The organism is Gammaproteobacteria bacterium (genome assembly GCA_036381015.1).
GTDB lineage: Bacteria > Pseudomonadota > Gammaproteobacteria > Steroidobacterales > Rariloculaceae > ZC4RG20.
In genome coordinates this window covers 57,672-100,337 of record DASVDR010000020.1, presented here as the reverse complement: position 1 = coordinate 100,337, position 42,666 = coordinate 57,672, and the positions used below count along the sequence as shown (strand labels likewise).

The following is a 42,666-nucleotide window of genomic DNA, read 5'->3' as shown; positions in this document are numbered from 1 at the left end:
CTTGGGGGCTCGTCTGCCGCCGTCCTGGCGGCAGACGGCCTCGGAAAGCGGTGCACCGCCCCACGTCCCCCAAACGTCGCGGTGCGCAAAGGCCCCTACCCACGGCGAAGCGCGATCAACGAAGCTCCCGGATCGCCGAGGGGAGCGCATGACGCCGCGATCGCGACGCGAACTGATGTGGCTGCCGAGCTCTGAGCACCACGCCTCGAAGACGCGCGCACGTCAAGGGGGCCGGGGCTCGACGTGGGCCTTTGCGAGGCCGTCTGCGGCCAGGGATGGCCGCAGACGAGCCGCAGGGACGCACTTCCGGCGTGCCTCGCAAAGGCACACGTCGAGACCCGACCGTGCGGCAGCCTCGAACGACCGCTCTTCGAGCGCCCCCGCCGTGCGAGAAGCCTCAGGGAACGCTCTTCGCTCGAGACCCGACCGTGCGGCGGCCCTCGTCGTATTCGACACTAGCTCGACGTGGCCAGAACCGCCTCCTTCGTGCGCGCGGATCGCCACGCATCCAAGCTGAACAGCGTCACCGCCACCCAGATCATCGCGAAGCAGACCGAGTGCGCGGTCGTGAGCCGCTCGCCGTACGCGAGGCCGACGACGAATTGCAGCGTCGGCGCGATGAACTGCATGACGCCGATCGTGGACAGCTGCAGCCGACGCGCCGCGAGCGCGAAGGCCAGGAGCGGCAGCACCGTGATCGGTCCCGCGAGCACCAGCAGCCCGGAGACCGCCGCGCCGCCGGAGCCGAACGCCGCGTCGCCGTGGTACATCAGCCATGCGAGGTAGGCCGCCGCGGCCGGAAACAGAATTACCGTCTCGATGAAGAGGCCCGGCATGCCGCCGACGGCGACGCGGCTGCGGATGACGCCGTAGATCGTGAAACACGTCGCGAGCGTGAGCGCGACCGCGGGAAATTCTCCGCCGCTGATCGTGAGCACGGCGACGCCGGCGGCCGCGAGCAACACCGCGGCCGTCTGCAGCCTTCGCAACCGCTCGTGGAAGAGCGCCACGCCGACCAGCACGTACATCAGCGGATTGATGTAGTAGCCCAAGCTCGCCTGAAAGATCCGGTCGTTCTGCACCGCCCAGATGTAAACGAGCCAATTCACGGCGATCACCACGGCGGCGATCGCGAGAAGGCCGAGCGTGCGCCGCGTCGCCACGGCCCGCATCACGTCCGGCCATTGCCGCCGAGCGAGGATGATCGGTGCGCCGAACGGCACCGCCCAGACGATGCGGTGGGCGAGCACCTCGAGGGACGGAACGGCCGCTACGACCTTGAAGTAGATCGGTAGGAAGCCCCACAGCGTGTACGCGACGAAGGCCGCGAGCACGCCGTCGCGCGCGCGATCGGCCGCGTCTTCAGTCGATAACGTCACCGCCGCCGCCCGAGGCCGCGAACACGGCGCCCGCAACTCATGCTTCCGGCTTCAGATGAGGAAACAGCAGCACGTCGCGAATCGAGGCCGTGTCGGTCAGCAGCATCACGAGCCGGTCCACGCCGATGCCGAGCCCGCCTGCCGGGGGCATGCCGTACTCGAGCGCGCGCACGTAGTCCTCGTCGTACACCATCGCCTCCTCGTCGCCGCGAGCCTTCGCCTCGGCCTGCGCGCGAAAGCGCTCGGCCTGGTCCTCGGGATCGTTGAGCTCGGAGAAGCCGTTGGCGATTTCCCGTCCCGCGACGAACAGCTCGAAGCGGTCCGTGAGAAACGGGTCGCCGTCGGTCCGCCGCGCGAGCGGCGACACCTCGGCGGGGTAATGCGTGACGAACACGGGACCGCGAAGACGCGGCTCCACGGTCTTTTCGAAGAGCTCGAGCTGCAGCTTGCCCGCACCGAAATCCGGAAGCACCTCGATTCCCCGCGAGCGGCAGAGCGCGGCGAGCGTCTCGCGGTCTCGGAGCGACTCGCGGGACAGCACAGCCGACCGGGCCAAAGCCGCATCGCTTTCCGCATTCGCCGCATGCGCGCCGCCGTGCTCGAGCAGCGCGTCCTCGAAGCGGATGCGCGGGAAAGCGGCGCCGAGCTCGAAGCGCTCGCCCTGGTACTCGATCTCGGTGCGCCCGAGCACCGCGCGTGCGGTCTCGCGCAGCAGCGTCTCCGTGAGCGCCATCATCTCGCGATAATCCGCATAAGCCTGATAGAGCTCCAGCATCGTGAACTCGGGGTTGTGGCGCGTGGACACGCCTTCGTTGCGGAACACGCGGCCGAGCTCGTACACGCGCTCGAACCCCCCGACGAGTAGACGCTTCAGATAGAGCTCCGGCGCGATCCTCAGATAGAGCGTGAGATCGAGCGCGCGGTGATGCGTCTCGAACGGCCGGGCGGCGGCGCCGCCGGGGATCGGGTGCATCATCGGCGTCTCGACCTCGAGAAAATCGAGCGCGTCGAGGAACCGACGGATGGTCGACATCGTCCGAGAGCGCAGGCGAAACACTTCCCGCGCGCGCTCGTTGACGATGAGATCGAGATAACGGCGCCGTACCTTGAGCTCCGCATCCGCGATGCCGTGCCACTTCTCCGGCAGCGGCCGCAGCGACTTCACGAGCAGCTCGAGCTCGGACACCGCAACGGAGACCTCGCCGGTGTTCGTCTTGAACACCTTGCCGACGGCGCCGACGATGTCGCCGAGATCCCATTTCTTGAAGTCGGCGTAGCGTTCCTCGGAGATCGCGTCGCGCTGCACGAAGAGCTGAATCTGCCCGGAGCGGTCCTGAATCTTCGCGAAGCTGTTTCGGCCCATCACGCGCTTCGCGAGCATTCGGCCCGCCACCTTCACGACGGCGTTCTCCCGCTCGAGCGTCTCTGCGTCGTGCGCGCCGTACGCGGCGACGATCTGCTGCGCGAGCGCCGTGCGGCGGAAGTCGTTCGGATACGCGTTACCTCGCTCCCGCAGGCGGGCGAGCTTCGCGCGTCTTTCGGCAATCAGCCGATTCTCGTCCAAGTGCTTGTCGTCGCTCATTCTGCTCAGCCGATGCGCCGGTCGGGTCAAAGTCCCTGCTTCAGGCTCTCCTGAAGGAACGGATCGAGGTCGCCGTCGAGCACTGCGCCCGGTTGGCCGGTCTCGTAACCGGTCCGCAAGTCCTTCACGCGTGACTGATCGAGCACGTACGAACGGATCTGGCTGCCCCAGCCGATGTCGGCCTTTCCTTCCTCGAGCGCCTGAGCCTGCTCGCGGCGCTTCTGCTGCTCGAGCTCGTAAAGCTTCGCGCGAAGCTGCCCCATCGCCGTGGCCTTGTTCTTGTGCTGCGAGCGGTCGTTCTGGCACTGCACCACGATCCCGGTCGGCAGGTGAGTGATCCGCACGGCGGACTCGGTCTTGTTCACATGCTGCCCGCCGGCGCCGCTCGACCGGTACACGTCGATCCTCAGGTCGCCCGGATCGATCTCGATATCGATATCGTCCTCGACCTCCGGCGAGACGAACACCGCGGCGAACGACGTGTGCCTGCGGTGCCCGGAGTCGAACGGCGATTTCCGGACGAGCCGATGCACGCCGGTCTCCGTCCGCAGCCATCCGTACGCGTATTCCCCGCGCACGTGAACGGTCGCGCTCTTGATGCCGGCGACCTCTCCCGGGGAGAGCTCCAGGATCTCGGTCTCGAAGCCGTGCTGCTCGGCCCAGCGCAAGTACATCCGCAGCAGCATCTCGGCCCAATCCTGGGCTTCGGTCCCGCCCGACCCCGCCTGAATGTCGAGGAACGCGTTGTGCGCGTCCATCTCGTGCGAGAACATTCGGCGGAACTCGAGCCGCTCGACGTCGTCCGCGGCGCTCAGCACCTCGCGTGCGATGTCGTCGAGCGCGCCTTCGTCGCCCTCGGCACGCGCGAGCTCGTAGAGCTCCGCCGCGTCGCGCAGCGTCTTGTCTAGGCGATCGAGCGTGCTGACGACGCTTTCGAGCGCGGCGCGCTCGCGGCCGAGCGCTTGAGCCCGCTCGGGGCTCGACCAGATGTCGGGATCCTCGAGCTCGCGATCGACTTCCTCGAGCCGCTCGCGCTTCTCGCGATAGTCAAAGATACCCCCTGAGAGCGTCGGCGCGCTCCTTCAGCTCGGCGATCCGAGCGCCGATTTGATTACGTTCCATCGATTGACGTCGCCAAGGGATTTTGGGGGCGCAATACTAGCACGCGGTCCGCTCGACGTGGTCGACGATGAGCTTCAGCTTCGGCGGCTCGAAATAGTCGTCGACCGAGAGGCGGTACACCACCGTCAGCTCGCCGTCGAGCGGCGGCAGGGCGGCGGCGCGGTTGAACGCGATCGCTTCCACCGGGCGGCGCCCGGACCGCGGCTTCAGCATCATTCTGACGTGCGCGTCCTTCAGCACCTTGTACCCGAGGAGCTCGAAGCGCCCGTCGAAGCACGGCTCCGGGAAGCCCTGCCCCCACGGCCCGGCGTCGCGAAGCAGCGCCGCGACCTCGACGGTCAGATCGTCGGCGTCGAGCTCGCCGTCGGTCAGGATCCGCTCCGCGAAGCAGTCGCCGTCGAGCAAGCGGCGTCCCGCTTGCTCGATCGCCGCCTCGAAGTGCTCGAACGCGCCGGATTCGATCGTCAATCCGGCGGCCATCGCGTGCCCGCCGAACCGCTCGAGCAGCCCCGGATGCCGGGCCGCGACCTCGGCGAGCGCGTCGCGCAGGTGAAAGCCCGGAATCGACCGGCCGGAGCCCTTCAGCCTGCCGCCGCTCGCCGGAGCGAACGCGAAGGTCGGGCGGTAGTAGCGATCCTTGACCCGCGACGCGACCAGCCCGACCAAGCCCTCGTGCCACTGCGGGTGCGTCAGGCACACGACGTGCGGCAAGGCCGCGCCGTCGAGACGCTGCATCGCATCGACGAGCTCGATCGCTTCCTCGCGCATCCGCGCCTCGAGCTCGCGCCGCTCGCGATTCAGCGCGTCGAGCCGCTCGGCGAGCGCGGCCGCCTCCGCGTCGTCGTCGGTCACGAGACAGCGCACGCCGACGGACATGTCGTCGAGACGTCCGGCGGCGTTCAGACGAGGTCCGATTTGATAGCCGAGCGCAGCCGCCGTCACGTCCGCAAGCTTCAAGCCGGCCGCGCGGATCAGGGCCGCGATGCCCGGCCGACACCTGCCCGCACGGATGCGCTTCAGGCCCTGGCTCACGAGGATGCGGTTCGATCGGTCGAGGCGCACGAGGTCGGCCACGGTGCCGAGCGCGACGAGATCGATGCCGTCCATGACCGCGTTCGGCTGCCCGACGGCGCGGCCGAGGGCAGCGAGCAGGTAGAAGACGACGCCGACGCCGGCGAGATGCTTCCCGGCGAACGAGTCGTTCGGCAGGTTCGGGTTCACGATCGCGTTCGCGCGCGGCAGCACGGCCGGCGGCAAGTGATGGTCGGTGACCAGCACGTCGATGCCGCTCGCCCGCGCCGCGTCGACACCGGCCGTGCTCGTGATGCCGTTGTCGACCGTCATGATCAGCGTCGGACCGAGGTCCCGGGTACGCTCGACCACCTCCGGCGTCAGCCCGTAGCCGAGCTCGAAGCGGTCCGGAATGAAATAGCGGACGTTCGCGAATCCGAGCCGCCGCAGCGTGAGCCACGCGAGCGCGGCGCTGGTCGCGCCGTCGGCATCGAAGTCGCCGACGATCACGATCGTGCCGCCGCGATGCTCGAGCAGCAGCTCCACCGCGCCCGTGAGCGCGTCGAAGCGACCGACCGGGATCAAGTGCTTCAGGTCGAGCGCGAGCTCTTCGGCGCCGCGAATCGGGCGGCGCGACAGCACTTGCCGCAGCACGCGATGCAAGCCGGCCGGCCACCGCCAGTGCTCGGAGCCGGGCATCGGCGGCCGCCGCTCAATTTTCGGCATCGCCGGAAACCTGATAACTTGACGATGAGGCCCGCCGGCGCACGCGGCGGCGAAGTGCGAGCACCTGCGAGACCGCAGAGATGGAAATAGCAAGAGAGACCACCGAGGCGAACGTGATTCGCGCGTGGGAGCCCGGCCGCGTGCGTATCGGGCAGGCCTGGTTCGAGGGCCACCTCGTCGTCGCCGCCGACCGCATCATCACGGGATGGACCGTGGCCTCGCCCGCCGACGTCGGCCTCGCGGCGCTCCAACCCGCGCTCGACCTCGATCCGGAGATCGTGCTGCTCGGAACGGGCGCCGAGATCCTGCTGCCGGACACGGGTCTGATGGCCGCGCTCGCCGCGCGCTCCGTCGGCCTCGAGATCATGAGCACGCCGGCCGCGTGCCGGACGTTCAACGTGCTGCTGCACGAGGAGCGCCGGGTCGTCGCCGCGCTGTTCAACCCGCCCGAGGGCTGATCCGTCACCGGCGCTCGCGACGCCCAAGTTCCCGCGCTCGCCCTCCGCACGAAGTCCCGCCTGCGCGGTCGAGCCGCGATGCATACCGTCGCGGCGATCATCTCTTCGGCGGAAGGTATTTGAGCGGATCGACCGGCGCGCCGTGCAGGCGGATCTCGAAGTGCAGGCGCGGCTGCCGCTCCGGGCCGAGGCCCATCTCGGCGATCTTTTGCCCGCGCACGACGGTCTGGCCCTGCTCGACGAGCAAGCGGCTGTTGTGGCCGTACGCAGTCAGATAGGTGTCGTTGTGCCGGATGATCACGAGCTGGCCGTAGCCGATCAATCCGCTGCCCGCGTAGACGACACGTCCTCCGGCCGCGGCCTCGATCGCCTGGCCGACGCGGCCGGCGATCGAGATCCCGCTCGGCAGCCCGCCGCTCGACGACTGAAACGCGCTCACGACCGGTCCGGCCGTCGGCCACTGCCATTCGGGCGGCGGCGAAGTCGGCACCGGCGGGGCGGAGCGCGCGGGCCGCGCCGGGGGCGCGGCGGCCCGCCTTCCTCCGCCGGCCGGCGAACCTGCCGCGGTGCGCGCGGCGGCGCCGGGGAGCGGCGTCAGGCGAAGCCGTTGCCCGACCTGGATGAAATCCGGATCGGGAAGGCGGTTCCAGCGGGCGAGATCGCGATAGTCGAGCCCGTACGTCCACGCGATACCGAACAGCGTCTCGCCGGGCTGCACGATGTGCACGCGAGCAGAGTCGTCGACGGCGGCGCCGGTGCATCCGGCAAGCAGCAGCGCCAGCGCAACCGGTGCCGCCCTCATCGACCCCGAAAGACGACGAGCACGGCCCGCTGCCGTGCCACGGCGTCCCCGCCTGGAGCATGGATGCACCGCCCGACACGGCGCGCAGCGCGCTCACCGCCGCTCATCGGACTCCCGGCGACGACGAGGAAGCGGCCGTCGAGAACGGACAGTGTGCGAAACGGCCTCAACCCTCGGTTCCTTCCACGAGCGGGACGAAGCTGACCGGCGTCAACGTGCGCTTGCGATACTCGTTGCCTTCGCGCGTGACGCTCACGAGGTTCTGCCGTCCGCGCCCGCCGATCGGAATCACGAGCCGCCCGCCGTTTTCGTCGAGCTGCTCGAGCAGCTCCGGCGGAATCTCGGGCGGAGCAGCCGCGCAAAGGATGCCTTGAAACGGCGCCTGACTGCGCCAGCCGTGCCACCCGTCGGAGTGCCGCAGGCTCACGTTGTTGATGCCGAGCCGGCGCAGATTCTCCTGCGCGCGCCTGAACAGCGCATGAACCCGCTCGACGCTGTAGATGTGCTGCACGAACGGCGCGAGCACCGCGGTCTGATAGCCGCAGCCGGTTCCCACCTCGAGGACCTTCGCGAGCTTCACGCCGGCGGGAAGATCGGTGATCAGCGCGACCGTCATCAACGCGACGATGTACGGCTGCGAGATCGTCTGCCCGTAGCCGATCGGCAACGCCGTATCCTCGTATGCGCGGCTTGCGAGCGCCTCGTCGACGAAGAGATGCCGCGGCACCGAGCGGATTCGCTCGAGCACCGGCTCGTGCGTGATCCCCTCGTTGCGCAGCCGCTCGACGAGCCGATCGCGGGTGCGCGCGGAGGTCATCCCGATGCCGTTCAGATCCGCGCCGGTCATTGGAGCTTCTCCACCCAGCGCGAGAGATCGGGAAGCGCCCTGTGATCCGTGAGGTCGATCTTCAGCGGCGAGATCGAAACGCGCCGGTTGGCGATCGCGTGGAAATCCGTGCCCGGTCCCGCGTCCTGCCCTGCTCCGGAAGGACCGATCCAGTAGATCGGCCGATTCTTCGGATCCAGCGCCTTGATCACGGGCTCGGACTTGTGGCGGAAGCCGAGCCGTGTGACCTCGAAGCCGCGAAGCTCGCCGAGCGGCAGATCCGGCACGTTCACGTTGAGGATCGTGTCCGCGGGCAGCGGATGCTCGAGCATGTGCTCGATCAGACGGCGCGTGACGGCGGCCGCCGTCGCGAAATGCCCGCCGCTTTCGAGCACGAGCGACACCGCAACGGCCGGAAAGCCGAGAAAGCGGCCTTCCATCGCGGCGGCGACCGTGCCCGAATAGAGCACGTCGTCGCCGAGATTCGCGCCGTGATTGATGCCCGACACGATCATGTCCGGGTCCTCGTCGAGGAGCCCGGTGATCGCGATGTGCACGCAATCGGACGGCGTGCCGTTCACGTAAAACCAGCGCGAACGCGCCTCCTCGACGCGAAGAGGCGTCTCGAGAGTCAGGGAATTGCTTACGCCGCTTTGGTTGCGCTCGGGCGCGACGACGGTGATGGACGCGAGATCAGCCAGCCGATCGGCGAGCGTTCTGAGCCCCTGGGCCTGATAACCGTCGTCGTTCGAAAGCAATATGCGCACACACCATTCCCTGGAAGAGCCGAGAACGGTGCAACTATACTTGAAGCGTCTGGGCTCTGGGGCACGTGATGGACAGCGGCAACGACGAGCGGAGCGCCTTCCGGCAAGCCATGCTCGGGGTCACGCCGCTCAAGCGGCAGAACCGCGTGGCGCCCGCCCGAAAGCGGCCTGCGGCCACCGCGCGGCTGAGCCGCGCGGCGCGCGCCGCGGTGCTTCGCGACAGCTTGAACGGCGCATTGGTCGAGCAGGCCGACGGCGAAATCGAGTTCCGCCGGCACGGCGTGCGGGCCGAGACGTTGCGGCTGCTGAGGCGCGGCCGCTTCGCCGTCGCCGACGAGATCGACCTGCACGGCCTCACCCGATCGGAAGCGGAGGAGGCGCTGAAAAGCTTCATCGCCGCCTCGGTGTCGCTCGGCCACGGCTGCGTGCGGGTGGTGCACGGTAAAGGCAGTCGCTCGGGCCCGGGCGGCCCGGTGCTGAAGCACGCCGTGCACGAGTGGCTCGCGCGCTGCGACGACGTGCTGGCGTTCGCGTCAGCGGCGCACCGGCACGGCGGCACCGGCGCCGTCTGCGTGCTCCTCCGGAGAAGGTAGCGCTTTCGCTTGCGCGGCGTAACGCCGCGCAGCGTCATAAGGGACGATCTGGTAGAAGCTCTCGCCCGGCTGCACCATGCCGAGCTCGGTGCGGGCGCGCTCCTCCGCCGCGGCGAGACCGCTCTTCAAGTCCCTGACCTCGGCGGCGAGCGCCGCGTTGCGCTCCTCGAGGCTGCGATTCTCTTGCGTGCGGAGCGCCACCTGCTCCTCGAGGCGCCACACCTCGCGCATGCCGCCGTCCGAGAGCCAGAGCCGGAACTGGAGCACGGCGAACGCGAGCGCGAGCGCGACGATCAGCGGACGCATGACGGAAAAAAGGTGTCGGACGCGCGTCTCTGACACCTTTTACAGCTCGATAGGGAAGGCGTCGGCGCCGGCATATCTCGCGTGTCCCCCGAGTTCGTGCTCGATGCGCAGCAGCTGATTATACTTCGCGAGGCGATCCGATCGACACAACGAGCCGGTCTTGATCTGCGTCGCGCGTGTCGCAACGGCGAGATCCGCGATCGTCGCGTCTTCCGTCTCGCCTGAGCGATGCGACACCACGGCGGAGTAACCCGCGTCCGCGGCCATGTCGATCGCGGCCAGGGTCTCGGTCAGCGTGCCGATCTGATTCGGCTTGATCAGAATGCTGTTCGCGACCTTCTGCGCGATGCCTTCCGCGAGAATCTTCGTATTGGTGACGAACAGATCGTCGCCGACCAGCTGGATCCGGTCGCGGAGCCGGCTGCTCAAGAGCCGCCAGCCGTTCCAATCGTTCTCGGCCATGCCGTCCTCGATCGAGACGATCGGGTAGCGCGCGATCAGATCCTCGAGGAACGCTTCGAACTCTTCGGCGTCGAAACGCCGCCCTTCCGAAGCGAGCGTGTACGCGCCGTTCGAGTAGAGCTCCGTGCTCGCGACGTCGAGGCCGAGAAAGATCTCGCGGCCGAGCGTGTACCCCGCGCCGTCGACCGCCTCGGCGATCGTCTCGAGGGCTTCCTCGTTCGAGCGCAAGTTCGGCGCGAAGCCGCCCTCGTCGCCGACGGCCGTTGCGAGACCGCGGGACCGCAAGACCTTTTTCAACGCATGAAAGATCTCGACGCCGTAGCGCAGCGCTTCCGCGAAGCTCGGCGCGCCGACGGGCAGAATCATGAACTCCTGGATGTCGACGCTGTTGTCGGCGTGCGCGCCGCCGTTGACGATGTTCATCATCGGCACCGGCATCACGTAGCTTTCCGCCGCATGCAGATGCCGGAAAAGCGGCAGGCCGCGCTCGGCGGCCGCGGCCTTCGCGCACGCGAGCGATACCGCGAGGACCGCGTTCGCGCCCAGACGGCTCTTGTTCTCGGTGCCGTCGAGCTCGATCAGGCGCCGGTCGATCGCCGCCTGATCGGCGCCGTCCGCGCCGCGAAGCGCCGCGCGAATCTCGCCGTTCACGTGCCCGACGGCCTGCAGCACGCCCTTGCCTAGATAGCGCTGCGGGTCTCCGTCGCGGAGCTCCACGGCCTCGCGCGAGCCGGTGGACGCCCCGGACGGCACGGCCGCGCGGCCGACGCTCCCGCTCTCGAGCTCCACCTCCGCCTCGACCGTCGGGTTCCCCCGCGAGTCGAGCACCTCGAGCCCCCTGATCTCCTTGATCTTGCTCATGCCTCCTCCGTGCTCTTCACGACCTCGTCGATGCGCTTCAGCCGCGCGAGTAGCGTCTCCATCCGATCGAGCGGCCATTGAGTGGCGGCGTCGCAAAGAGCGTGCTCCGGATCGGGGTGCGTCTCGAGGAACACACCGGCGATGCCGGCGGCGACGGCCGCACGCGCAAGAATCGGAATGTGACGCCGCTCGCCGCCCGACGCGTGACCGAGGACGCCGGGCGCCTGCACCGCGTGCGTCGCGTCGAACACGACCGGCGCGCCGGTCTCACGCAGCACGGCGATAGCGCGCATGTCGACGACGAGATCGTGATAGCCGAAGTTGACGCCCCGCTCGCATACGAGCAGCCGCTCGTTGCCGGTGGAGCGCGCCTTGGCGACGACGTTCACCATCTCCTCCGGCGACAGAAACTGCCCCTTCTTCAGATTGACCGGTCTGCCCTGCTTCGCGACCGACAGGATGAAGTTCGTCTGGCGGCAGAGGAGCGCCGGGGTCTGGAGCACGTCGACCACCTCGGCCACCTCGCCGAGAGGCGTGTCCTCGTGCACGTCCGTCAGCACCGGCACGCCCACGTCGCGCTTCACGCGCTCGAGTATGCGCAGTCCTTCGGCGATCCCGAGACCGCGGAAGCTGCCGATCGACGAGCGATTCGCCTTGTCGAACGACGCCTTGAACAGCAGCGGCATCGACAGCCGCGCGCAGATGTCGCGCAGCCTCTCGGCGGTCGAAAGCACCATCGGCTCGTTTTCGATGACGCAAGGCCCGGCGATGACGAAGAGCGGATGCGACGGACCCGTCTCGAAGCCCGCGAGCATCATGCTCGCGCGGCCCGCGGCAGCCGCAGCCCCTGGCATGCGCGCGCCGCGCTCACGAAGCTCGCGAAGAGCGGATGGCCGTCCCGCGGCGTGGACGTGAACTCGGGATGGAACTGCGACGCCAGAAACCAGGGATGATCCGGCAGCTCGATCACCTCGACGAGACCGTCCTGCGAGAAGCCCGAAAAGACGAGCCCCGCCTCCTGGAACCGCTCGAGGTAGCGGTTGTTGAACTCGTAGCGGTGCCGATGCCGCTCCGAGATCACGTCCTTGCCGTAGATCGATCGCACGAGGGTCGAGCTCTTCAGCCGGCAGCGTTGGGCGCCGAGGCGCATCGTTCCGCCGAGGTCGGAATCCGCGCTGCGCTCCACGGTGGCCCCGCTCTCGTCCTGCCATTCCGTGATCAGCGCGATCACCGGATCCGCCGCCGCGCTGTTGAACTCGGTGGACTGCGCACCGCTCAGACCCATCACGTTGCGTGCGTACTCGATGATCGCGACCTGCATACCGAGGCAGATGCCGAGATAAGGCACCCGCTTCTCGCGCGCGAACCGCACGGCCTCGATCTTGCCCTCGATCCCCCGCTCGCCGAAGCCGCCGGGGACGAGGATCGCGTCGACGTCCGCCAGGCAGTCCGTGCCGGAGGACTCGATCTCCTCGGACTCGACGTACTCGATCTTGACGCGCGTGCGCGTGTGAATGCCGGCGTGCACGAGCGCCTCGGTCAGCGACAGGTACGAGTCCTTGAGATCCACGTACTTGCCGACCATCGCGACCGTGACCTCCGCCTCCGGATGTGCCTTCGCGTCGACGACGGCCTCCCACTCCGAGAGATCGGCCGGCGGCGCCTGGAGCTTCAGCTTCTCGACGACGATCTCGTCGAGCCCCTGCCCGTGCAGCATCATCGGGATCTTGTAGAGGTCGTCGACGTCGACCGCGGAAATCACGGCGCGTGCCTCGACGTTCGTGAAAAGGGCGATCTTCGCGCGCTGCTCCGCCGGCAGCGGCAGCTCGGAGCGGCAGACGAGCACGTCCGGTTGAATGCCGATCGAGCGCAGCTCCTTCACCGAGTGCTGCGTCGGCTTCGTCTTGATCTCGGACGAGGCCGCGATGAACGGCACGAGCGTCAGGTGAATGTACAGCGTGCGATCGCGGCCGAGCTCGACACCCATCTGGCGTATCGCCTCGAGGAACGGCAGCGATTCGATGTCGCCCACCGTGCCGCCGATCTCGACCATGCAGACGTCCGCGTCCTCGGCCCCCTTGAAGACGCAGCGCTTGATCTCGTCCGTGATGTGCGGGATGACCTGGACGGTGGCGCCGAGATACTCGCCCCGGCGCTCCTTCGCGATCACGTTCGAGTAGATGCGGCCGGTGGTGAAATTGCTGTTGCGCCCCGTTTTAGTGCGCACGAAGCGCTCGTAATGGCCGAGATCGAGATCCGTCTCGGTGCCGTCCTCGGTCACGAATACCTCGCCGTGCTGGAACGGGCTCATCGTGCCGGGGTCGACGTTGATGTAAGGGTCGAGCTTGATCAGACGGACCGTGAGACCGCGCGCCTCGAGAATGGCGCCGAGACACGCCGACGTGATGCCCTTCCCCAAGGACGACACCACGCCGCCTGTGATGAATATGAATCGGGTCATGCTCCGCCTGTCCGAAACGTAAGAAGGCCGCGCCGGCGCGGCCCTTGCAAAACGTGCCGCCGCGTCGCAGCGGACGTCATTCCCACGAAAATGAAAACGGTTGGTTCTTCGGAGACGGTGCTACAACGTACCAGAACGGCTCCGATGCGGCCAGCCCGCGTCGGCACCGACGCGCCGCGACGCGGAGCAGAGCGGCGCTCGCGCACGGGCAACGACGCAAGACGCCGAGCATTTGCGCACTTGCATCGCGCGCGCGCCGCTCGCCGGCGGGCGTCTGTCGTTTGCGTCAGTCGATGCGCGGATGGTCGTGCCAGCGCACGCGCCATCGCGGCTCGGCGGGCGCCGCGCGCAATGCTTCGTCGTCGAGCGCGAGATCGGCGACGGCCACGAGGCGGTCGCCACGGTAGAGCAGCGGAACGCGGTCGCGCATCCAAGGGACGATGCCGCGCTGCTGGAACCAGTGCTTCAGCGAGCGATGATGCGCGTCGCCGGCGGGCTTGAAGCGCTCGCCACCGGCCCGGAAGCGCACGTCGAGTCCCTGCCGCGCCCACGACTCGGGCATCCCGGCGGCTTCCGGCGCGCGAGCACCGGTACGCGGATCGCCGGCCGCCGCGCCGCGCGGAGCCGCGGACGCGGCCTCCGCCGCGCCTTCGCCCGCATCGGGCGCGTCGACCGGTTCGAGGACGAGACGGCCTTCCGGGCCCTCCCACGGGCTCTCCGCGCTGACCCGCCCGGCCGGCGCCGCGAGCGGCGCGCCGACTCGCGCGCGCTCGGCACCGGCCCGGGCGGACCGCTCCGAACGACGCTCGGCCGAGCGCTCCGGCGTGCGCGGTGCCGCGAGCAGGTAAAGCCGATCGCGGTAGACGCGCGCTTCGCCGCCCGGCCACTGCACACGTGCGCGCGCGCCCGGTCCGCTTTCGGCGATCGCGGCGCAGAGCCGCTCGAGCCGGTCGGCGTTCGGCATCGGCAGGTTCGCCCGCCGGATCGCATGGCGCAGCGCGTTGCGTCGGCGTGCCGCCTGAAGCGCGCGCAGCGGGGCGAGCGGAACCCTATCCGCCACGGCGCCCGCCGCGGCGAGATCCGCCTCGGCCACGCTCACCAGAATCTCCTCCGCGTCGCCCATGGCCGCGGCGAGCCGCGCGGCGCTGCGAAGCGCCGCATCGCCCCACCGCTCGCGGATCACGGGCAGCAGCTTCGCGCGCACGAGATTGCGATCGTGCTCGAGGCTTCGGTTCGACGGATCCTCGAGCCAGTCGAGCATCCAGTCCTCCGCGATCGCCCGGATCTCCGCGCGCGACGCAGCGAGCAGCGGGCGCACGATCTCGCCGCGGCCGAGCGGCGCGCGCGGCAGGATGCCCCGCAGACCGCGCACGCCCGTTCCGCGCAGCAACCGAAGCAGCAGCGTCTCGAGCTGATCGTCGGCGTGGTGCGCGGTGAGCAACGTCTCGCCTTCGGCGAGAAGCTCCGCGAGCGCGGCGTACCGCGCGTCTCTCGCGGCCGCCTCGAGCCCGGTCCGCGCGGCGCGGTCGACGACGATCCTGACGCTGCGAAACGGCACGCTCCACTCGGCGCAGACGCGCCGGCACCGGCGTTCCCATTCGGCCGAGTCGGGATGCAGACCGTGATCCACGTGCAGCGCGCGCAGCGATTCGACGGCCGGCAGGCGCGTCATCGCCGCGAGCAGCACGGTGGAGTCGAGCCCGCCGCTGAAAGCGACGGCGAAGCGACGGGCATGCGGAACCGTGCGGTGCAGCGCTGCGCGCAGACCGTCGAGAAAAAGCCGCTCGCGGGTCTCGCTCAAGCTTCTCCGGCCCGCCCGGCCGGGCCGCTACGCCTGCCCTCGGAGGGGCGCGGCGTGCTCAGCCTTCCTTGAAGTTGCCGTAGGCCGCAAGCTTCGCGCGGCGCGCCTGCACGAGCTCGTCGGCGTTGAGCGCCTGGAGCTCCGCGAGCGCCTGCACGAGCGTGTTCTTCAACGTCTCGGCCATCCCGTTCGGATCGCGATGAGCGCCGCCCAGCGGCTCGGGGATCACGTCGTCGACGAGGCCGAGCTTCTGCAGACGGTCGGCCGTGACGCCCATCGCCTCGGCCGCGGCCTCCGCTTTCTCCGCGGTCTTCCACAGAATCGACGCGCAGCCCTCGGGCGAGATCACCGAGTAGATGCTGTACTGGAGCATGTACATCCGGTCCGCGACGCCGATCGCGAGCGCGCCGCCCGAGCCGCCCTCGCCGATCACGACGCTGACGATCGGCGTCCGGAGCCCGGACATCACGAAGAGATTGCGCGCGATCGCCTCGCTCTGGCCGCGTTCTTCCGCGCCGACGCCGGGATAGGCGCCCTTCGTGTCGATCAACGTGATCACCGGCAGCGAAAACTTCTCGGCGAGCCGCATGATTCGCAGCGCCTTGCGGTAGCCCTCGGGGCGGGCCATGCCGTAGTTCCTCTCGATGCGCTCCTTCGTATCGCGGCCCTTCTCGTGGCCGATCAGCGCGACCGGCCGGCCCTCGAGCCGCCCGAGGCCGCAGATCAGCGAGCGATCGTCGGCATACATCCGATCGCCGTGCAGCTCCTGAAAGTCGGTGAAGCACTTCTCGATGTAATGCAGCGTATCCGGCCGCTGCGGATGACGTGCAAGCTGTACGACCTGCCAAGGAGTCAAGCTCGAGAATATCCCCCGGGTGAGCGACTCGCTTTTCTTCCTGAGCCGCTCGATCTCTTCCGTGATATTGACCTCGGAGTCGTCGCCGACGAACTTCAGCGCGTCGATCTTCGCCTCGAGCTCCGCGATCGGCTGCTCAAAATCGAGGAATTTCAAATCCATATGGACGCCTGCTGACTGCCGCGCCACGATAACCCCATCCCGGACACGGTGACAAGTGCCGACCCCGCACAATCGCGCCTAGGTCGGCCATGCCTGCCACGGCGGTCGTTTCCGCTCTCTTGGCCCGACCGCGCGGCATTTGGGAACGTGTCTTCGGTCATGCCTTTCGGCCATGCCTGCCGCGGCCGTCGTTTCCGCTCTCTTGGCCCGACCGCCCGCAACGTATCGGGAACGCGTCTTCGGTCGTCCCCGCCGCGGCCGTCGATTCCGCTCTCTTGGGCCGACCCCCTGCAACGTATCGGGAACGTGTCTTCGGTCGTGTCTTTCGGGGCCGTCCGCCGCCAGGGACGGCGGCGGACGATCCGCAGGGACGCTCTTCCGGCGTGCCCCGAAAGGCACGACCGAAGACGCGTTCCTCGGCGCAGCGCCGACCGTCGGGCCAAGAGAGCGGAAACGACACGCTACGGGCTGGCGGCGCCATGCTAGCGACCGCAGGTACGCGCGGCACGCGAAGGTCGAGACCGGAGCCGCTCACACGAAGTGCTTCGGGTAATGAATCGAGAACCGCTCCTCCCCGAGCAGCCGCGCGAGCGTCTCGCGCAGCTCCCGCGTCGGCCGTACCGCCCACTCGTCCCCGAGCGTCAACAGCGCCTCCGCCGTCCGCCCCTCGTACTTCAAGCACACCTCGCACTTCCCCCGCGTGAACGGGCGGAGCGCGCTCTTCAGCGCCGGCACGAAGTCCGGCCGCGCGTCGGCGCTGCACCAGCGGATCGTGAGTCGCCGTGCATGCTCCTCGATCTCGTCGTCCACCGAGCGCACCCGCTGCGCGGTCAGCCGCCACGCGCTCAGAAAGTCGTCGTAGCGCAGCTGGCCGCGGACGACGAGAACGGCGTCCTTCACGACGAGGTGGCGCGCCTCGGCGTACACCTCGTCGAAGAGCGTGACCTCGATCGCTCCGGTGTTGTCGTCGAGCTCGATCGACACACGCCCGCCCCGGCGGCGCACGTCCATCACGACGCCGCCGAGCGTGACCTCCCGGCGCACCGCGTAGGGGTATTGCCCGGCACCGCCGCCGTCGCTCGGCAGCGCGCCGAGCACACCCGCGATCGGACCGTTCGTGAAGTGCGCGCAGTGGGTCGCCACGTCGTCGAACGGGTGTCCGGTCAGATAGAGGCCGAGGCTCTCGCGCTCGGCCTGCAGCCGCTCGCGCTTCGTCCATTCGCGCAGGACCGGAAACTCGTGCTCGAGCTCCGGCCCGTCGTCGTCGCCGAAGAGCGCCGCCTGCCCGCCCGCGAGCGCGTGCGCCGAATGCTCCGCGAGGCGCAGCGCGTCGGGGATCGACTGCATCAGCGTCGCGCGGTTCGCGCCGAGACCGTCGAGCGCGCCGCAGCGCGCGAGCGCCTCGAGCACACGGCGATTCAGCTTCTGCGTGTCGACGCGGCGGCAAAGATCGAGAAGGCTCGTATACGGCCCACGGGCTTCGCGCTCGGCGACGATCGCCTGCGCGGCGCCCTGCCCTACGCCCTTCACGGCCCCGAGCCCGTAGCTGATGCGCCGCGGGCCGAGCGTCGTGAACGCATGCGCAGAGCGATTGACGTTCGGCGGGTCGAGCTCGATGCCGAGCTCCGCGCAGTCCTTCTTCAACACGACCAGCTTGTCGGTGTTGTCCATGTCCGCGGTCATCACGGCGGCCATGAACGCCGCGGGGTAATGCGCCTTGAGCCACGCCGTCTGATATGCGACGAGCGCGTACGCGGCCGAGTGCGACTTGTTGAACCCGTATCCGGCGAACTTCTCCATCAGATCGAAGATGTGCGTCGCGAGCGCTTCGTCGACGCCGCGCTCCACCGCGCCGGCGACGAAAACCTGCCGCTGCTTCGCCATCTCCTCGGGCTTCTTCTTGCCCATCGCGCGGCGCAGCAGATCGGCGCCGCCGAGCGAATAGCCGGCGAGCACCTGCGCGATCTGCATCACCTGCTCCTGGTAGAGGATCACGCCGTACGTGGGCTTCAGCACCGGCTCGAGCGACGGGTGCAGATAGTCGATGGGCGCTCCGCCGCGCGCGTGCTTGCGGTTGATGAAGTCCTCGACCATGCCGGACTGAAGCGGCCCGGGGCGAAACAGCGCGTTGATCGCGACCAGGTCCTCGAAACGATCGGGCTTCAGCCGCTTGAGCAGGTCGCGCATGCCGCGCGACTCGAGCTGGAACACCGCGGTCGTCTGCGAGCGGTTCAGCAGCTCGTAGGTCTTGTGGTCGTCGACCGGCACGGCGGCGAGATCGACCGGCGGCTCACCGCGCGCCGCGCGCTCCGCGTTGATCGTCGCGAGCGCCTTATCGATGATCGTGAGCGTCTTGAGGCCGAGGAAGTCGAACTTCACGAGCCCGATCGCCTCGGTGTCGTACCAGTCGAGCTGCGTCAGCGAGCCCTCGGGCTCCGTGTAGAGCGGCATGAACTCCGTCAAAGGCGCCGGCGCGATCACGACGCCGCCGGCATGCGTGCCGGCGTTCCTCGCGAGCCCTTCGAGCCGGCGCGCCATGTCGAGCAGATTGCGGACCTCTTCCTCCGCCCGGTAGGCGGCGGCGAGCTCTTCGCTCTCCGCGAGCGCCCGGTCGAGCGTCATGCCGAGCTCGAACGGGATCAGCTTCGCGATGCGGTCGACGTAGCCGTAAGGCATGCCGAGGACGCGGCCGACGTCGCGCACGACCGCGCGCGCGGCCATCGTGCCGAACGTGATGATCTGCGAGACCCGGTCGCGGCCGTAGCGCTCCGCGACGTAGCCGATCACGCGGTCGCGCCCCTCGATGCAGAAGTCGACGTCGAAATCGGGCATCGAGACGCGCTCGGGGTTCAGGAAGCGCTCGAACAGGAGATCGTGCGCGATCGGGTCGAGGTCCGTGATGCCGAGCGAGTACGCGACGAGGGAGCCGGCGCCCGAGCCCCGCCCCGGCCCCACCGGGATGTCGTTGCGGCGCGCCCAGCCGATGAAGTCGGCGACGATCAGGAAGTAGCCTTCGAAGCCCATCCGGCAGATCACGTCGAGCTCGCGCTCGAGCCGCTGCGCATACGTGCCGTCCGCGTCGTCGTGGCCGGCCGCTTCGAGGCGTCGGGCCAGTCCGCGCGCGGCCTCCTCGCGAAGATACCCCGCTGCGCTCGTTCCCTCGGGCGTCTCGAACTCGGGCAAGAACACTTGGCCGAGCTCGAGCTCGAGGTTGCAGCGCTTCGCGATCTCCACGGTGTTGTCGATCGCTTCCGGCAGCTCGTCGAAGAGCTGCTGCATCTCGACCGCCGGCTTCAGGTACTGCTCCTCCGTGTAGCGCCGGGGACGGGCCGGGTCGCCGAGCGTGCGGCCCTGCGCGATGCACACCCGCGTCTCGTGAGCTTCGAAATCGGAGCGCTCGACGAAGCACACCTCGTTCGTCGCGACCAGCGGCACGCCTTCCGCGGCCGCGAGCGCGACGGCGCGCTCGAGGTACTCGGCTTCGCCGGGCCGACCGAGACGCTGGCACTCGATGTAGAAGCGCCCCGGCATCCGCCGCCGCCAGACCTCGAGCACGGCCTGCGCGCGCTCCGGGTCGTTCGCCGCGAGCGCCTTGCCGAGCTCTCCGGACGGCCCGCCGGAGAGCGCGATCAGGCCCCGCAGCGAGTCCTCGTCGAGCCATTCGGCGAGCAGCAGTGCGCGCCCGTGCGGCTGCGCCGCGGCGTAGCCGGCCGTCAGCAGCCGGCTCAGGTTGCGGAACCCTTCGCGGCTCGCGCAGAGCAGGGTCATCGGATGCGGATCGCGCTCGCCGGGCTTCTCGGCCGTCCAGACGTCCGCGCCGATGATCGGCTTGATCCCTCGGGCGACGGCCGCCTTGTAGAACTTGACCATTGCCGAGACGTTGCCGAGGTCGGTCACGGCGACGGCCGGCATCCCGAGCCGCTCGACCGCCTCGACGAGCGCCTCGACACGCACGACGCTGTCGACCAGCGAGTACTCGGTGTGCACCCGCAAGTGCACGAACGGCCGGGGACGCGCGCTCGTCGGCCGGACGGCGCTGCTCGGATCAGTCATCGTCGACTAGCACGACGCGGCGGTCGTACGGCCGCGCGCACGGCGCGAAGCTGCTGCGATGGATCGGGCACGGCCCGTGGCGCTCGAGCGCCTCGAGGTGCTCCTCGGTGGCGTAGCCTTTGTGTCGATCGAATCCGTAGACCGGATACCGCCGATGCCAGCGGCGCATCAGGCGATCGCGGCACACCTTCGCGAGAATCGAGGCCGCGCTGATCGCGGCTACCTTCGCATCACCGTCGACGATCGGCTCGAGCAGGAACGGGCGGTGATGGTTCTCGAATCGCGGCAGCTGATTGCCGTCGATGCGCACGAGATCGGGCACGACGCGAAGGCGAAGCACGGCGCGTTCCATCGCCCGCAGCGTTGCCTGCAGAATGTTCACCTCGTCGATCTCCGCAGGCCCGGCGTAACCGAGCGCGAAGGCCGCTGCCTTCCGGCGGATCTCGCGTGCGAGGCGCGTCCGCTCTTCCGGCGACAGCAGCTTCGAGTCCTTGAGCCCGCGGATCCGGCGGCGCCGATCGAGCACGACCGCGGCGGCGACGACGGGACCGGCAAGCGGCCCCCGCCCCGCCTCGTCGACGCCGGCGACCGTCGCGTCGCGCCCGACGAACGGAAGCCGCCGCGTCAGACCCACGGCGCCTCGCTCCTCGAAGCCGCCGTGGCGCGCGGGGACGGCGCCGCGCCGCGCGGTTCAGCTCTGCTCTCGCCGCGCTGATCGTGCATCGTGCGTCCCGGCTTCTTCTTTTCCCTGCCCCCGGTCCAGTAACTCGAGCACGGCCTCGGCCGCCGCGTCGCTCGCGCCGCGGCGCAGCCTTCGATGAATCGAGTCGAAGGCATGATACCAATCCTCGGTCTCCGTCTCGCCGTCGAGGCAGCGCAGCAACGCCGGCCCCATCGCATCGGGGCGCACGCGGTCCTGCGCGAACTCGGCCACGATCCCTCGGCCCGCGAGCAGGTTCGGCAGCGAAAAGTGCGGAATGCGCGCGACGCCGAGACGCCGCGCGATCGCGTACGTCAGCGGCGAGACGCGGTAGGCGACCACCATCGGCCGCTTCAGCAGCAGCGCTTCGAGGCTCGCAGTGCCCGACGCCGTCAGCACGGCGTCGGCCGCGGCCATGACCTCGCGCGCCTTTCCGACCGTGCGGACGGGCGCCGGATCGAGCGCCGCCTCGCCCGCCGACCGCGCGAACACCTCCTCCATCTCGGCGTTCGCGAGCGCGATCGCGAAGCGGATGCCGGGGCGCGCGCGCTGCACCCACTCGGCCGTCGCGAGGAACGGGGCCGCGAGCCGCGTGACCTCCGGGCGGCGGCTTCCGGGCAGGACGGCGACCAGCGGCGCATCGGTCGCGAGACCGAGCCGCTCGCGGGCCTCATTCCGGTCCACGTGCGGCGGAATCGCGTCGGCAAGCGGATGGCCGACGAAGCGCGCGTTGACGCCGTGCGCCGCGTAGAAGTCGGTTTCGAACGGCAGCACGCACAGCACGAGATCCGCGGCCGCGCGCACCGTGCGCACGCGCGATTGCCGCCACGCCCAAATCTGCGGGCTCACGTATTGCACGGTGCGGAAGCCCGCGGCGCGCAGCCGCAACTCGACCGGAACGTTGAAGTCGGGGGAATCGATGCCGATCAGCACGTCGGGCCGGCTCGCTTCGAGGCGGCGGATCAGGTCGCGGCGCAGCCGCAGCAGGCGCGGCAGGTGGTGCAGCACCTCCGCGAGGCCCATGACCGAAAGCTCCTCGGCCCGATACCAGGGCGAGCAGCCCGCCGCGGCCATCTGCTCGCCGGCGATGCCGAAGAACTCCGCGTCGGGAACGCGCCGCTTTATCGCCTCGATCAGGCCGGCGCCGAGCGCATCGCCCGACTTCTCGCCGGCGACGAGCGCGAAGCGTTTCGGCGGCTGCATGTCCTCTGAGCGAGCTCGGCCGCGTCAGCGGATTACGCCGCGCGTGCTCGCGCGCAGCGAATCGAGCAGCGGGCGAAGCTCGGGCTGCGATTCGACGCGCTCCGCCAGGGCTGCGAGCGCATCGTCGAGCTTCAGCCCTTGACGATAGACGATGCGGTAGGCGTCGCGGATGTTGCGGATTTGCTCCGGCGTGAACCCGCGCCGCTTCAGCCCCTCGGTGTTGATCCCGCGCGGGACGGCGGGGCCGCCCGCGGCCATGACGTAGGCCGGAACGTCCATCGTGACGAAGCTGTACATGCTCAGGAACGAGTGGGCGCCGATCCGGCAGAACTGATGAACGCCCGTGAAGCCGCCGAGGATCGCGTAGTCTCCGATGTGGACGTGGCCCGCGAGAGTCGCGGCATTCGCAAAGATCGTATGGTCGCCGACGACGCAGTCGTGGGCGATGTGCACATACGCCATGATCCAGTTGTCGTTGCCGATTCGGGTCACGCCCCGGTCCTGGACCGTGCCGCGGCTGATCGTGACGTACTCGCGAATGGTGTTTCGGTCGCCGATCTCGAGGCGGGTGGGCTCGCCCGCGTACTTCTTGTCCTGAGGATCGTCGCCGATCGACGCGAACTGGAAGATGCGGTTGTCCTCGCCGATCGTCGTCGGGCCCTTCACGACCGCGTGCGCCTCGATGCGCGTGCCGCGCCCGATCTCCACGCCCTCGCCGATGATCGAGAACGGCCCGACATAGGCGTCCTCGTGGATCTCTGCCTTCGGCGAGACGACCGCCCGCTGGTCGATCAAGGGCGCTTCCCGGCGACCATCGTGATCTCGGCCTGCGCGGCGACCCGGCCGTCCACTTCGGCCCGCGAGTCGAAGCGCCAGATGGCCTTGCGGCTCTGCGCGAGCTCGACCCGCAGAATCAACTGGTCGCCGGGCCGAACCGGTTGCTTGAAGCGCGCCTTCTCGATGCCCGTGAGATAGAGCAGCGCGTCGCGTTCCTCGGGACTCGCCATTTCCCACACGAGCAGGCCGCCGGCCTGCGCGAGCGCTTCGACGATGAGGACGCCCGGCATGACCGGAAATCCCGGAAAGTGCCCGGTGAAGAACATCTCGTTTGCGGTAACGTTCTTCACGGCCACCAGCGAGTCGGGCACGGACACCTCCAGCACGCGGTCGACGAGCAGAAACGGGTAACGGTGGGGCAGCCGTTCCATGATCGCCCCGATGTCGAGCTTCGGTCCGTCCGTCATTGTTCGTTCGTTCCCAATAAAGAGGCGCGCCCTTCTCGGTCGTCGCCGTGCGCGCTCAATCGTCGTCGTGCGCGCGGAGGCCGACGCGCCGTTCGACGGCGCGCAGGCGCTTCGCAAGCTCGTCGAGGTGCCTGAAGCGCCCGGCGTTGCGGCGCCAGCGCGCGGCTTCGTCCGCGGGCAGCGTGCCGAGGTAAACGCCCGGCTGCGTGATCGAGCGGGTGATGACGCTGCGGACCAGCATCACGACGTCGTCGCAGATGTCGAGATGCCCGACCATCGCCGCGCCGCCCGCGATCATACACCGCTTTCCGATCCGCGTGCTGCCGGCCACGCCCGTCATCGCCGCCATCGCCGTGTGCGCGCCGACGCGCACGTTGTGGCCGATCTGCACGAGATTGTCGATCTTCACGCCGTCCTCGATCACGGTATCCTCGATCGCGCCGCGATCGATCGCGCTGTTCGCACCGATTTCGACGTCGTCGCCGATCGTGACCGAGCCGACCTGCGGCACCTTCACCCAGCCGCCGTGCGCAAAGTCCTCGGCGAAGCCGAAGCCGTCCGCGCCGATCACGACGCCGGGGTGGAGCAGACAGCGCGCGCCGATCTTCACGCCGTGAAGCACGGTGACGCGGGCCGCGAGCCGGGTGCCCGCGCCGATCCGAACGCCTTCGCCGACCACCGATCCCGGCCCGATCACGACGCTTTCGGCGATCACGCTGCCGGCGCCGACGACGGCCTGCGGGCCGATCTCGGCGGAGGGATGAATATCGGCGCCGGCGGCGACGACCGCCGTCGGATGAATCCCCGGCCGCGGCGCGGGCGGCGGATGGAGCACGGCCGCGACGCGGGCGTACGTCGCATACGGATTGGCGTGCACGAGGCAGGGCACCGGACACTCGGCCCGGTAGCGCTCCTCGAGTATCACGGCCCCCGCCCGCGTGTCACGGAGCGCGGCGCGGTAGCCGGGATTCGCGAGAAAAGTAATCGCGTCCGGCGTCGCGTTCGGGAGCGTCGCGACCCGGGAGACGACGGCGTCGGCGGGGCCGTGGAGCGCGCAGCCGAAGCGCTCTGCGAGATCCCCGAGCGTGGCCGCCATCGAAGCGCCTTAGTCGTCTTCCTCCTGCAACATCTCGAGGACGGCCTCGGTGATGTCGAGGTCGCTGTCGAAATAGAGAGCTTCGGCGACGATCAGGTCGTAGTCCTCGCTGCGAGCATAGTCCTGCACTCGCTGAAGGACCGTTCGCTGGACCTTGTTCAGCTCCTCGTTCTGACGGATGTTGGCGTCTTCGCGAAGCTCGTTGACCGCGCGCTCCAAGTCGCGGGCGCCGTCGCGAATCTCGCGCTCGAGATTCGCGCGTTCCTGATCGCTCATGACCTCGGCATCGCGCTGCAGCCGCTGCTGCTTCTCCTCGAGCTCCTGCCGCATCGTCACGATGTCGCGCTGCCGCGGAGCGAACTCCGTCTCCAAGGCCGCATTCATCTGTTCGAACTGCGGCGACTGCTGCACGAGCAACGGAAAGTTGACGACGCCGATCTTGAGGTCCTGCGCCTGAGAAGGGCCGGCAATAAGCATGCCCGCCGCGAGCGCGACGGGCCCCCAGGCCCGAAATGCCTTCACCATGAACTCGATCCTCAAATGCTAAAACGCATTGCCTATGTTGAATTGAAAGCGCTCGACCTCGTCGCCGAAGAAGCGGTCGGTTTCTTCGTCGGCGTTGAGCGGAACCGCATAGCTGAAGCTCATGAGGCCCATCGGGCCGTACCACTCGACGGCGAGCCCGAAGGATTTTTTCAACTTATCATAGTCGAAATCGTAGTCGATCGGATCGCCGAGACGGTCGAAGAACTCCACGTCCCCGGTCGAGAACACGTTGCCGATGTCGTAGAAGAGCGAGATCCGCGTCGAGCCCGCGAGCTTCTCCGGCGTCGGCATGATCAGCTCGAATTGGTTCGCAACCAGGAAATTGCCGCCATAGGGATTGCGGAGCGAGTCGAGCGGACCGAGGTGGCTCTGCTTGTACCCGCGCACCGAGCCCGGCCCGCCGGCATAGCGGTTGCGGTACGGCGGCAACGACGTGGTGTCGCCGAACGCATCGCCGTAGGCAAGGTCGCTGTTGATCCTGAAGCGCCAGCGTCCGGGCAGCCGAATGTACTTGGTGAAGTCGAGTGACGCCACGTAGTACTCGACCTCGCTGCCCGGCACGGACGCGTTCAGGCCCGCCCGCATGTACGTGCCGAGGGTCGGGAAAATCGCCGCGTTCAGGCTGTCGTAGGACCACCCGGCCATGAGCTCGAAGGTTTGCACCTTCGTACCGAACACGCCGCTCTGTCCTTCGATCGTGAACGGATTGCCGTTCGACCGGACCCAGTCGCGAGCCTGCTCCGAGCTGAACGCGGTGGTCAGAAGCTCCGCGTCCTGATACAGGAAGCCGAAGTTGAAGTATTGGTACTCGGTGAGCGGATAGGTCCAGTTGAGGCCGCCCGACATCGTCTCGGTCGAGAAGTCGGACGTGTAGGACGTGAACTGCGTGATGTCCTGATAGGAGAACGAGATCGTTCGCGACAGCTCGTCGACCGTGCGGTAGTAGTCCGTGAACGAGACGTCGTAGACCTTCTGGAACTCGCCGGCGCGCAGGTCCACGGCCACACGGTTGCCCGTGCCCATGAAGTTCGCGTGGATGAAATTGCCGCCGAGGATGATGCCCTGCGACTCGGCGTACCCGAGGCTGCCGCCGAACTGTCCCGGCAGGCCTTCCTCGATCTCGAACTCGACGTCGACCTGGTCCGGGCTGCCCGGAACGGGCACGGTCTCGTACTCGACGGACTCGACGTACGGCAGCCGCTGGAGCCTCACCTTCGACCGCTCGAGGTCCGCGTTCGAGAGATAGGCCCCTTCGAGCTGGCGCATCTCGCGCCGGAAGACCTCGTCGTCGACGTTGTCGGCGCCGTTGAAGTCGATGCGGCGGACGTACACGCGGTTCTGCGGCTCCACGAAGAACGTGACCGCGACCTCCTTGGTCTCCTCGTTCAGCTCCGGGACGGCCTGGACCTCCGCGAAGGCGTAGCCATCCAGGCCGAGGCGGTTGGCCATCGCCTGCTCGGTGAACGTCAAGAGCTGTTGCGAGAACGTCTGGCCGGGCCGCGGCAGGATCAACGCGCGCAGCTCGTCCTCCGGAACGACCATCTGGCCGGCGAGGTCGATCTCGGAGAAGGTGTACTGATCGCCCTCCTCGACGCCGATCGTGATGAAGATATCGCTCTTGTCCGGCGAGATCGCGACCTGCACGTCGTCGAGCCGAAAGTCCGCGTAGCCGCGGTCCATGTAGTACGAGCGCAGCGTCTCGAGATCGCCTTCGAGGGCCTCGCGCGAGTAGCGGTTGTCGTCGCGGAGGAAGGACAGCAGGTTGCCGGTGGTGAGCTGGAACTGATCGAGGAGCTCGTCGTCGTCGAACGCCTCGTTGCCGACGATGTTGATCTGGCGGATCTTCGCTCGCTCGCCTTCCTCGATGTCTATCGAAACGCGCACGCGGTTGCCGGGAAGCTCCTCGACGGTCGGCGTGACCTTTACGGCGTACTTGCCGCGTGCGTGATATTCCTCGGTCAAGAACTGAGTGACGTCGTCGAGAACCGAGCGATCGAAGGTCTCGCCGACCGCGAGACCGACGTCCTTCAGCGACTCCTCGAGCGCCTCGTCCTCGATGTCCTCGTTCCCGCTGAACGTAAACTCCTGGATCGACGGCCGCTCGAGGACCGCGATCACGAGCGTGTCGCCGTCGACGCGCAGCTCGATGTCCTGAAAGAAGCCGGTGCCGTAAAGCGCTCGGATCGCTTCCGCGACACGCTGCTCGGTAATCGTGTCGCCGATATTGATCGGCAAGTAGTTGTAGACGGTGCCCTCGGAGATGCGCTGCGCGCCCTCCACGCGAAAGTCGCGCACGACGAACGGGTAGGGACTCTGCTGCGCGACCTGGGCCGCGGCGCCGGCGGCGAAGCCGGCTGCGAGCACGCCCGCGACGGCGCGGGCGATGCTGCGGGAAGCGAGTGTTGCGAATGCCATCAGCCGAATACCCGCGTCAGATCGTTGTAGAAGACGAACCCCATCAGAAGAATCATGAACAGGATGCCGAGCTGCTGGCCGAATGCCATCGCCCGTTCCGACAACGGTGCGCCTTTGATCCACTCCGCCAGCTGGTAGACGATCTGGCCGCCGTCGAGGAGCGGCACCGGGAGCAGGTTCAAGATCCCGAGACTGATGCTCACGATCGCGAGAAAGCTCAGGAAGGCGCTAAAGCCGGCCTGCGCGCTGTCCCCCGCATAGCCCGCTATCGCTATCGGTCCGGACATATTACGCATCGACACGTCGCCGACAACCATGTGCCCGATCATCGTGACCGTGAGCGCGGACATCTCCCAGGTCTTGCGGATGCCGTGACCGAGCGCAGCGAGCGGGCCGTAGCGCTGCTCGGCGCGCAGGCGCTCGGCGAGCTCGTCCCATTCGTGCGGCGGCTCGGCGATCCGGGTGATGCCGATCTGGCCGACGGCCTCGCCGTCGGAGCCGGTCCGGGCGCGCTCGGGACTCGGCGGATTCTCGTCGGCGGGGCGCGCGCGGTCCCGACCCACCATGTTGACGATCTCGCCGTCGCCGCCGGCGACGCCGATCGTGACCGGCAGCACGATCTCGCGTCCGTCGCGCTCGACCAGCAGGTCGACGGTCTCGCCCGGCCGCGCGCGAATCAGCGACGCGAGGCCGTTGAAGCCGCTCACGCGCCGCCCGTCGACGGCGAGGACGCGGTCGCCCGGCTCGAGGCCGGCGCGGTCCGCGGGCCCGCCGGGCGTGACGGTGCCGACCTCGGCCGGCCAGGCCGGAAACGGATAGAGGCCGAGACCGTCGAAGAGCGCGTCGGGCTCGGTAAGCTCCTCGACGCGCCCGCGCACGTCGATGTCGACGTTGCGGACGTTGCCGTTCGCGCCGCGGACGGTCAGATCCAGGACGCCGTCGTCGAGCATCTCGTCGAGGATCGCGAGCGTCGCCTGCTCCCACGTTTCGGTGGGTTGCCCGTCGACGGCCTCGATCACGTCCGCGGGGCGCAGGCCCGCGTCGTCGGCGGCCGAGCCGGGCGTGATCTCGGCGACGTAGGCCTTCATGCCGGGGACGCCCGTCATGAAGAGCAGCCAGTACGCGAGCACCGCGAACACGAAATTGAACCCCGGCCCCGCGAGCAGCACGGCGATCCGCTGCGCGGGAGGGCGGTTGTTGAAGGCTCGATGGCGCTCCGCTTCGGGAACCGGCGCTTCCCGCTCGTCGAGCATCTTGACGTAGCCGCCGAGCGGAATGGACGAGATCCAGTACTCGATGCGGTCCGGATCCCGCCCGCGAAGCCGATACAGCGGCTTGCCGAAGCCGACCGAGAACCGCAGTACCTTGAAGCCCAGGCGGCGCGCGACCCAGAAATGGCCGAGCTCGTGCACGGACACCAGCACGCCGATGGCGACGATGAAAGCGACGAGCGACAAGGCGACGTCGATCATGGGGGTTGCGGTGACCTCGGATTGTCCGGTGGGTACCTCATTCTAACCGGGCGGACCGGCCCCTGCCCCTGCCGGCAAAAAAGGGGGGTCCGCCGAAAAAAGGTGTCTGACACCTTTTTGGGGAAAACGGTGCCTGACACGATTTTTCGCCGTTTTTCGCCGGGTTCAGTGGTGGATCAGGCCCGCGGCCAGGAGGCCCAGCACGAACGCCGGGACGCCGGCCGTCAGGCTGTCGATGCGGTCGAGCACGCCGCCGTGGCCGGGGAGCAGGCGCCCGGTGTCCTTCACGCCGACGTTGCGCTTGCAGATGCTCACCGTGAGGTCGCCGAGCACGGAGACCAGCGCCGTCGCGGCGCCGACGGCGACGAGGGGCAGCACCGGCAGCGCGAGCAGCCGCGCCGCGGCCGCCGCCACGATCGCGGCGAGGGCCACACCCCCCGCGACACCCTCCCAGGTCTTCCCGGGGCTCACGTTCGGCGCGAGCTTCACGCGCCCGATCGCGCGGCCGGTGAAATAGGCGCCGACGTCCGCGGACCAGACGATCGCGATGACGGTCATCGCGAGCCCCGGACCGGCCGCGACGGCGGCGTGCAGGTGCGTCAGCGCGGCCCACGGCGGCAGCAGCGCCGCGATGCCCGCAGCCGCAACGGCCGCATGCGGCAGCGGTCGCGGGTACGTCACGACCGCGACCAGCGCGAGCGCCCACCAGACGACCGCGACGAGCAGCGCCGCGGCGACGGCGTCCGGGCGGAGGACCCACAGCGGACCGGCCAGCATCACCGCGGCGAACGCGGCCACGTAGAGGATTCGCGAGCGCGGCTCGAGACGCGCGAGGGCCGCCCATTCCCACGCGCCCGCGACGAACAGCACGCCGAGCGCCGCGGCGGCGACGAAGGTCGGGGAGAGCAAAACGGCGACCGTGACCGCGATCCCGAAGATCGCGCCCGTGATGACCCTCTGAATCAGCAACGCACCGCCTCGATCTGCTCGCCCGTTTTCCCGAAGCGCCGCTGTCGGCGGCGATAGAAGTCGAACGCGCGATCGAGCTCGGCAGTGGTGAAATCCGGCCACAGCAGGTCGGAGAAGCACACCTCGCTGTACGCGATGTCCCAGAGCAGGAAGTTGCTGATCCGCTTCTCGCCGCCTGTCCGGATCAGAAGGTCGACGGCCGGCAGGCCGCTCGTCGCGAGCGCGCCCGAAAGCCGCGTCTCGTCGATCTCGCGGGGATCGAGGCGCCCCGCCGCGGCTTCCGCGGCGAGACGGCGCGCCGCCTGCGTGATGTCCCAGCGCCCGCCGTACGCGACCGCGACGACGAGGCTCATTCGCGTGTTGCCGCGCGTCGTGTCCTCGGCCGCGGCAACCGCCCGCCGCAGCCGCGGGCCGAGCGCATCGAGGTTGCCGATGAAGCGCAGGCGGATTCCGTTCGCATGGAGCGTCGCGACCTCGCGTTCGAGCGCGTCGACGAAAAGCGACATCAGCCCGCGTATTTCGGCCGGCGGGCGGCGCCAGTTCTCGCTCGAGAACGCGAAGAGCGTGAGCACGTCGACGCCTCGCGACGCGCAGTACTCGACCGTTGTGCGCACCGGCTTGATGCCCGCGCGGTGGCCGACTTGCCGAGGCAGGGCGCGCCGGCGCGCCCACCGGCCGTTGCCGTCCATGATGACGGCAACGTGCCTCGGTGGCCCATTGTCGTTGGGCTCCGCCGCGCGGACGACCATCGGGCGGCTAAAATTCCATTATTTCCGCTTCCTTTTCCTTCAGAAGCGCGTCGACCTGGGCGACGTAGCGGTCGGTGAGCTTTTGAATCTCGTCGTGCGCCCGGCGGTCGTCATCCTCGGTGATTTCCTTCTCCTTCAGGAGCTCCTTGACGTCCTGAAGAGCGTCGCGACGCACGTTGCGGATCGCGACGCGGGCGTTCTCGCCCTCGTGCCGCACGACCCGCACGAGGTCTTTCCGCCGCTCCTCGGTCATCGGCGGCAGCGGCACGCGGATGACCGTGCCTGCCGAGACGGGCGTCAGCCCGAGATCCGACGTCAGGATCGCCTTCTCCACGGCCGGCACCATCGACTTTTCCCACGGCGTGACCGCGAGCGTGCGCGGGTCCTCGACCGTGACCGTGGCCGTCTGCGAGATCGGCACCTCCGTGCCGTAGTACTCGACCGTGATGTGGTCGAGCAGGCTCGTGTGCGCGCGCCCCGTGCGCAGCCGCCGGAGCTCCTCCTTCAAGGACTCGATCGTCCTCTGCATGCGGTGTTCCGCGTCCTTCTTGATGTCCGCGATCATGGGCTCGTTCCCGTGCGGGGCAACTGGTTCGCGACGGAGGTGCCGAGGCTCTGACCGCGCACGACCCGGATCAGATCGCCTGGGTTGTTCAGATTGAACACGACGAGCGGCAGGTTGTTGGCGCGGCACATGACGATCGCCGTGGCATCCATGACCTGCAGGTTCTCGGCGAGCACCTGGTCGTAGGAGAGGCTGCGGTAGCGGACCGCCGTGGGATCCTTCATCGGATCGGCCGAGTAGACGCCGTCGACCTTCGTCGCCTTGATCAGCACGTCGGCCCCGATCTCGATCGCGCGCAGGCTCGCGGCCGTATCGGTCGTGAAGAACGGATTGCCGGTGCCGGCCGCGAAGATCACGATCCGCCCCTTCTCGAGATGGCGGATCGCGCGCCGGCGGATGTAGTCCTCGCAGACCTCGTGAATCTGGAGCGCGGACATCGTCCGTGCCACGACGCCCCGGCGCTCGAGCGCATCCTGAAGCGCGAGCGCGTTGATCACGGTGGCCAGCATGCCCATGTGGTCCGCCGTGACGCGGTCCATGCCCGCCTCGGCCAGGCCGGCCCCGCGGAAGATGTTGCCGCCGCCGATCACGAGACCGACCTCGACGCCCATCGCGGCGACCTCGGCCACCTCGGAGGCGATGCGCTGAATGACGTCGGGGTCGATGCCGTAGTGCTGTTTGCCCAGCAACGCCTCGCCGCTGAGCTTCAGCAGGATTCTTCGGTAGGCAGGCTCCCCTTCGGTCATTGCTCCTCGCTCGTGCGCGCCGGCCGGCCGCAAGCTTCGCGCCGGCCGTCAAACAAGATTAGCGGGTCTGCGAGGCTTGCGCCATGACCTCCTCGGCGAAGTCCACACGCGGCTTTTCGATGCCCTCGCCGACCTCGTAGCGCAGGAATCGGACGACGCGCGCGCCCGCCTGCTTCAACAGATCCCGTACCCGGGTGTCCGGGTCCTTCACGAACGGCTGCCCGACGAGGGTGACCTCGTCCAGGTACTTGCGAAGCCGCCCCTCGACCATCTTCGCGACGATCGGCTCGGGCTTGCCTTCCTGCGCGGCCTGCGCCGTCAGGATCTCGCGCTCCTTGTCGAGGGCGTCCTGCGGCACGTCGTCCGGGGTCACGTAGCGCGGGGACGTGGCCGCGACCTGCATCGCCAGATCGCGCGCGAGGTCCCCGTCCCCGCCCTCGACCTCGACCAGCACGCCGATCCGGCCCATGTGCACGTACGCGCCCACCTCGTTGGCGCTCTCGAGCACGTCGAACCGGCGCACGGCAATGTTCTCGCCGATCTTCGCGACCAGCGCGCGGCGCGCCTCCTCGAGCGTCTCGCCGCCGATCGGGAGCTGCATCAGCGCGTCGAGATCGCGCGGCGCATGCTCGAGGGCCGCGTCGGCCACGACGTCGGCGAACCTCCGGAAGTTATCGTCCTTCGCGACGAAATCGGTCTCCGAGTTCACCTCGACGACGACGTGCCGGCCGCCGGCCGGGGCGCTCTTCACGAGCACCGCGCCCTCGGCCGCGACGCGCGAGGCCTTCTTGTCGGCCTTCGCCTGGCCGGACTTGCGCAGCAGCTCGGCCGCGCGCTCGATATCGCCTTCGGCCTCGACGAGCGCGTTCTTGCAATCCATCATGCCCGCGCCCGTGCGCTCGCGCAGGGCCTTCACCAACGCCGGTTTGATTTCCATGCCGGTCCTCTGTCTCGTATCGGGGAGCGCCACGGGGGCGCTCGTCCGGGTTTCCGGGAGGGGCGCTACGGATTCGCCCCGGTCTCGCCCGGCGCTTCCTCGGTCTCGCCCGGCGCTTCGGCCGCCTCGCCCGCGGGCGCCGCCTGCTCGGCTTCCTTCGCCGCGTCGCCGGCCGCGGACGGTTGCGCCGGCTCCGCTCCGCTTTCGCCGGCCGGAGGCTGTGCCTCCCGAACCGCCGACTCCGCGGTCGCCTCGGCCTTCGTCCGGACCTTCGCCGCGCGCGGACGTTTCTTCGCCGCCGCCTTCTTCTTCCCGGTGCCGACCTTCGGGCGGCCTTCCTCGTCGAGCTCGACGAACTCGTCGTCGCCGGACGGCACCTCGGGGATCGAAGCCTTCCCGGCCAGCACGGCGTCCGCGATGCCCGCGGCGTAGAGGTGAATCGCGCGCATCGCGTCGTCGTTCCCCGGGATCGGATAGTCGATCCCGTCCGGGGAGCAGTTCGTGTCGACGATCGCGACGACGGGGATACCGAGCTTCTGGGCCTCCTTGACGGCGATCTCCTCGTGGCCGACGTCGATCACGAAGACCGCGTCGGGCAGGGACTCCATCTCCTTGATGCCGCCGAGGGCGCGCTGGAGCTTGTCGCGCTCGCGCGAGAGCGTGAGCAGCTCCTTCTTCGTGAACTCGCTGCCGCCGCCGGCCTCGGTGATCTCCTCGAGCTCCTTCAGCCGCTTGATCGACTGGCGGATCGTCTTGAAGTTCGTGAGCATGCCGCCGAGCCAGCGCTGGCTGACGTACGGCATGCCGCAGCGGACGGCCTCGATGGTGATCGCCTCCCGTGCGGCTCGCTTCGAGCCGACGAAGAGCACCGTGCCGCCGTCCGCGACGAGCTTGCGGACGAACTCCGCGGCCTCGAGGTACAGAGGCAGCGTCTTCTCGAGGTTGATGATGTGAATCTTGTTGCGTTCGCCGAAGATGTACGGGGCCATCTTCGGGTTCCAGAAGCGGGTCTGGTGTCCGAAATGGACGCCCGCTTCCAGCATCCGCCGCATGCTGAGGTCGGCCATGGAAGCTCCTGGTACGGGTTGATCCTCCACGCGCCCCCGCGGCGACCCCGCCGAGGCGGGGCACCCGGCCGGCGGGTGACCGGCGCGTGTGTGTGATGACGCCCCCGAAGCGCGAATTGCCTCGAAAGCGCGCGCTTTATACCATAGCACGCTCGGTGCAACAAACGCTCGCGCCGCGGCGGCGCAGGTGCCGGACGTGCGCTTCGCGGAGCGCGTGAAGTTTGCCGCGGGCTGCGGCGGCCGCGCAAACCTCGTCGAGCCCGTCCGGCAGCGTTGCAAGCGAGCTTCACGACGTTCAAATCCGGTACCTTGGCCATTACCGTCAAAACGCCTGAAGAGCAGGAGAAGATGCGTATCGCCGGCCGCTTGGCGGCCGACGTGCTGGACATGATCGCCCCGCACGTGCAGCCGGGCGTGTCCACCGACGAGCTGAATCGCATCTGCCACGACTACATCGTCAACGAGCTCGAGGCGATTCCCGCGCCGCTCAACTACCGCGGCTTCCCGAAATCGATCTGCACGTCGGTGAACCACGTCGTCTGCCACGGCATCCCGAGCGACAAGAAGCTGAAGAGCGGCGACATCGTCAACATCGACGTCACGGTCATCAAGGAGGGCTTCCACGGCGACACGAGCCGCATGTTCTACGTCGGCGAGCCCACCGTCATCGGCGAGCGCTTGAGCAAGGTGTGCCACGAGGCGATGTGGGAGGGCATCCGCAGGGTCAGGCCCGGCGCGCGGCTCGGCGACATCGGCCACGCGATCCAGAGCTACGTGGAGCAGCACCGCTTCTCGGTCGTGCGCGAGTACTGCGGTCACGGCATCGGCCGGCAGTTCCACGAGGACCCGCAGGTGCTCCACTACGGCAAGCCCGGCAGCGGCCTCGAGCTCGTGCCCGGCATGACGATCACGGTGGAGCCGATGATCAATGCGGGCCGGCGCGAGGTGAAGCTCCTCGCCGACGGCTGGACCGTGGTCACGAAGGATCATTCGCTCTCCGCGCAATGGGAGCACACGGTGCTCGTCACCGACGGCGGCCATGAAGTGCTCACCCTCGGCGCTCGGGATCGCGAAGAATAGATGGTCACGCCGTTGGCATCGGACGGCGCGCCGGCCGCGGCCGCGCCGCCGATCGACCGTGACGCGCTCGCCGCAGCGCTCGCGGACGGCTCGCAGCCCCTCGCGGTGTTCCGCGCGGCGCTCCGGGCGGCCGACGATTCGCTGCGGCGCCGCTTCATGGCGAACGAGCCGATCGAGACGCTCGTGCGCGGCCGTGCGCTGGCGATCGACGAGATCATCCTCGCCTGCTGGCATCATTTCGGCAGACGTATCGCGGCCGAGGCCGACCTCGTCGCCGTCGGCGGCTACGGCCGCGGGGAGCTGCATCCCGACTCGGACATCGATCTCCTGGTCCTGATCGACGGCGCGTCGGACCGGTCCGCCGACGACTCGATCAGCCGCTTCCTGACGTTTCTGTGGGACATCGGCCTCGAGGTCGGCCACAGCGTGCGCACGCTCGACGACTGCGAGATGCAGGCACGCGGCGACGTGACGGTCCTCACGGCGCTGATGGAGACCCGCCTCCTCGCGGGCCCGGGCCGGCTGTTCGGCGCCCTCCCCGAGCGGATCGGGCCCGATCGGATGTGGAGCACGGCCGACTTCTTCCACGCGAAGGTCGCGGAGCAGCAGGCGCGCCATCATCACTTCCACGACACGGCCTACAACCTCGAGCCGAACGTGAAAGGCAGCCCGGGGGGCTTGCGCGACATTCAGACGATCGGGTGGGTCGCGAGCCGCCATCTGGGGATCGAGCGGCTCGAGCAGCTCGTCGACCACGACTTCCTGACCGAAGGGCAGCTCAGGATCCTGCTGAACGGCCAGGCGTTCCTGTGGCGCGTCCGCTTCGGGCTCCACCTGCTGACCGGCCGGCGCGAGGACCGCCTCCTCTTCGACTATCAGATCAAGCTCGCGCAGATGCTCGGCTACGAGGACGCGAGCTTCACGCTCGCGGTGGAGCAGCTGATGCAGCGCTACTACCGCACCGTGATGGAGATCAGCCGCCTGAACGAGATGCTGCTGCAGCTCTTCGAGGAGGCGATCCTGCTCGACGAGGACGAGCCGGCGGTTCCGTTGAATGCGCGCTTCCAGGAGCGCCACGGCTACATCGAAGCCGTGGACGACAACGTGTTCGCGCGCGAGCCTTCCGCGCTCCTCGAGATCTTTCTGCTGCTCGAGCAGAACCTCGATCTGAAAGGGATCAGCGCACGCACGATCGCGCTGATCAAGCAGCACCTCTGGCTGATCGACGAGGAGTTCCGGCAGAACCCGCGGCATCATCGACTCTTCCTCGACATCCTGCGCGCGCCGCAAGGCGTCACGCGGACGTTGAAGCGGATGAACACCTACGGTGTGCTCGGTCTCTACATTCCCGCCTTCGGCCGCGTCGTAGGCCGGATGCAGTACGACCTGTTCCACGCGTACACGGTCGACGCGCACACGCTGTTCGTCGTCGAGAACCTGCGCCGTTTCGCGCTGAAGCGCTTCGACCACGAGTTCCCGCATTGCAGCGCAGTCATGCAGCGGCTCGAGAAGCCCGAGGTCGCCTACCTCGCCGGGCTCTTCCACGACATCGCGAAGGGCCGGGGCGGCGACCACTCGGAGCTCGGCGCGGTCGACGCGGAAGCGTTCTGCCTCGAGCACGGCATGAGCCGGTACGACGCGCGCCTCGTCGCGTGGCTCGTCCGCAATCACTTGCTCCTGTCGCTGACGGCGCAGAAGAAGGATCTGCACGACCTCAGGGTCATCGACGAGTTCGCGCGCGCGGTCGGCGACGAGACGCATCTCGACTACCTTTACGTGCTCACGGTCGCCGACGTGCGGGGCACGAACCCGAAGATCTGGAACTCGTGGAAGGACACGCTGTTTCTCGAGCTCTATGAGCTCACGAAGCGGGCGCTGCGGCGCGGCTTCTCGAACCCGATCGACAAGGACGAGCTGATCCTCGAGAAGCAGGCGCGCGCCGAGCAGCTCCTGCACGAGCAGGGCCTCGATCCGCTGCGCTGGCAGCACATCTGGGCGAGCTTCACGGAGGAGTATTTCCTGCGGCACCGGCCCGAGGAGATCGCGTGGCACACGCGCGTCCTGACCGAGGCTCCGACGCCGACGTCGATCGTCGTCGATGTCGAGGAAGTGGGGTCGGAAGGCCTCACGGCCGTGATGGTGCACGCGTCGAAGGAGATGCGCTCGTTCATGCGCGCCACGGCCGTGCTCGACGAGCTCGGCCTCACGATCGTGGACGCGCGGATCGTGCCGATGACCGAGACGCAGAATCTCGACACCTATCGTGTGCTCGAAAGCGACGGCAGCCCGATCGTCGGCCAGCGGCGGCTCGCTGAAATCCGCCAGCGGCTCTTGAAGGTGCTGACGAGCGACCACGCGGCGCCGCTCCGGGTGAGCCGCCGGGCGCCGCGCCAGGTGCGGATGTTCACGACGCCCGTGCAGGTCGCGATCACGAACGACGCGACGAACGAGCGCACGGTGATCGAGCTCGTCGCCGGGGACCGCCCCGGGCTTCTGCTCCAGGTCGCGAAGGTCTTCGAGCGGGAGGGCGTCGCGCTTCAGAACGCGAAAATCGCGACGATCGGCGAGCGCGCCGAGGACGTCTTCTTCGTCACCACCGAGGACAACCGGCCGCTCGACGACGAGCAGTCGCGGCGGCTCGAGGAAGCGCTGCGGAAGGCCGTGTCCGAAAGCGACCCGCAATAGAAAAAGGGTGTCAGACGCCCTTTTTCCCCGCCGGCCGCCGGATGCGGTAGTCTTCGCGCCGGGAAACGGGGAGCGGAAGGAGCCGAAAGAACATGACAGAGCTCAGCGCCGTCATCGACGCCGCGTGGGAACGCCGCGCGGAGCTTTCGCCGCAGAGCGTCGACGCCGAGCTGGAAGACGCGATCGAGCAGGCGATCGCCGGGCTCGACTCCGGGACGTTCCGCGTCGCCGAGAAGCGCGACGGCGAGTGGAAGGTGAACGAGTGGCTGAAGAAAGCCGTGCTGCTCTCGTTCCGTATCCGCGAGAATCGCGTCGTGGACGCCGGGCACACGCGCTTCTACGACAAGGTGCCGCTCAAGTACGCGGCCTACACGCCGGAGCGCTTCGCGAGCGCCGGCACGCGCGTCGTCCCGGATGCCGTCGTCCGCCGCGGCGCCTACGTCGCGCCGGACGTCGTGCTGATGCCGTCGTTCGTGAACATCGGCGCCTATGTCGACCGCGGCACGATGATCGACACGTGGGCGACGGTCGGCAGCTGCGCGCAGATCGGCCGCAACGTGCACCTCTCCGGCGGCGCCGGTATTGGCGGCGTGCTCGAGCCGCTGCAGGCCTCGCCGACGGTCATCGAGGACGACTGCTTCATCGGCGCGCGCTCCGAGATCGTGGAGGGCGTCGTCGTCGAGCGCGGCAGCGTGATCGCGATGGGCGTCTTCATCAGCCGCAGCACGCGGATCTACGACCGCGAGACCGGCGAGATCCTTCAGGGGCGCGTGCCCGCGGGCTCCGTCGTCGTCCCCGGCACGCTGCCTTCGAAGGACGGCCGCTACGGGCTCTACTGCGCCGTGATCGTCAAGAAGGTGGACGAGAAGACCCGCGCGAAGACGAGCCTGAACGAGCTGCTGCGGCCCGTGGATTAGCCTCCGGAGATCGTCGGCACGCCGGATCGGCGTGAAGTCCGACCGTCTCCACGCGCGGCACCCGGCGGCCGAATCGTACGGCAGCTCCGATTTCGACGCCCGATTCGTCTGGGGGTATGATTCCTCGACCATCGGGAAAGCCCCGCTCGGCTTCGGGTTTCGGAAGCGGAGAGCGGCCTGACCGGCGGCGGGGGCCTCGCGGCTGCCAGCCTGCGGCGCTACGACTTGGATGCAGGAGGACACTGCAATCGCCATGACGCATACGACGACTTTTTCGATCGCCCTGCTGGCCGGGCTCGGCTCGGCCGCCGCGATCGCTCAGGACGACGCGGCCCCGGCGCCGGAAGATTTCGGCACGATCGCCATTCAAGGCGGGCCCCAGGAAGGCTCATCGCCGAACCCGCCCCCCGGCGTCGAGCCGCTGCCGGTGGATCTTTTCACCACCGAGAATTTCTACCTGGACAGCGAGTACTGGACCGACCCGCGCTATACGCGATGCAACACGCCGCGCCAGCTCACGGACATGTGGAACCAAGGCCGCGTAGGCCACTGGGGCGACTGCAGCGTCGACCGCCCGATCGAGGACCTCGTGAGCCCTTACGAGTACAAGACCGCGGCCGAGCACTATGCGGCGCTGCTCGAGCAAGCGAAGGCACACGGCGGCCCCACCCAGCACACGCGTGAGACGCTGCCCGACTGGGACGGCTGGTATCGTCGCGGCGGCCGGGCCGACCAGTGGCTTTTCGGCCGGAACGTGCAAGCGGCGACCGTCCTGTCGCTGCTGACCCCGGAGTATCAGAAGCGGATGACGCAGATGAACTACCACGAGGCGGTCAGCAACGCGCCGCAGTGGATGGCCGCCTTCTGCTACCCCGAAGGGTTGATGCGCTGGTGGGCGGAGTTCTCGCTGCGGGACGTCGAGGTGCTCGTCACGCCCGACCAGGTGCAGTTCCTCGCCGGCGTCGCCGACAACTTCATCCGCAAGGTGCTGATCGGCCAGAAGCACGTGCAGCAGGTCCCGCAGTGGTACGGGGAGACCGTCGGCTTCTGGGACGGCGACACGCTCGTCGCGTGGACGGCGAACGTCCAAGGGTGGACCCTGTCGCACTCGATGTTCGAGTTCAGCAACTCCCTCGAGGTGATCGAGGTGATCCGGCCGCAAGAGGACGGGGGCGGGCTCGTCGTCGAGGCGACGTTCTACGACCCGGAAGCGTTCAAGCAGCCGCTCCACACCATGATGCCTTGGGACCGTGCCGCCGGCATCGACGATCAGGACCGGCGCTACACCTATGTGGAATGCCGCGTGCAGAGCACGATCGTGAACGGGCCGGACGGGAGGCCGACACAGCTGACGCCGCTCGACGAGGGCTACGTCGACTACTTCGGCCGGCCGTGGGCGCAGAATTGGGAGGAGCACTTCGAGCAGGGGTGGGAGCGCCCGGCGGAGTAATCGGGCGCGAAACGTACTCTAATCATACGGAACCGACAGCGAACGGAGCGAATCAGTTGATGAACACCTCGTCGATCAGGCTTCTTGCGGCCGCAGGCGCCGCGGCCCTCGTCGCCGGCCTCATGGCGGCCCCCGCCGATGCGCACCATTCCTTCGCGATGTACGACCAGTCGAAGAAGATGACGTTGACCGGCAAGCTGACCCGCTTCATCCCGGGTGCCAATCACGCTCAGCTGATCTTCGAGCTGGTCGGTCCGGACGGGAAGACCATGACCGGTGAGGACGGCAAGCCGGTCGTGTGGGGCGTCGAGACCGGGCCGGCCGCGCAGATCGCGCGGCAGGGCGTGACGGTCAAGAGCTTCCCGATCGGCACGATCATGACCGTGACGCTGAACCCGCTGCGCGACGGCCGGAACTTCGGCGCGCTCGCGCGCCAGGGCGGCTCCATCGTGAAGTGCGGGAACGCGCTGCCGGAAGGCGGCTGCACCCCGGAGACCGGGGAGGTCTTCCTCGCGGACGAAGCGGATTGATGCCCGCCTGACGACCTTCCGTCTCGGCGGCCGCGGGGGCCGGCGATCGCCGGCCCCGGGGCCGCGCCCGAAGCGTACGCGCCCGACCGAGCATCGATGACCCGGCATCGATGACCTCGGCCACCACCGCGCTCGTCCAGATTCATGCGTGCGTGCTGCTCTGGGGCTTCACGGCGATCCTCGGCCGGCTGATCAGCCTGCCCGCGCTGCCGCTCGTCTGGTGGCGGATGATCATCGTCATCGCCGCGCTCGCGCTTCTGCCGCGCGTGTGGCGCACGTTGCGGGCGCTCCCGCTTCGCCTCGTCGCCGCCTATTCCGGAATCGGCGTGCTCGTCGCGCTGCATTGGCTCACGTTCTACGGCGCCGTGAAGCTCGCGAACGCCTCCGTCGCCGCCACCTGCATCGCGCTCGCCACCGCGTTCACGGCGCTCGTCGAGCCGCGGCTCGCCGGCACCGCGTTCTCCCGGCGCGACCTCGCGCTCGGCGTCGCGGTCGTCCCGGGCGTGGCCCTCGTCGTCGGCGGCGTGCCGCACGGGATGCGCGCCGGTATCGCCGTTGGCGCCGTCTCGGCGCTGCTGGTCGCGGTGTTCGGATCGTTGAACAAGCGTCTCGTCGCGCACGCCGATCCGCTCGCGGTCACGGCGATCGAGCTCGGCGCCGGCACGGCCGTGCTCACGCTGCTCGCACCGGCCGCGGCCCGCGTCTCGCCGGCATTCGCCGAGGCGCCGTTCGTGCTGCCGGGCGCGAGCGACATGCTCCTGCTGCTCGCGCTGTCGCTCGCCTGCACGCTGCTGCCGTTCGCGCTGTCGCTGGTCGCGCTGCGGCACATCAGCGCGTTCACGGCGCAGCTCGCCGTGAACCTCGAGCCCGTGTACGCGATCCTGCTCGCGATCCCGCTGCTCGGCGAGCAGCGCGAGCTCACCGGGCTCTTCTATTTCGGCGTCGCGATCATCCTCGCGGCCGTGCTCGCCCATCCGCTGCTGATGCGGCCTCGGCAGATTGGTCACGCGGAGGTGCTCGGCACGGCCGAGGCGAAGCGGATCGCCGACTGAGGCCCGAGCCCGCGCGGCGCCAGGCTCAGCGCCGGGCGGGCGCCGAGTCGCGGGCGGCCGCGGCGGTTTCGAGAGTCTCGATCTGCGACTCGAGCCATCGCGCCGCGGCCGCCGGCGTGAGCTTGTCCCCGTCGCGATCCACTCGCCAGTTCGCTTCGCGCATCACGTCGATCGGGATCGCGCCGATCAGCGGCCGGAGCGCGCCGAGAAGCGCCGCATCGTCGGCGCGCGCGGGCGCGACGAGCACGATCGCGTCGTACGGCAGGATCGCATTGCGGGGATCCTCGAGCACGATCAGATCCTCGGCGGCGATGCGTCCGTCGCTCGAGAAGGCCGAGATCACGTCCACCTCGCCGCTCGCGGCGGCGCGATACATGAAGGTCGATTGGAACTGGCGCCGCTCGGCGAACCGCAGGCCGTAGGCCGAGCGTATCGCCTCCCATTCGGGCCGGGCGAAGAACTCGAAATCGCCGCCGATCGTCATGCTCGGCGCGTGCGCCGCGAGATCGGCGATCGTCTCGATGCCGAGCCGCTCCGCCTGCTCGCGGCGCATCGCGAGCGCGTAAGCGTTCTCGAAGCCGAGCGTGCCGAGCAGCGTCACGCCGTACTCGCGGCGCAGCCATTCGCGCATTTCGCGCAGCACCTGGTCGCGCGGCGGCGTGTCCGCGCGGTGCATGATGTTCGCCCAGACCGTCCCCGAGTAGTCGACGTACACGTCGAGCTCGTTCCTCGCGAGCGCGCGGAACGCGATCACCGAGCCCAAGCCGACGCGCTTCGACACAGGCTTGCCGCTCCGGGCGAGACGCCCGGTGATCAGCTCCGCGAGAATGTACTGCTCGGAGAAGTTCTTCGCACCGACGACGTAGGGTCGTGCGGAGGCCGAAGAGCCGGCATCGAGCCGCGGCGCGAGCGCGGCCGCGACGCCGGCGAGCAGGATCCCGGCGCCGGCGACGACGCGGCCGCGGCGGCGCGTCGCCGTGCCGGACTCGATCAGACCGAGCAGCTGATCGACCGC

At 68.8% G+C, this 42,666-nt stretch carries 37 protein-coding genes (1 of these 37 cut by a window edge); 8 read left to right on the top strand and 29 right to left on the bottom strand.

All coding sequences use genetic code 11. From position 1 onward, the window contains the following. Window positions 1-455 precede the first annotated feature (455 nt). The 4 genes from rarD to recJ form a co-directional block, all read right to left on the bottom strand. Window positions 456-1,379 (bottom strand): EamA family transporter RarD, encoded by a 924-nt coding sequence (rarD, locus tag VF329_07795; GenBank protein ID HEX7080899.1) that lies wholly within the window; start codon window positions 1,377-1,379, stop codon window positions 456-458. A 37-nt stretch (window positions 1,380-1,416) separates the two neighbouring features. Further along, window positions 1,417-2,961 (bottom strand): lysine--tRNA ligase, encoded by a 1,545-nt coding sequence (lysS, locus tag VF329_07790; protein ID HEX7080898.1) that lies wholly within the window; start codon window positions 2,959-2,961, stop codon window positions 1,417-1,419. A 26-nt stretch (window positions 2,962-2,987) separates the two neighbouring features. After that, window positions 2,988-4,083, bottom strand: a protein-coding gene (gene prfB, locus VF329_07785; protein ID HEX7080897.1) for a peptide chain release factor 2 whose coding sequence is annotated in 2 segments (ribosomal slippage) — window positions 2,988-4,010 and window positions 4,012-4,083 — 1,095 coding nt in all. Because the reading frame shifts where the segments join, the coding sequence is not laid out codon by codon here. A 36-nt stretch (window positions 4,084-4,119) separates the two neighbouring features. Further along, on the bottom strand, window positions 4,120-5,793 hold the full coding sequence (gene recJ, locus VF329_07780) for a single-stranded-DNA-specific exonuclease RecJ (protein ID HEX7080896.1): 1,674 nt from the start codon (window positions 5,791-5,793) through the stop codon (window positions 4,120-4,122). A 107-nt stretch (window positions 5,794-5,900) separates the two neighbouring features. On the opposite strand from recJ, the gene VF329_07775 reads away from it, so the two are divergent. Then, entirely contained in the window at window positions 5,901-6,278 is a 378-nt protein-coding gene (locus VF329_07775) for an MTH938/NDUFAF3 family protein (GenBank protein ID HEX7080895.1), read from the top strand. Window positions 6,279-6,375: 97 nt separating this feature from the next. On the opposite strand, the gene VF329_07770 is transcribed toward VF329_07775, so the two are convergent. From VF329_07770 to surE, 3 genes are all read right to left on the bottom strand, one after another. Then, window positions 6,376-7,080 (bottom strand): peptidoglycan DD-metalloendopeptidase family protein, encoded by a 705-nt coding sequence (locus tag VF329_07770; protein HEX7080894.1) that lies wholly within the window; start codon window positions 7,078-7,080, stop codon window positions 6,376-6,378. 166 nt (window positions 7,081-7,246) lie between these two features. Then, window positions 7,247-7,927, bottom strand: coding sequence for a protein-L-isoaspartate(D-aspartate) O-methyltransferase (locus VF329_07765; GenBank protein ID HEX7080893.1), 681 nt, complete (start codon window positions 7,925-7,927; stop codon window positions 7,247-7,249). Beyond that, window positions 7,924-8,673, bottom strand: coding sequence for a 5'/3'-nucleotidase SurE (gene surE / locus VF329_07760; GenBank protein HEX7080892.1), 750 nt, complete (start codon window positions 8,671-8,673; stop codon window positions 7,924-7,926). Before surE ends, VF329_07765 begins: the two co-directional genes overlap by 4 nt. Before the next feature lie 68 nt (window positions 8,674-8,741). Here surE and VF329_07755 point away from each other — a divergent pair, with 68 nt between their 5' ends. Next, window positions 8,742-9,266 carry a Smr/MutS family protein gene (locus VF329_07755; GenBank protein ID HEX7080891.1) on the top strand — a complete coding sequence of 175 codons (525 nt, stop codon included), beginning with the start codon at window positions 8,742-8,744 and terminating at the stop codon, window positions 9,264-9,266. Here VF329_07755 and ftsB read toward each other — a convergent pair. From ftsB to rpsB, 21 genes are all read right to left on the bottom strand, one after another. After that, the gene (ftsB, locus tag VF329_07750; GenBank protein ID HEX7080890.1) at window positions 9,207-9,608 is read right to left on the bottom strand and encodes a cell division protein FtsB; all 402 of its coding nucleotides are present in this window, start codon (window positions 9,606-9,608) and stop codon (window positions 9,207-9,209) included. The genes VF329_07755 and ftsB overlap by 60 nt on opposite strands. Before the next feature lie 3 nt (window positions 9,609-9,611). Next, window positions 9,612-10,895: a phosphopyruvate hydratase gene (gene eno, locus VF329_07745; GenBank protein HEX7080889.1), complete on the bottom strand. Its 1,284-nt coding sequence runs from the start codon at window positions 10,893-10,895 to the stop codon at window positions 9,612-9,614. Continuing rightward, on the bottom strand, window positions 10,892-11,713 hold the full coding sequence (gene kdsA, locus VF329_07740; GenBank protein HEX7080888.1) for a 3-deoxy-8-phosphooctulonate synthase: 822 nt from the start codon (window positions 11,711-11,713) through the stop codon (window positions 10,892-10,894). Before kdsA ends, eno begins: the two co-directional genes overlap by 4 nt. Beyond that, a complete protein-coding gene (locus VF329_07735) occupies window positions 11,710-13,356 on the bottom strand; it encodes a CTP synthase (protein ID HEX7080887.1) in 1,647 nt (548 codons plus the stop codon). Before VF329_07735 ends, kdsA begins: the two co-directional genes overlap by 4 nt. A 286-nt stretch (window positions 13,357-13,642) precedes the next feature. After that, entirely contained in the window at window positions 13,643-15,157 is a 1,515-nt protein-coding gene (tilS, locus tag VF329_07730; GenBank protein ID HEX7080886.1) for a tRNA lysidine(34) synthetase TilS, read from the bottom strand. A 58-nt stretch (window positions 15,158-15,215) separates the two neighbouring features. Continuing rightward, a complete protein-coding gene (locus VF329_07725) occupies window positions 15,216-16,175 on the bottom strand; it encodes an acetyl-CoA carboxylase carboxyltransferase subunit alpha (protein ID HEX7080885.1) in 960 nt (319 codons plus the stop codon). A 531-nt stretch (window positions 16,176-16,706) separates the two neighbouring features. Continuing rightward, window positions 16,707-20,228: a DNA polymerase III subunit alpha gene (dnaE, locus tag VF329_07720; protein ID HEX7080884.1), complete on the bottom strand. Its 3,522-nt coding sequence runs from the start codon at window positions 20,226-20,228 to the stop codon at window positions 16,707-16,709. Then, the gene (locus tag VF329_07715; protein ID HEX7080883.1) at window positions 20,221-20,862 is read right to left on the bottom strand and encodes a ribonuclease HII; all 642 of its coding nucleotides are present in this window, start codon (window positions 20,860-20,862) and stop codon (window positions 20,221-20,223) included. The genes dnaE and VF329_07715 overlap by 8 nt, the downstream gene beginning before the upstream one ends. A gap of 57 nt (window positions 20,863-20,919) precedes the next feature. Further along, window positions 20,920-22,131, bottom strand: coding sequence for a lipid-A-disaccharide synthase (gene lpxB, locus VF329_07710; GenBank protein ID HEX7080882.1), 1,212 nt, complete (start codon window positions 22,129-22,131; stop codon window positions 20,920-20,922). Window positions 22,132-22,155: 24 nt separating this feature from the next. Continuing rightward, the gene (lpxA, locus tag VF329_07705; protein ID HEX7080881.1) at window positions 22,156-22,926 is read right to left on the bottom strand and encodes an acyl-ACP--UDP-N-acetylglucosamine O-acyltransferase; all 771 of its coding nucleotides are present in this window, start codon (window positions 22,924-22,926) and stop codon (window positions 22,156-22,158) included. Continuing rightward, window positions 22,923-23,375, bottom strand: coding sequence for a 3-hydroxyacyl-ACP dehydratase FabZ (gene fabZ / locus VF329_07700; GenBank protein HEX7080880.1), 453 nt, complete (start codon window positions 23,373-23,375; stop codon window positions 22,923-22,925). The genes lpxA and fabZ overlap by 4 nt, the downstream gene beginning before the upstream one ends. 55 nt (window positions 23,376-23,430) lie before the next feature. Next, window positions 23,431-24,471, bottom strand: a complete 1,041-nt coding sequence (gene lpxD / locus VF329_07695) for a UDP-3-O-(3-hydroxymyristoyl)glucosamine N-acyltransferase (GenBank protein ID HEX7080879.1) — start codon at window positions 24,469-24,471, stop codon at window positions 23,431-23,433. A 9-nt stretch (window positions 24,472-24,480) separates the two neighbouring features. Next, the gene (locus VF329_07690; GenBank protein ID HEX7080878.1) at window positions 24,481-24,996 is read right to left on the bottom strand and encodes an OmpH family outer membrane protein; all 516 of its coding nucleotides are present in this window, start codon (window positions 24,994-24,996) and stop codon (window positions 24,481-24,483) included. An 18-nt stretch (window positions 24,997-25,014) separates the two neighbouring features. After that, window positions 25,015-27,432 (bottom strand): outer membrane protein assembly factor BamA, encoded by a 2,418-nt coding sequence (bamA, locus tag VF329_07685; protein ID HEX7080877.1) that lies wholly within the window; start codon window positions 27,430-27,432, stop codon window positions 25,015-25,017. Beyond that, window positions 27,432-28,904, bottom strand: a complete 1,473-nt coding sequence (gene rseP / locus VF329_07680; GenBank protein HEX7080876.1) for an RIP metalloprotease RseP — start codon at window positions 28,902-28,904, stop codon at window positions 27,432-27,434. The genes bamA and rseP overlap by 1 nt, the downstream gene beginning before the upstream one ends. 165 nt (window positions 28,905-29,069) lie before the next feature. Further along, complete coding sequence (locus VF329_07675) at window positions 29,070-29,873, bottom strand: phosphatidate cytidylyltransferase (protein ID HEX7080875.1); 804 nt, start codon at window positions 29,871-29,873, stop codon at window positions 29,070-29,072. After that, window positions 29,867-30,622 carry a polyprenyl diphosphate synthase gene (gene uppS, locus VF329_07670; protein ID HEX7080874.1) on the bottom strand — a complete coding sequence of 252 codons (756 nt, stop codon included), beginning with the start codon at window positions 30,620-30,622 and terminating at the stop codon, window positions 29,867-29,869. The genes VF329_07675 and uppS overlap by 7 nt, the downstream gene beginning before the upstream one ends. A 7-nt stretch (window positions 30,623-30,629) precedes the next feature. Next, complete coding sequence (frr, locus tag VF329_07665) at window positions 30,630-31,187, bottom strand: ribosome recycling factor (protein HEX7080873.1); 558 nt, start codon at window positions 31,185-31,187, stop codon at window positions 30,630-30,632. Then, the gene (pyrH, locus tag VF329_07660) at window positions 31,184-31,933 is read right to left on the bottom strand and encodes a UMP kinase (protein HEX7080872.1); all 750 of its coding nucleotides are present in this window, start codon (window positions 31,931-31,933) and stop codon (window positions 31,184-31,186) included. The genes frr and pyrH overlap by 4 nt, the downstream gene beginning before the upstream one ends. 58 nt (window positions 31,934-31,991) lie before the next feature. Next, entirely contained in the window at window positions 31,992-32,870 is an 879-nt protein-coding gene (gene tsf, locus VF329_07655) for a translation elongation factor Ts (GenBank protein HEX7080871.1), read from the bottom strand. A 65-nt stretch (window positions 32,871-32,935) separates the two neighbouring features. Next, window positions 32,936-33,937: a 30S ribosomal protein S2 gene (rpsB, locus tag VF329_07650; protein ID HEX7080870.1), complete on the bottom strand. Its 1,002-nt coding sequence runs from the start codon at window positions 33,935-33,937 to the stop codon at window positions 32,936-32,938. Window positions 33,938-34,246: 309 nt separating this feature from the next. Here rpsB and map point away from each other — a divergent pair, with 309 nt between their 5' ends. From map to VF329_07620, 6 genes are all read left to right on the top strand, one after another. Continuing rightward, window positions 34,247-35,017: a type I methionyl aminopeptidase gene (gene map / locus VF329_07645; protein HEX7080869.1), complete on the top strand. Its 771-nt coding sequence runs from the start codon at window positions 34,247-34,249 to the stop codon at window positions 35,015-35,017. Next, window positions 35,018-37,702: a [protein-PII] uridylyltransferase gene (gene glnD, locus VF329_07640; protein ID HEX7080868.1), complete on the top strand. Its 2,685-nt coding sequence runs from the start codon at window positions 35,018-35,020 to the stop codon at window positions 37,700-37,702. Window positions 37,703-37,794: 92 nt separating this feature from the next. Further along, window positions 37,795-38,619 carry a 2,3,4,5-tetrahydropyridine-2,6-dicarboxylate N-succinyltransferase gene (gene dapD, locus VF329_07635; GenBank protein ID HEX7080867.1) on the top strand — a complete coding sequence of 275 codons (825 nt, stop codon included), beginning with the start codon at window positions 37,795-37,797 and terminating at the stop codon, window positions 38,617-38,619. Window positions 38,620-38,872: 253 nt separating this feature from the next. Continuing rightward, window positions 38,873-40,069, top strand: a complete 1,197-nt coding sequence (locus VF329_07630; protein ID HEX7080866.1) for a hypothetical protein — start codon at window positions 38,873-38,875, stop codon at window positions 40,067-40,069. A gap of 59 nt (window positions 40,070-40,128) precedes the next feature. Then, the gene (locus VF329_07625) at window positions 40,129-40,599 is read left to right on the top strand and encodes a DUF6152 family protein (protein ID HEX7080865.1); all 471 of its coding nucleotides are present in this window, start codon (window positions 40,129-40,131) and stop codon (window positions 40,597-40,599) included. 110 nt (window positions 40,600-40,709) lie between these two features. After that, on the top strand, window positions 40,710-41,651 hold the full coding sequence (locus tag VF329_07620; protein ID HEX7080864.1) for a DMT family transporter: 942 nt from the start codon (window positions 40,710-40,712) through the stop codon (window positions 41,649-41,651). Window positions 41,652-41,676: 25 nt separating this feature from the next. On the opposite strand, the gene VF329_07615 is transcribed toward VF329_07620, so the two are convergent. After that, a protein-coding gene (locus VF329_07615; protein HEX7080863.1) for a glycine betaine ABC transporter substrate-binding protein crosses the window boundary here: on the bottom strand, window positions 41,677-42,666 show its 3' portion. 615 nt of this gene lie beyond the right edge of the window; only the last 990 of its 1,605 coding nucleotides appear in the window; its start codon lies off the right edge, out of view; the stop codon is at window positions 41,677-41,679.

Bases quoted from the DNA above. Each gene is read 5' to 3' on its own strand.
- lysS (HEX7080898.1), bottom strand. From the start codon at position 2,961: ATGAGCGACGACAAGCACTTGGACGAGAATCGGCTGATTGCCGAAAGA.
- recJ (HEX7080896.1), bottom strand. From the start codon at position 5,793: ATGCCCGGCTCCGAGCACTGGCGGTGGCCGGCCGGCTTGCATCGCGTG.
- VF329_07775 (HEX7080895.1), top strand. From the start codon at position 5,901: ATGGAAATAGCAAGAGAGACCACCGAGGCGAACGTGATTCGCGCGTGG.
- VF329_07770 (HEX7080894.1), bottom strand. From the start codon at position 7,080: ATGAGGGCGGCACCGGTTGCGCTGGCGCTGCTGCTTGCCGGATGCACC.
- VF329_07765 (HEX7080893.1), bottom strand. From the start codon at position 7,927: ATGACCGGCGCGGATCTGAACGGCATCGGGATGACCTCCGCGCGCACC.
- VF329_07755 (HEX7080891.1), top strand. From the start codon at position 8,742: ATGGACAGCGGCAACGACGAGCGGAGCGCCTTCCGGCAAGCCATGCTC.
- eno (HEX7080889.1), bottom strand. From the start codon at position 10,895: ATGAGCAAGATCAAGGAGATCAGGGGGCTCGAGGTGCTCGACTCGCGG.
- kdsA (HEX7080888.1), bottom strand. From the start codon at position 11,713: ATGATGCTCGCGGGCTTCGAGACGGGTCCGTCGCATCCGCTCTTCGTC.
- VF329_07735 (HEX7080887.1), bottom strand. From the start codon at position 13,356: ATGACCCGATTCATATTCATCACAGGCGGCGTGGTGTCGTCCTTGGGG.
- VF329_07725 (HEX7080885.1), bottom strand. From the start codon at position 16,175: ATGGATTTGAAATTCCTCGATTTTGAGCAGCCGATCGCGGAGCTCGAG.
- dnaE (HEX7080884.1), bottom strand. From the start codon at position 20,228: ATGACTGATCCGAGCAGCGCCGTCCGGCCGACGAGCGCGCGTCCCCGG.
- lpxB (HEX7080882.1), bottom strand. From the start codon at position 22,131: ATGCAGCCGCCGAAACGCTTCGCGCTCGTCGCCGGCGAGAAGTCGGGC.
- fabZ (HEX7080880.1), bottom strand. From the start codon at position 23,375: ATGACGGACGGACCGAAGCTCGACATCGGGGCGATCATGGAACGGCTG.
- lpxD (HEX7080879.1), bottom strand. From the start codon at position 24,471: ATGGCGGCCACGCTCGGGGATCTCGCAGAGCGCTTCGGCTGCGCGCTC.
- VF329_07690 (HEX7080878.1), bottom strand. From the start codon at position 24,996: ATGGTGAAGGCATTTCGGGCCTGGGGGCCCGTCGCGCTCGCGGCGGGC.
- bamA (HEX7080877.1), bottom strand. From the start codon at position 27,432: ATGGCATTCGCAACACTCGCTTCCCGCAGCATCGCCCGCGCCGTCGCG.
- rseP (HEX7080876.1), bottom strand. From the start codon at position 28,904: ATGATCGACGTCGCCTTGTCGCTCGTCGCTTTCATCGTCGCCATCGGC.
- uppS (HEX7080874.1), bottom strand. From the start codon at position 30,622: ATGGTCGTCCGCGCGGCGGAGCCCAACGACAATGGGCCACCGAGGCAC.
- frr (HEX7080873.1), bottom strand. From the start codon at position 31,187: ATGATCGCGGACATCAAGAAGGACGCGGAACACCGCATGCAGAGGACG.
- pyrH (HEX7080872.1), bottom strand. From the start codon at position 31,933: ATGACCGAAGGGGAGCCTGCCTACCGAAGAATCCTGCTGAAGCTCAGC.
- tsf (HEX7080871.1), bottom strand. From the start codon at position 32,870: ATGGAAATCAAACCGGCGTTGGTGAAGGCCCTGCGCGAGCGCACGGGC.
- rpsB (HEX7080870.1), bottom strand. From the start codon at position 33,937: ATGGCCGACCTCAGCATGCGGCGGATGCTGGAAGCGGGCGTCCATTTC.
- glnD (HEX7080868.1), top strand. From the start codon at position 35,018: ATGGTCACGCCGTTGGCATCGGACGGCGCGCCGGCCGCGGCCGCGCCG.
- dapD (HEX7080867.1), top strand. From the start codon at position 37,795: ATGACAGAGCTCAGCGCCGTCATCGACGCCGCGTGGGAACGCCGCGCG.
- VF329_07630 (HEX7080866.1), top strand. From the start codon at position 38,873: ATGACGCATACGACGACTTTTTCGATCGCCCTGCTGGCCGGGCTCGGC.
- VF329_07625 (HEX7080865.1), top strand. From the start codon at position 40,129: ATGAACACCTCGTCGATCAGGCTTCTTGCGGCCGCAGGCGCCGCGGCC.
- VF329_07620 (HEX7080864.1), top strand. From the start codon at position 40,710: ATGACCTCGGCCACCACCGCGCTCGTCCAGATTCATGCGTGCGTGCTG.